This window comes from Enterobacter sp. HK-058-C-ECC (genome assembly GCF_047531125.1).
Lineage (GTDB): Bacteria > Pseudomonadota > Gammaproteobacteria > Enterobacterales > Enterobacteriaceae > Enterobacter > Enterobacter quasiroggenkampii.
Genome location: NZ_JBLKCH010000001.1, coordinates 395,852 through 444,874 on the forward strand (window position 1 = coordinate 395,852; position 49,023 = coordinate 444,874).

Here is a 49,023-nt window from a genome sequence, read left to right on the forward strand (position 1 = left end):
GGCAACGGCTATCTGCTCTCCAAATCGCGCTTTATGTTTATGGCCGCCTTCCGAGATCGCTTTAACGAAAAAGTGGTCGCGGAGATGCGCGGCGTGATCGACGACACCGGCTACTCACCGTTCTGGGAGAGCCTGGGCGAGCGCTTTTTCTCGATGGAGTTCAGCCGGGCAGACTATCTCTGCGGCACCGGCCAGAAAGCCTTTATTGCCGAACTGATGCCGAAGCATCCTATCTATACCCATTTCCTCAGCCCGGAAGCGCAGGCGGTGATCGGCGAAGTGCATCCGCAAACTGCACCCGCCCGCGCGGTGCTGGAGAAAGAAGGCTTCCGCTACCGCAACTATGTCGACATCTTTGACGGTGGGCCTACGCTTGAGTGCGATATCGACCGCGTGCGCGCGATCCGTAAGAGCCGGCTGGTTGAGGTCTCTGAAGGCCAGCCCGCGCCGGGCGACTGGCCGGCGTGCCTGGTGGCGAACGAAAATTATGCCAACTTCCGCGCCATGCTGGTGCGGACCAACCCGAAATGTGAACGTCTGGTGCTGACGGCTGCAGAACTGGATGCCCTGAAATGTAACGCCGGCGATAAGGTTCGCCTGGTGCGTCTCTGCCCTGAGGAGAAAACAGCATGACATTATGGATTAACGGTGACTGGGTCACGGGCGAAGGCGAACAGCGCGTAAAGACCAATCCGGTAGGAAAAGAGGCGCTCTGGAAGGGGAATGACGCCAGCGCTGCGCAGGTGGAACAAGCCTGCCATGCCGCCCGCCGCGCGTTTCCGGCGTGGGCAAAACAGCCTTTCGCCGTGCGCCAGGAAATTGTTGAAAAGTTTGCCGGGCTGCTGGAGGCAAATAAGGCCGAACTGACGCGCATCATCGCGTCTGAAACCAGTAAACCGCGCTGGGAAGCGGCAACCGAAGTGACAGCGATGATCAACAAAATCGCCATTTCGGTGAAGGCGTACCACACCCGCACCGGCGAACAGCACACCGAGATGCCGGACGGCGCGGCCACGCTGCGCCACCGTCCGCACGGCGTGCTGGCGGTGTTTGGCCCGTACAACTTCCCGGGGCATCTGCCGAATGGCCACATTGTGCCCGCGCTGCTGGCGGGCAATACCGTGATCTTTAAACCGAGCGAGCTCACCCCATTAACCGGCGAGGCGGTGGTTAAGCTGTGGGAACAGGCTGGCCTGCCGCCGGGCGTGCTGAATCTGGTGCAGGGCGGACGCGAAACCGGCCAGGCGCTGAGCGCGCTGGGCGATATCGACGGCCTGCTGTTTACCGGCAGCGCCGGGACGGGCTATCAGCTGCATCGCCAGCTGGCGGGGCAGCCGGAAAAAATCCTTGCTCTCGAGATGGGCGGCAACAACCCGCTGATTGTGGAAGACCCGGATGATATTGACGCCGCGGTGCACCTGACGATTCAGTCCGCCTTTATTACCGCCGGACAGCGCTGCACCTGCGCCCGCCGCCTGCTGGTGAAAAGAGGCGCGCAGGGTGATGCTTTCCTGAAGCGTCTGGTAGAGGTAAGCGCGCGCCTGGTGCCAGCCGCGTGGGATGCCGATCCGCAGCCGTTTATCGGCGGGCTGATTTCCGAACAGGCCGCGCTGAACGTGCTGAAGGCCTGGCAGGACCACGTCGCGCGCGGCGCGAAAACCCTGCTCGAACCGAAGCAGGTTCAGCCGGGTACCTCGCTGCTGACGCCGGGCATCGTTGAGATGAGCGGCGCGAGCAACGTGCCGGATGAAGAGGTCTTTGGCCCGCTGCTGTGCGTCTGGCGCTATGACGATTTCGATGCGGCCATTGCAATGGCCAATAACACCCGCTACGGCCTGTCGAGTGGGCTGATTTCGCCGCATCGCGAGAAGTTTGAACAACTGCTGCTGGAAGCGCGCGCCGGGATTGTGAACTGGAATAAACCGCTGACCGGGGCCGCAAGCACCGCGCCGTTTGGCGGCGTGGGCGCATCGGGCAACCATCGCGCCAGCGCGTGGTATGCCGCCGATTACTGTGCCTGGCCGATGGCGAGCCTGGAAACCCCGGCGCTGACGCTGCCGGAGACGCTTAATCCGGGGCTGGACTTTACCGGAGGGGATCGTCATGAAAGCGCGTGAAGTCAACTTTGACGGGCTGGTGGGGCTGACCCACCACTATGCCGGTCTCTCTTTTGGTAATGAAGCCTCCACGAAGCACCGTTTTCAGGTTTCCAACCCGAAGCTGGCGGCGAAGCAGGGGCTGCTGAAGATGAAAGCGCTGGCGGATGCCGGTTTCCCGCAGGCGGTGATCCCGCCACAGGAGCGTCCGAACGTGGCGGTGCTGCGTCAGCTCGGCTTTAGCGGCACCGATGAGCAGGTGGTCGAAAAAGCGGGTACGCAGACACCGCATCTGCTCTCGGCGGCAAGCTCGGCCTCTTCGATGTGGGTCGCCAACGCGGCAACCGTCGCGCCGTCCGCCGATACGCTGGATGGCAAAGTCCATCTGACGGTGGCTAACCTGAATAACAAGTTCCACCGCGCCACCGAAGCGGAAACCACCGAGCGCGTGCTGCGCGCCATTTTCAACCAGGACGCCCATTTCGAGGTGCATCAGGCCCTGCCGCAGGTGGCGATGTTTGGCGACGAAGGCGCGGCCAACCATAACCGCCTGGGGGGCGATTATGGCGAGCCGGGTCTGCAGCTGTTTATTTACGGGCGCGAAGAGGGGGGCCACGCCGCGCCAACCCGTTATCCTGCGCGTCAGACGCTGGCAGCCAGCCAGGCCGTTGCCCGTCTGAACCAGGTCAATCCTTCCCAGGTGATTTTCGCCCAGCAGAACCCGCATGTGATCGACCAGGGCGTGTTCCACAACGACGTGATTGCCGTTTCCAACCGCCAGGTGCTGTTCTGCCACGAGCAGGCGTTTGCCCATCAGGAAAAGCTGCTCGCCACGCTGCATGAGCGCGTACGCGGCTTTACGCCCATTCAGGTGCCAACAGAGGCGGTAAGCGTGCAGGACGCGGTCGAAACGTATCTGTTCAATAGCCAGCTGCTGAGCCGCGATGACGGCAGCATGATGCTGGTTCTGCCGCAGGAGTCCCGGGATCATCAGGGCGTGTGGCGCTATCTGACCGAACTGGTGAAGGCCGATAACCCGATTGACGAACTGCGCGTGTTTGACCTGCGTGAAAGCATGGCCAACGGCGGTGGTCCAGCCTGTTTACGTCTGCGCGTGGTCTTGACTCAGGACGAAATGCAGGCGGTTAATCCGGCGGTCATGATGAACGATACGCTCTTTACGCGCCTGAATGACTGGGTCGATCGCTACTATCGCGACCGGCTAACGCAGGCCGATCTGGTTGACCCGCAGCTTCTGCGTGAAGGACGCGAGGCGCTGGACGCGTTATCGACAATCCTGCAACTGGGATCGGTTTATCCGTTCCAGCGCTAAAGGAGTGGATATGGAAAATTTACTGGCGCTGACCCTGGCCGATGAAACGCCGGAACAGAAAGAAGGGGACGGTCCCTCATTTCGCTGGCGGTGGCTGGGGCGCGGGGTGCTTGAGCTGACGCCGACAGCAAAAAGCGATCTGTCGCTGCTGCTTTCAACGGGCATTCACGGGAATGAAACGGCACCCGTTGAGATTGTCGATCTGCTGCTGCGCGCGCTGTATCGCAATGAGATTGCCCTGACGTGCCGCGTGCTGGTGGTGCTCGGCAATCCGCCTGCGCTGGCGGAAAACAAACGGTATCTGGTGAGCGACATTAACCGCATGTTCGGCGGGCGCTGGTCGCAGTTTCCGCAGAGTGACGAAACGGCGCGGGCAGCGTGGCTGGAGAACGTCGTGACCGCGTTTTTTGCCGCTGCAGACCCCGTGCGCTGGCATCTGGATCTCCATACGGCCATCCGCGCGTCCTACCATGTCCGTTTCGGCGTGCTGCCGCAGCGCAGTCAGCCGTGGGAGGAGGATTTCCTGAGTTGGCTAGGAGACGCCGGGCTGGAGGCGCTGGTGTTTCACCAGTCGCCGGGCGGAACCTTTACGCACTTCACTTGTGAGCACTTTGGTGCGTTGTCCTGTACGCTGGAGCTGGGGAAAGCGCTGCCGTTTGGGCAAAACGATCTCTCTCGCTTTGCACCCACGCATCTCGCCCTGCGGGCGCTGCTGGGAGGAAAGGCTCCCGAGCCTACGCATCAGCCCGTCGAGCGGTACCGGGTCGTACAGCAGATCACGCGCCGCAGCGATGCCTTCCTGCTCCATATGGCCGCGCATACCCTGAACTTCACGCCGTTCCGCAAAGGGGCGCTGCTGGCCGAGGATGGCGAGGAGCGTTATGAGGTGCAGAAAACCACCGAGTATGTTTTATTCCCTAATCCCACCGTGGCGTTTGGCCTGCGTGCCGGACTGATGCTGGAAAAAATATCCTGAACCTTTCCCCTCTCTTCATCCGGGAGGGGAAGTAAAATACCCTTTCTTAGCAATTAAAGCGCCTGTACGTGTTTTGCAGAATATTCCTGGTGAATTGCTTTATTATTCACCTTCACTCCGTTATACTTTTACTAAATCGCTTTAAAATCATCGCATTGAATATTTTTTGTTGCAACTCTCCACGCTTTATCCTTATTTCCTCCACATTTGGTGAAAATTTGTTTTTTACACTTTCATTGTTTTACCGTTGCTCTGACTAATTGACGATAAACCCCGTAAAGTTAATCTCGTCAACACGGCATAGCGCCGAAGAATAACTGAAAGAAAGGAAATAAATTATGCGTAAGTTTACTGCACTGTTTGTTGCTTCTACCCTGGCTCTGGGCGCTACCAGCATGGCGTTCGCCACAGATACTGCGACCACAACCGCTGCCGCGCCTGCTGAAGGCAAAATGATGATGCATCATAAAGGCCCGGGTATGCACAACGAGATGATGATGTTTAAGGATCTCAACCTGACGGATGCGCAGAAACAGCAGATCCGCGATATCCGGAAAAGCGAACGCGACCAGATGAAACGTCCGCCGCTGGAAGAGCGTCGTGCTATGCATGACATCATCGCCAGCGACAGCTTCGACAAGGCAAAAGCCGAAGCGCAGATCGACAAAATGGCCGAGCAGCACAAAGCCCGCATGCTGGCTCACCTGGAAACCCAGAACAAGATCTACAACATTCTGACCCCGGAACAGAAAAAACAATTTAATGCGAATTTTGAGAAGCGTCTGACAGAACGTCCGGCGATGGAAGGTAAAATGCCAGCACCAACCGAATAATCGGTTCACTCTCTTAAGACCGCCGGGATCCTGTCCACAAAAGCGAAAACGCTGTGGACAGGACCGGCGGTTTTTCTTTCCTGCCCTCTTGTCTGCCGCCGCCAGCGCGGTATGCTCCTGTAGTCGCATCAGAGAATGTTTGTAGAGTCATGGCGTTAGCATTTTTATTAACGTTCCGCTAAGGCCTGCCCGCTCTGCTGCCGATACTGTGTCTGTGAATACCTAACGATAACAAACAAGACAGCAACGATAGCAATATCCTTGCCCTGGCACGGGTTGTGCCATTCAGGAGTGGTGATGGAGTTCTTTGATATCCGTAAAATGCCGGTCAGCCTGTGGCGCAATGGTGCGGGTGAAACGCGTGAAATTTGTTGTTTCCCTCCCGCGACGCGTGATTTTCACTGGCGTGCCAGTATCGCGACTATCGCCAGCAACGGCGAATTCTCCTCTTTCCCCGGCGTCGATCGGGTGATTACCTTGCTGGAAGGCGGGGAGGTGACGCTGGATGCCGGCCAGGCGTTCTTCCATACCCTGAAGCACCATCAGCCCTATAGCTTTGCCGGCGACCTGCCGGTGAAAGCGCTGCTGTCCGATGGGCGGATGGCGATGGACTTCAACATCATGACCCGTCGCGACTGCTGCCGGGCGAAGGTGCGCGTGGCTGACCGTACCTTTACCACCTTTGGCACACGCGGGGGCGTGGTGTTTGTGTTAAGCGGGGCGTGGCAGCTGGGTGATAAATTGCTGACGGCCGATCAGGGCGCCAGCTGGGAGGAGGGTACCCATACGCTGCGTCTGCTGGAGGCTCAGGGTACCTTATTGTTCAGCGAAATCACGTGGCTGCCAGGCCATTGAGTTCAATGATCTCAAACTTACCGGCCAGCACAGGTTTACAGAGAATTTTGTAGCCATCGTGGTCAAATCCGGCGGGCGTGCGCAGCAGGGTTGCCGCGTCGTTGATATCGTCGACAGCGCCCAGCCAGAGCCAGTTATTGACGATGTGATACTGGGTCATCGCGTCACCCACTTCTTTGAGCGCAACGGCGCTTTCCCAGGGCCAGCACTTCACGCTAATGGCCCCCAGACCGGAGAGGAGCCGGGCGTGGTGCGCCTCAACGCTCTCTTTCCCACAGCAGGCACCGGCACAGCGCTTCAGCGCGGATCGAAAACAGGCGCGTCCGCGCGTGGTCGCCTCAAGGCCTAAAAGGCTATAGCAAAGCTGGAGCTCGTCCGCCAGCGTCTGCAGCGCCTGAAGTGCGGCACGTTTATTGGCAAACAGTCCGTAGAGATTCGGGGCATGAGAAAAATCGACGTCGCGCGCGTAGACGACCTGTGGCTTGCCTTCGTTGATCTGCAGGGAGCAGAGCTGACGGTTGCGGCGCAGGCGCTTGTTGAACAGCGGCTGTTGTTCTTTTATCAACCGCGCCTCCAGCAACAGCGCGCCCATTTCTCCCGCCGTCTGGAACCAGGTAATGCGTCGCGACTGGCGCAGCATGGCGGCCTCGTCCGGCGTACGCAGATGGGATAATACCCGACTGCGAATGTTAACGCTCTTGCCGATGTAGAGCGGCAGGGTGTCGCTTTCGCCGTGAAAGATGTACACGCCCGGCTGTTTAGGCAATGCTTCAAGCCAGGGGCGAAGGTGCTCGGGATATTCGTAGATAGCCGCCGCTTCAAACTCAAGACGCGGGGCGGATTGACGCCTGCTCACATACTGCTCCATATACTGTTCAGGTATACAGTGTAGCAGGAGTGTGGTGGTTAAAAAAGAGCCGGGTGGCGGCGACGCCTTACCCGGCCAGGACGTGCGGCCTGATGCCCTCACCCCAACCCTCTCCCACGGGAGAGGGCGCAAACACAAAAAACGGTAACCTGGGTTACCGTTTTGCGTTTATTTCCAGAAGTCGTCAAACACCGTAATCGGTGGGCGACGCTTGTGCTCGGTTTTCAGATACCAGCCTTCGATGATCTTCGCGGTGCCTTCATCCAGCTTTTTGCCTTCCAGATAATCATCAATGTTGTCGTAGGTGACGCCAAGGGCCGCTTCATCCGGTAGGGAAGGGCGATCGTCTTCAAGGTCAGCTGTCGGCGCTTTCTTATACAGATGCTCAGGGCAGCCCAGCGCGGCAAGCAGCTGCTTGCCCTGACGCTTGTTCAGGCGGAAGATCGGGTTAATGTCGGTGCCGCCGTCGCCATATTTGGTGAAGAAGCCGGTGATCGCTTCGGCCGCATGGTCGGTGCCGACCACGACGCCTTTGGTCATCCCGGCGATGCTGTACTGCGCTTTCATGCGCTCGCGTGCCTTTTCATTGCCGCGAACGAAATCGCTCAGCTCAATGCCCGCTTCGCGTAACGCCTGCTCGCTTGCCAGCACCGAGCCTTTAATATTCACGGTCAGCACGCGGTCAGGCTGAATGAAGGCAATGGCATCCTGGCAATCCTGCTCGTCTGCCTGTACGCCGTAAGGAAGGCGAACAGCGATAAACTGCAGCGTCTCATCGCCCGTCTCTTCGCGAAGCTCTGAAATGGCCATCTGGCAGAGCTTGCCGGTCAGCGTTGAATCCTGGCCGCCGCTGATGCCCAGCACCAGAGATTTCAGGAAAGAGTTCTTCTTTAAATACGCTTTTAAAAAATCCACGCTGCGGCGGATCTCTTCATGTGCATCTACCGCAGGCTTAGCGCCCAGCGCCTGGATAATCTCTTGTTGCAGAGTCATCACGCTCTCCATAAACAGAATGTGTTAACTGTTAAAACTAACCCTTTGGGCGAGAAACGACAAGGATCACAGTTTCGAGTGCGCTATTTTGCGCCGATTTAGCAGCTTATCGTTGTTTTATTAGAATTTTCCGAAATTCGTCTGGCGTAACGCACAAAGTTGAACAATAGTACTTTTTATCCCATGCTTAGATAACACGCTGATAAACAAGAGGACGGAATATGAACAAGAACGTAGCAGGAATTCTTAGCGCAGCGGCGGTACTGACTATGCTGGCAGGGTGTACGGCTTACGATCGCACCAAGGATCAGTTTACCCAGCCCGTAGTAAAAGACGTTAAAAAGGGGATGACCCGTTCGCAGGTGGCTGCGATTGCCGGTAAACCTTCTTCTGAAGTCACCATGATTCATGCGAAAGGGACCTGCCAGACCTATATCCTGGGTCAACGTGATGGTAAGGCAGAAACCTACTTTGTCGCCCTGGATGATACCGGTCATGTGATCAACTCCGGCTATCAGACCTGTGCTGAATACGACACCGATCCGCAGGCACCTAAGGCGTAGTCACCCTGCTTGCCTGAGGATGTTAACAAACCGGCCCCGGGGCCGGTTTTTTTATGCATCAGAAAATCTTATTTCTTTTCGCGAATTATTTACCCGAAATGTGAGGGTAGTCAACAAGCCAGGTCAATGAGAGACAATTCTAGTCTATCCAGAATTATCCCCTGTCTGTACCATTGCGTATACTCACTCCAACGATAAACAACAGTACGCAAACTACCTGTCTGCCGGGACAGCGAGTCGAGTGATAGCGCGATGGCAGGTAGTCATACAAGAGGGAAATCACGATGGAAAAGAAACATATCTACCTGTTCTGCTCAGCGGGCATGTCAACTTCGCTTCTGGTCTCAAAGATGCGTGCGCAGGCTGAAAAGTATGAAGTCCCTGTGGTGATCGAAGCGTTCCCCGAGACGCTGGCGGGCGAAAAAGGTCAGACAGCCGATGTTGTTTTACTGGGACCGCAAATTGCTTATATGTTGCCCGAAATTCAACGACTGTTACCTAATAAACCGGTCGAAGTGATCGACTCGGGGTTGTACGGCAAGATTGATGGTTTAGGTGTTCTTAAAGCTGCTGTGGCAGCCATTAAAAAAGCTGCTAATTAATTTTTATTTTTCCCGTCAAAGAGTTATTTCACACACAATACGCCGTAACATGCGTTACGGCATTTAAGGGTATTTTCCTATGAGTAAAGTCATCGCTTCACTTGAAAAGGTACTCCTTCCTTTTGCTGTTAAAATAGGAAAGCAGCCTCACGTTAATGCCATCAAAAACGGCTTTATTAAATTAATGCCGTTGACGTTGGCCGGGGCCATGTTCGTTTTAATTAACAACGTTTTTCTGAGCTTTGGTGAAGGTTCCTTCTTTTATTCATTAGGAATTCGGTTAGACGCTTCCACTATTGAAACCCTTAATGGTTTTAAAGCCATCGGCGGCAACGTCTATAACGGTACGTTGGGAATTATGTCGCTGATGGCGCCTTTCTTTATTGGGATGGCGCTGGCAGAAGAGCGTAAGGTCGATCCGCTGGCCGCCGGGTTATTATCCGTCGCCGCCTTTATGACCGTCACGCCTTACAGCGTGGGTGAAGCCTATGCCGTTGGCGCCAACTGGCTGGGTGGGGCTAACATCATCTCCGGTATTGTTATCGGCCTGGTGGTGGCAGAGATGTTCACCTTTATCATCCGTCGAAACTGGGTGATTCGCCTGCCGGATAGCGTACCGGCTTCTGTATCCCGTTCATTTTCCGCGTTGATTCCAGGCTTCATTATTCTCTCCATCATGGGGATTATTGCCTGGGCGCTCTCTCACTGGGGCACAAACTTCCACCAGATCATCATGGACTCTATCTCTACGCCGCTGGCGTCGATGGGTGGCGTGGTCGGTTGGGCGTATGTGATTTTCACCTCTCTGCTGTGGTTCTTTGGCGTGCATGGTTCACTGGCACTGGCTGCGCTGGACAGCGGAATTATGACCCCATGGGCACTGGAAAACGTTGCACTTTATCAGCAGTACGGCTCCGTTGACGCGGCGCTGGCAGCGGGTAAAACTTTCCATGTGTGGGCGAAGCCGATGCTTGACTCCTATATCTTCCTGGGCGGTACCGGGGCGACCTTGGGTCTGATCATCGCGGTCTTTATTGTCTCTCGTCGTGCTGACTATCGTCAGGTGGCGAAGCTGGCGCTGCCATCAGGCATCTTCCAGATTAACGAACCGATCCTGTTCGGTCTGCCAATCATCATGAACCCGGTCATGTTCATTCCGTTCATCCTGATTCAGCCGCTGCTGGCCGCTATCACCCTGACGGCGTACTACATGGGCATCATTCCACCGGTTACCAACATTGCACCGTGGACCATGCCGGCGGGCCTGGGTGCCTTCTTCAACACCAACGGCAGCGTCGCGGCCTTCCTGCTGGCGATATTCAACCTCGGGATTGCCACCCTGCTGTACATGCCATTCGTGGCGATTGCGAACAAAGCCGCCACCATCATTGATGAAGAAGAGAGCGAAGAGGATATTGCCCTCTCACTGAAATTCTAAGATTGACGGCGCGGGGAAACCCGCGCCAGCCACAAGGAGCTTAAAGATGTTAGATTTGGATAGTATTGTCGCAGACGACGCCGCCGAGAACGATCTGGAAGAAGTGGTGATGGGGCTTATCATCAACTCCGGGCAGGCCCGCAGCCTGGCCTATGCCGCACTGAAGCAGGCCAAGCAGGGGGATTTCGCCGCGGCAAAAACCATGATGGAACAGTCACGCACGGCGCTGAACGAAGCGCATCTGGTGCAGACAAAGCTGATTGAAAGCGATCAGGGCGAAGGGAAGATGAAGGTCAGCCTGGTGCTGGTTCACGCGCAGGATCACCTGATGACCTCGATGCTGGCACGTGAGCTGGTGGCGGAGCTCATTGAGCTTCACGAGAAGATGCAGTAAGTCAGACTGAGTAGCAGGAGGTCAGCACGATGGAAATTAAAACCGCACTTGAACAGCAGCTGTTTAATGGCAAAAATTTTCACGTGGTTATCTACAACAAGACGGAGAGCGCCAGTGGTCTGCATCAGCATGACTACTACGAGTTCACGATTGTTCTGACCGGTCGCTACTATCAGGAAATCAACGGTAAGCGCGTCCTGCTTGAACGAGGGGATTTCGTCTTCCTGCCGATGGGGTCTTATCACCAGAGCTTTTACGAATTTGGTGCCACCCGCATTCTGAATGTGGGCGTCAGCAGACGTTTCTTCGAGAAGCACTATCTGCCGCTGGTGCCGTTCTGCTTTGTGGCCTCTCAGGTCTATCGGGTCAAAAACGAGTTCATGACCTGGATTGAAACGGTGATCGCCTCGCTTAACTTCCGCGACAATGAATTTGATGAGTTTATTGAAACGGTGACCTTCTATGTGATGAACCGGCTGCGTCATCATCGTGAAGAGCAGCAGGTGACGGATGATATTCCGCAATGGCTACGCAGCACCGTTGAGCTGATGCACGACAAAGGCCAGTTCAGCGAAAATGCGCTGGAAAATATGGTCTCCCTGTCGGGCAAATCCCAGGAATATCTGACCCGTGCGACGCAGCGTTATTATCGTAAAACGCCCGTGCAAATTATTAATGAAATCCGCATTAATTTTGCTAAAAAACAGCTGGAAATTACCAACTATTCTGTCACCGATATTGCTTACGAGTCAGGATACAGCAGTCCCAGCCTGTTTATTAAAACCTTTAAGAAATTGACGTCATTCACACCGAACAGTTACCGGAAAAATTTGACGGTAATTAATTAACTTTCGGCGGATTACCCGCCACGAATATTGCTTTAATGGCTTGCCCAAATAGCGGGAAGAGCACGCTATACCTTGCAGGCGATTAACCTGATACGCTAAGGGAGATATTATGCAGAAGAAATTAAAAGTCGTAACCATTGGTGGCGGCAGCAGCTATACCCCGGAATTACTTGAAGGTTTCCTGAAACGTTATCATGAATTACCGGTCAGCGAATTATGGCTGGTGGACGTTGAGGAAGGTCAGGAGAAGCTGAATATTATTTTCGATCTGTGCAAGCGCATGGTCGAAAAAGCGGGCGTGCCTCTGACCGTGCATAAAACCCTCGATCGTCGTCTGGCGCTGAAAGATGCGGATTTCGTCACCACCCAGCTGCGCGTCGGCCAGCTGAAGGCGCGTGAGCTGGACGAGCGTATTCCGCTGAGCCACGGGTATCTGGGGCAGGAGACTAACGGCGCGGGCGGCCTGTTTAAAGGCCTGCGTACTATCCCTGTCATTTTCGACATCGTCAAAGATGTGCAGGAGATCTGCCCGAACGCGTGGATCATTAACTTCACCAACCCGGCCGGCATGGTCACTGAAGCGGTCTATCGTCATACCGGCTTCAAACGTTTTATCGGCGTCTGCAACATTCCGATCGGCATGAAGATGTTTATCCGCGACGTGCTGGCGCTGACCGACAGCGACGATCTCTCCATCGATCTGTTCGGCCTGAACCACATGGTATTTATTAAAGATGTCATCGTGAACGGAAAATCGCGCTTTGCCGAGCTCCTCGACGGCGTCGCCTCCGGTCGTCTGACGGCGGCATCGGTGAAAAACATCTTTGACCTGCCGTTCAGCGAAGGGCTGATCCGCTCGCTGAATCTGCTGCCTTGCTCGTACCTGCTTTACTACTTCAAGCAGAAAGAGATGCTGGCCATCGAAATGGGCGAGTATTATAAGGGCGGCGCGCGTGCGCAGATCGTTCAGAAGGTTGAGAAGCAACTGTTCGATTTGTATAAAGACCCGAACCTGAACGTCAAACCGAAAGAGCTGGAGCAGCGCGGCGGGGCCTACTACTCCGATGCGGCGTGTGAAGTGATCAACGCCATCTACAACGACAAGCAGGCGGAGCACTATGTGAACGTGCCGCACCACGGCCATATCGACAATATTCCGGCTGACTGGGCCGTCGAAATGACCTGCATCCTGGGACGCGAGGGCGCTAAACCGCATCCACGCATCACCCACTTCGATGACAAGGTCATGGGCCTGATCCACACCATCAAAGGCTTTGAAGTTGCGGCAAGCAACGCGGCGCTGAGCGGTGAGCTCAATGACGTGCTGCTGGCCCTGAACCTCAGCCCGCTGGTGCATTCTGACCGCGACGCGGAGCAGCTGGCCAGCGAGATGATCCTGGCGCATGAAAAATGGTTGCCGAACTTTGCCGCCACGATCGAGAAGCTGAAGTTCAAACAGCAATAAGAGGACGCACAATGGAAAACCTGCTGATCGTTAATGCTGATGATTTTGGCCTCTCTAAAGGCCAGAACTACGGCATTATTGAAGCCTGTCGCCGGGGGGTTGTGACCTCTACAACGGCGCTGGTCAATGGTGAGGCGGTTGAACACGCGGCGCAGCTGAGCCGCGAAGTGCCGGAGCTGGGCGTCGGCATGCATTTTGTGCTGACGCTCGGGATGCCGCTTTCGCCAATGCCGGGCCTGACGCGCGATGGCCAGTTGGGTAAATGGATTTGGGAACTGGCGGAGCAGGGGGCTCTGCCGCTCGAAGAGATTGCCCGCGAGCTGGACTGTCAGTTCAACCGCTTCGTTGATGTGTTTGGTCAGACGCCGACGCATATCGACAGCCATCACCACGTGCATATGATCCCGGCGATTTTCCCGCTTGTCGCCGGGTTTGCACAGCGCAAAGGCGTGGCGATGCGCGTGGATCGCGAGGTGCACGGATTGCCGGACTGCACCGTTACATCCACTGAGGGGTTCAGCAGCGCGTTTTACGGCGACGAGATTGACGACGCGCTGTTCCTGAAGGTGCTGGATGATTCCGCCGCGCGGGGTGAACGGTCGCTGGAGGTCATGGCACATCCTGCCTTTGTCGATAACACCGTGCGTAAAAGCGCCTACTGCTGGCCGCGTCTGGCGGAGCTGGATGTGCTGACGTCGCCGTCGTTGAAATACGCCATTGCCGAGCGCGGGTATCGGTTGGGGACGTTTGGGGATCTTTGAGATAAAGCCCGGTGGCGGCTTCGCCTTACCGGGCCTACAAAAGCAATCGACATGTAAGCCGGGTAAGCGCAAGCGCCACCCGGCTTTTTTTACGCCGGAATCTGATCGATCTTGCTGCTTCGCGACCAGACACGGTGCGCGGCGAGCAAATCAAACAGCTTCGTCATAAAGGCATCGTCAACGTTATCTCCCTCGACAATCCCGTCCTCACCCTGATCGGCCACCTTCAGCTGCGCTTTGAACTGTCGCGCGTCGCCGGACAGCGCGATCGGCTTCAGGTGCTTATAGGCTTCCAGCAGATAATAGACGGCGTCGCCGTTGGTCAGCAGGCTGGCAATATCCCCGCACGGCACGATCACCGCATCGACGGTCAGTGATGGCGCACCGGCAAAGGTCGCCGCGACCGGCAGCACAGAACCATCGTCGGCCGTCACTTCACCCATGCGGGAATAGAGCAGTTTGGCATGTACGCCCTGGGTTTTCAGCGCCTGCATAATCCCCAGCACGTCGCTGGCGCGGGTTTTGTCGTTCAGCAGAATGGCGACCACGCGGCCTTTAATCGAGCCGCCCGGCACCGCATACAGGCTCAGCGACGGATCTTTCTTCACGCCGTTAACCTCTTTCGGCGGAGCAAGGTTACGCTGCTCGTCGGTCAGCGTAATGCCCAGGTTGTCCGCGACACTCTGGGCAAGCTGAACATCAATATGCGCCAGATGATCGACCACGCGCTCGCGGATGTAGGTGCGCACCACTTTACTCAGCTCGAAGCTGAAACCGCCGATGATGTGCTGTTGCTCGATCGGCGTCTGGCTGTTCCAGAACAGGCGAGGATGGGCGTAATACTCACCGAACGAGGGGCTGCGCTCGCGAATTTTATTGCCATCGATACGCTCCTGATACGATTCGAATCCACCGCGTTTCGGTCCGGGAGGCGTTTCACGCGGCCAGTTATCGTTGATGGAGTTCGGCTCATAGTTTGCCGGGTTGGTATCAATATCCTGACGGTGCATCCCGTCGCGCTGGAAGTTGTGATACGGGCAGGTTGGGCGGTTAATCGGAATTTCGTGGAAATTCGGCCCGCCGAGTCGGCTAATCTGCGTATCGGTATAGGAGAACAGGCGTCCCTGCAGGAGCGGATCGTTGGTGAAGTCCAGCCCCGGCACGATATGCCCCGGGTGGAACGCGGCCTGCTCGTTTTCGGCAAAGAAGTTATCCGGGTTACGGTTAAGCACCATTTTACCCACCAGCTGCACCGGCACCAGCTCTTCCGGGATCAGCTTCGTCGGGTCCAGAAGGTCGAAATCGAACTTAAATTCGTCCTCTTCCGGTATGAGCTGCAGGCCAAGTTCGTATTCCGGGAAGTCGCTCGCTTCAATGGATTCCCACAGCTCGCGGCGATGGAAGTCCGGATCGCGCCCGGTCAGCTTCTGCGCCTCGTCCCACACCAGCGAGGCTTTACCCGCGACAGGCTTCCAGTGGAAGCGGACAAACGTGGCTTTCCCCTCGGCATTGATCAGACGGAAGGTATGGATACCAAACCCCTCCATGGTGCGGTAGCTGCGCGGAATGCCGCGGTCAGACATCGCCCACATCACGTTGTGTAAGGTTTCAGGCTGCAGGGAAACATAGTCCCAGAAGGTGTCGTGCGCACTTTGTCCCTGCGGTATGGCCCAGTGGGGCTCCGGTTTTACCGCATGGACAAAGTCAGGAAATTTATGCGCGTCCTGAATGAAAAACACCGGCGTGTTATTGCCGACCAGATCGAAAATACCCTCTTCGGTATAAAACTTGGTGGCAAAGCCGCGGATATCCCGGACGGTATCTGCCGACCCCGCGCCGCCCTGCACGGTGGAGAAACGCACAAACACCGGGGTGATTTTATCCGGGTCGGAGAGGAAATCCGCTTTGGTGATCGCTTTCAGGCTCTTGTAGGGCTGAAAGTAGCCGTGCGCCGCGGAACCGCGCGCGTGGACGATGCGTTCCGGTATCCGCTCGTGGTCAAAATGGGTGATTTTTTCCCGCAGGATAAAGTCTTCCAGCAGGGTCGGCCCGCGCGTGCCTGCGCGAAGGGAGTTTTGATCGTCAGCAATGCGTACGCCCTGATTGGTCGTGAGCGCGAAACCTTCACCGCCTTTTCTGTGTGGTTCAAGAGATTTCAGCTTCTCGTTTCCCGTGTCCGGCGATTTCATGCTTCCCGGTGCGGTAGGCTGTTCGCCCGGTGCGGAGGGACCAGGGGAGGGGCGGTGAGAGCCGTCAGCAGGGGCGAGAGAGTCCATACCCGGTTGAGATTCTTCAGTGCCATGAATGGGTGATTGATGTGTTTTATCTTTGTTCGACATTGCACGCTTCTCCTTTATCCATTGCTAAAAACCCTATTAAGGATAGAACAATGTCGCGACATGGTTCGCGAACTAAGAGTTTTCATATGCCGTGATTAGCGAAAGGAGCCATCTCACCCACTCGGAGCGCGACGGAAGGCAGCAGGATCGGCTATCATAGAATTTTCCTGCTTCAAGAATTTGCTTTAGTGAATCCGTTGCTTATGAAACCTCTTCGTCAACAAAACCGCCAGGTTATTAGCTATGTGCCCCGCGTTGAGCCCGCGCCGCCAGACCATGCCCTGAAAGTGGAGGGCTTTCGCGATGTGTGGCAGTTACGGGGGAAATACGTGGCCTTTGTGCTGGTCGGCGAGCATTTCCGTCGCTCTCCCACCTTTACGGTGCCGGAGTCCGCACAGCGGTGGGCGATGCAGATCCGCCAGGATGAAGAGGTTGAAGAATAACAGCCATAAAAAAAACCGCCATCAGGCGGTTTTTTTATTTCTAACGTGTTTAGCGGTGCGCCAGCTCGGCGTCGTCTTCACTTTCCAGAATCGCTTTGTCGGTCTGCTTCAGCCACTGGCTGGTCAGCGTACCGGCGGTCATGGAGCCGCTCACGTTCAGCGCGGTACGACCCATGTCGATCAGCGGCTCAACGGAGATCAGCAGGGCGACCAGCGTCACGGGCAGACCCAGCGCAGGCAGCACAATCAGTGCGGCGAAGGTTGCGCCGCCACCAACACCCGCAACGCCTGCGGAGCTAACGGTGACAATCCCGACCAGCGTGGCGATCCAGACCGGATCCAGCGGGTTAATGCCGACTGTAGGAGCAACCATTACCGCCAGCATCGCCGGGTACAGACCCGCACAGCCGTTCTGACCAATGGTGGCACCAAAGGAGGCAGAGAAGCTGGCGATAGATTCAGGCACGCCCAGACGACGGGTTTGCGCTTCCACGTTCAGCGGAATAGATGCGGCGCTGGAACGGCTGGTGAAGGCAAAGGTCAGCACCGGCCAGACCTTACGGAAGTATTTCAGCGGGCTGACGCCGTTCACGCCCAGCAGGATACCGTGCACTACGAACATAATGCCCAGGCCGAGATAAGAGGCGACAACGAAGCTGCCCAGCTTAATGATGTCCTGCAGGTTAGAGCCGGCAACCACTTTGGTCATCAGCGCCAGCACGCCGTAAGGGGTGAGCTGCATGACCAGACGGACCAGCTTCATCACCCAGCTTTGCAGGGTGTCAATTGCGGTCAGCACGCGTTCGCCTTTTGGCGCATCGTCTTTCAGCAACTTCAGCGCCGCTACGCCCAGGAACGCGGCGAAAATAACCACGCTGATGATCGAGGTTGGGCTCGCACCGGTCAGGTCAGCAAACGGGTTCTTCGGAATGAAGGAGAGCACCATCTGCGGCACGGTCAGGTCAGCCACTTTCCCAACGTAGTTGGTCTGAATCGCGGTCAGACGCGCCGTTTCAGCGGTACCCTGAACCAGACCTTCTGCAGTCAGGCCAAACAGGTTAGTGACCAGCACACCCACCAGCGCGGCAATCAGCGTGGTGAACAGCAGCGTGCCGATGGTCAGGAAACTGATTTTTCCCAACTGGGTCGCGTTATGCAGGCGGGCAACGGCGCTCAGAATAGAGGCGAACACCAGTGGCATAACGATCATCTGCAGCAGCTGGACATAGCCGTTACCGACAATGTTGAACCACTGAATGGAATCTTTCAGAACTGGATTATCGGAGCCATAAATTGCCTGTAATGCCAGACCAAATACGACACCCATGGCCAGACCAACCAGCACCTTTTTCGCCAGGCTCCACTGTTTGTGGCGCGCCTGCGCGAGAAGCAATAGCAATACAGCGAACACAACGACGTTCGCGATGAGTGGAAAATTCATCCCCGTTCTCCTGATTTATTATCGGGTCGGTTTTTACCGATCCTGTTGGCGGAAGGTTAGCAGAAGTGTGATGTAGCGCTTATATCCAAATGGAATGGGTTATGACAAATGGGATAATTTTGTTGGTTTACTGTTCAATCTGGTGATGAATAAAGCGATTGAACTGAAATTGCAGCGAATTAATCATCTGGGAAGACCAGCGGACAGCACTGTTTTCGGGCAACGTTTGCGGCATCCAGACGGCGTAAGCAAACAGCGCCATGCACAAGACGCGCTCCAGCTGGTTCCCTTTCTGCGGTGCCAGGATGGGAAAACGAAAGCGCCAGCGGCAGGGCCATAGCAGCGGTACGCCCGCAGGCGTCAGCATATCGGCCAGAATATGGCTTAAATATCCCAGCACCATCCCCTGAATGGCATCACCGGGGACGATCCAGCTTTCGGGCACTTTTAAATAGAAAAGCGTCAGCAGGCCAAACACGGCCAGCAGGCTGTGCGTAAACCCCCGGTGGCCGAACGCGCGGGCGATGGGTTTCGATACCCACTTCAGGCGCTGTCCGAGGAACGACTTGGGGTGGTCGATGTCGGGCAGCAGACAGGTCAATACGGCGGAAGGGACGATATGCCACCAGTCCCCCTGTGCCAGCACGGGGGTGAGTTCAGCGTTTTTGGCAAATACTGCGCACGCGATAGAAAAAAGCAGGTGGCCTTCCGCCGTCATGATAAAACCCACAAAACTGTCAATTCATACAGTATAGGGTTTTTATACAGTAGGCGGAAGAGGTGACGGTGTAACTGTTTGTCACAAACCGGAGGAGGGCGTTAACCGCCCTGCAGATGGCGCGCCGTCAGTTCTGCCAGTGAATGTAGCTTCACATCGGCAAGCGCGAACCGGGGATCGTGGCGGCCTTCTTCCGCTGGTACCACAATGGAGCGCATCCGCGCGGCTTTAGAGGCCACCATGCCGTTAACGGAATCTTCCAGCGCAACGCAGTTGAGGGGATCCAGACCGAGCTTAGCGGCACAGTCCAGATAGACCTGCGGGTGCGGCTTGCTGTAAGGCAATTTCTCAGCGGAGGCAAGCGCGTCGAAACTGTCGCGCAGTTCAAACATGATGAGCACTTTTTCCAGCATATGCAGCGGTGACGCCGAGGCCAGGCCGACCTTCAGTCCCTGGGCTTTACACAGCGCGACCGCCTCACGTACGCCGGGCAGCAGCGGCTTGCTCTCTTCTACAAGCGAAATGGCGCGGCTGATAATGCGCGCGGTCACTTCATCACGACCTGGTCCAGCCCACGGCTGTTGGGCATACCACAGGTCAACCACCATATCGATGCGCAGGCCCAGCGTATCGGGAAGTTCATTACGGCGGCTGATATCCACGCCCAGGCTGGCCATGACGTCCAGTTCAGCGCGATCCCACAACGGTTCGGAATCGATCAGTAATCCATCCATGTCAAAAATTGCGGCAAGAATTTGGCGCGGTGTCGACATCACAACGTCTCCTTATCCAGGGTGTTCGACAGACGATAAGTGCTAAGCACACTCTGCAATTTAGCATATTGCTTTTAAAGAGCGGGCGAAATTGATGACCAGCAGGTAGACTTAGGCACAAATAACGCGTCTTTATGAAGAGGAACTGATGACGTATCAACAAGCTGGACGCATTGCGGTCTTAAAACGTATTGCTGGCTGGGTGATTTTTATTCCTGCCGTCATTTCTACGCTGATTTCTGTACTCAAATTTATGTACGATCACAGCGAAAAACAGCCGGGTATCAATGCGGTTATGCTTGATTTTGCGCATGTGATGATTGAGATGATGCGTTTTAATACGCCATTCTTGAATGTCTTCTGGTTTAACTCACCGACCCCGGATTTTCAGCATCAGCTGAATATCGGCTTTTGGGTGATATACGCCCTGATCTTTGTTGCGCTGGCGCTGCAGGCCTCTGGCGCACGAATGAGCCGTCAGACGCGCTTTTTACGCGAGGGCGTTGAGGACCAGCTCATTCTGGAGCAGGCCAAAGGCCCGGAAGGCATGAGCCGGGAGCAGATTGAATCCCGCATTGTTGTGCCGCGCCACACTATTTTCCTGCAAATCTTCCCGCTCTATATCCTTCCCGTGATTATCATTGTGGCAGGATACTTCTTCTTCTCACTGCTCGGTTTTCTGTAACCGATACGGGTGGCGGCAAGGCCACCCGTTCGCGTCTCAGGCGGCAAGCATGCGCTCCAGCGCCCGCTGTGCGTTAACCAGGTGTTCCCCACCAAAAAGTATGGCGCGGTTCATCAGCGTATAAAGCTGGTACACCGGTTGACGGTCGAGGAAGCCGGGCGGCAGGGGCGAAACCGACTGATACCCGTCGTATATCTGCGGCGGTTGTTCAGGGTGCAGCGGCAGCATGGCAAGGTCGCACTCTCGGTCACCCCAGTAGCAGGCCGGGTCGAAGATATAGGGGCCGTTGGGCCCCAGCGCGCAGTTATCGGACCACAAATCACCGTGGAGCAGAGACGCCTGAGGCTGGTGGGAGGCCAGACGCTGCTGCACGTGCTCGACGATGGCGTCTATATTGCCAAATTCCAGCCCTTTCTCGGCGGCAAGCTCGAGCTGCCAGCCAATACGCTGCTCGGCAAAAAAGGTCGACCAGCGACGCTGCCAGGCATTGGGCTGTGGCGTGGTGGAGAGATCATTGTCAAAATCGAGACCAAACTGCGGCTGGTCGCTCCACTGATGGAGGCGTGCTAGCTGCTGGCCAAGAATGAAAGCGTTATGGGCATCCAGCGGACGGGCGGGGAGATATTCCATGACCAGAAAACTGTAATCGCGGTCGCTACCGACGGCCAGCACCTGCGGGACCGTCACCGTTTTACTGCGCGACAACAGTTCAAGCTGATCGGCTTCGGCGGTAAATATCGGAAGCAGCTCACGTTCATCGCATTTTACGAAGAGATCGCGCCCTGCGTAGCGTAAATGCCACGCGGCGTGGATCTCTCCGCCTGGCAGTTCGTTACGCAGTTCAATTTCACCTTCACCCAGCTGCTCACTTAAAAGATGACTGATAGCCTGCCACATGTTGACTCTCCCATGTTGTCTGCCAGATCATAAAGTTAGCGCATTATTGCGGTAAAAAAATACGAACTAACGCACACCTGAGCGGTTTAATTTCATACAGGGCACTTATTGTTCTTTTTTCTGCCAGCTTTCCCAGGTGTCGACGTCAATTTCGGCTGGCTTGTCGGTCACACTTTCCACCAGACTGGCGGCCAGCGCATGAACCTCTTCTTTATTCAGGGCACCGATCAGACCAAATGCCAGGGTGCCTAAATCATGAATATTGCCCTCGTCATCCGTGAGCGTGAGGAGAAAATTAGCCCGGGTGAAGGCGTTGTTGAGCTCATTCAGCTCGGTCAGCGACGCTTCATGAAGGTTGACGGTTACGACGTAGCGGGTGATGTCACCACTGCTCATAATTCACCTCATTGTTATCATGGAAGTTTTCTTAGCATAGTCGATAGTTTGCGTTTGGCGACTCGGTGATGACATTCCCCTCCATAAGGATGAAGGGGAACAGGGGTTAATTTCGGGACAGGTAATCGACAATTTTTTGCGTATCGGCCAGCGAACAGAGACGCGTGCCCTGGTTGATGGTAGCGGCGCTACCCGCCGCCACGCCGTAGCGCGTCATCTCCAGCAGTGACGCGCCCTGCGCCAGCTTAAGCGTCATCGCGCCCACCATGCTGTCACCCGCGCCAACCGTGCTCTGGCTCTTCATTGGCGGTGGGACAACCTGAACGGACGACGTTTCATCGACGGCCAGTGCCCCCTGCGGACCAAGGGAAACCACCACGCGCCGCGCTTTGCCGCTGCGCACCAACTCCTGCGCGGCGGTGCGCACATCGTCAGGCTGCGTCAAGTCGCGGTTGACCAGCGCACTTAGCTCTTTCTGGTTGGGTTTGACCAGTTCAAGATTGCCCGGCACTAAGGCCGCCTGCAGGGCCTCGCCGCTGCTGTCAACGATGCAGCGGATACCGCGTTGCTGCGCCGCCTGAATAAGTGCGGTTAATTTTTCCGTGCTGACGCCGGGTGGCAGGCTGCCGCTTACCACCAGCAGCGCGCCGCTTTCAATGGTCAGTACTTTCTCTTCAAGCTGACGAAACTCGTCATCGGTGAGTTTCGCGCCCGGCATGACAAACCGGTACTGCTCGCCGCTGGATTCAACGTGGACATGCAGGTTTTGCCGCGTCCAGTCTTTCGCCTCGACGGTCTCTACGGCAACCTGTTCATCTGCCAGCAGAGAGACCAGGTGTTCGCCGGTGGCACCGCCTGCGGGAAAAATGGCCGTGGCCTTACCGCCGAGGTGAGTAATGGCGCGCGCCACGTTGATACCGCCACCGCCGGGCTCAAAGACCGGGGCGCTACAGCGCAATTTACCTTCCGGGTAAATCTGCGGCGTCAGGGTGGCGGAATCAAGGGAAGGGGAGAGCGTCAGGGTGTAGATAGAAACCATCATTACCTCCTTTTAGCATGGGTTCCTTTTAGTCTGGCACCATTTGTCAGGAAGGCAACGTAAATAACAGTATGATTTTAAATATGAATACTGAATAAAAGTAAGACCGGAGATATATAAAATAAAACGCTTTTTGGGATCGTTCTTATTCAAAAAATGAAATAAGAAAACATTGCTATGTTATTTGCGGCTTTTTATAATTTGTTACCTTTCTCTGGACGCCTTGTCATTGATCCTCAAGAAAGATTCCGGGACCGTGTGGTGTCGTTTTTTGTTGTACGGACGCCTTAATAAAATTAAGCGTTTAAAGACAGTTCCCGCTGCACTGATGCTGGCGGGTGGCGTGTTTGCGGCTATGAACGCGACCGCCGATGATTCCGTTTTTACTGTCATGGACGATCCCTCCACCGCGAAAAAACCGTTTGAAGGTAACCTGAACGCTGGGTACCTGGCACAATCCGGTAACACGAAAAGCTCTTCTCTGACGGCGGACAGTACGCTTACCTGGTACGGTAATACCACCGCCTGGTCTCTGTGGGGTAATGCCAGCAATACGTCCGCTAATGACGAACGTTCTTCCGAGAAATATGCGGTTGGCGGACGTAGCCGTTACAACATGACCGACTATGATTACCTGTTTGGTCAGGCAAGCTGGTTAACCGACCGTTACAATGGTTATCGCCAGCGTGACGTGTTCACCGCGGGTTATGGTCGTCAGTTCCTGAACGGTCCGGTACACAGCCTCCGTTTTGAATTCGGTCCGGGTGTGCGTTATGACGAGTACACCAATGGCGATACCAAAACCCAACCGCTCGGTTATGCTTCCGGCACCTATGCCTGGCAGATGACTGACAACACCAAATTTACCCAGGGTGTTTCTGTATTTGGTGCCAACGATACGACGCTGAACTCTGAGACGGCGCTGAACGTGGCCATTAACGAACACTTTGGTCTGAAAGTCGCCTACAACGTGACCTGGAACTCTTCACCACCCGAGTCTGCACCGGATCATACCGACCGCAGAACCACGGTTTCACTGGGTTATAGAATGTAATGAAGACGGGCCGATAATCATGTCGGCCCGTTTATTCTGTCTGGTCTTGTGACGTCCCTTCTGATGAGCTGTATTCGCCCCTAACCCCAAATCATTGCCGCCCAACGGAGTAACAGCATTGCGCCGCAGATGGCGATCAGCACCAGCACCATTTTCCAGTGTTTTACGGCAAATCGTTTTGTTGGCATAACCTAATCCTTGTTCGTTGATACCCACAGTCTACCAAACAGGGCCGAAATATGCCCCTACTCAGGAACGATTGGGTTATGCCAGCGCAGGGTTCGGCTCAGAACCAGTGGAATCGTTCGGCGAGAATCAACAATAAACCGGTGGCGGAAAGGATGTTTAAAATCACAACCGTTCTACTGGATACGTTCATAGTATGCACCTTTGGGTTTAAAGACCTGTTCAAGATTAGCCCAGCATCTTTGAAATGCGAGCACCGGGATTATGCGACCTGCAAATTCATGCGAAAGTGCCAGCACATCAATCTGCCAGCAGAGGGTGCAATCTCCCTTTTGTTAGTGTTAACATTGCAAGGCTTGCCGTATATCCGGCGTTGTCTGATTTTCCGGCAGGTGAATGATGACGAACCAATTTGACGATTGTTGGTCAGATGGTGTCGTAATCTATTGTCAAATCACGATTATTTTCTTTGTATATGCTCTTATGTGTGGGGCATCACTGCAAATAAGGATATAAAATGCCTGTAATTACTCTTCCTGATGGCAGCCAACGCCATTTCGACCGTGCTGTTAGCCCAATGGATGTTGCCCTGGACATCGGTCCTGGTCTCGCGAAAGCGACTATCGCCGGCCGCGTTAACGGTGAGCTGGTGGATGCCTCCGATCTGATCGAAAACGATGCGACGCTTGCGATCATTACCGCAAAAGATGAAGAAGGTCTGGAGATCATTCGTCACTCCTGCGCGCACCTGTTAGGCCATGCCATCAAACAGCTGTGGCCAAACACCAAAATGGCGATCGGTCCGGTTATCGATAATGGTTTCTACTACGACGTTGACCTTGACCACACCCTGACTCAGGAAGATATCGACGCGCTCGAAAAACGTATGCACGAGCTCGCCGAAACAAACTATGACGTCATCAAGAAGAAAGTCAGCTGGCACGAAGCGCGTGAAACCTTCGTGAAGCGTGGCGAGAGCTATAAGGTCTCGATTCTTGACGAAAACATTTCGCATGATGACAAGCCTGGCTTGTACCATCACGAAGAATACGTCGACATGTGCCGTGGACCGCACGTGCCGAACATGCGCTTCTGTCATCACTTTAAGCTGATGAAGATCGCTGGCGCCTACTGGCGTGGCGACAGCAACAACAAGATGTTGCAGCGTATCTATGGTACCGCGTGGGCCGATAAAAAAGCCCTGAACGCCTACCTGCTGCGCCTGGAAGAGGCGGCGAAGCGTGACCACCGTAAAATCGGTAAGCAGCTTGACCTGTACCACATGCAGGAAGAAGCGCCGGGTATGGTGTTCTGGCATAACGACGGCTGGACCATCTTCCGTGAACTGGAAACTTTCGTACGCTCCAAGCTGAAAGAGTACCAGTATCAGGAAGTGAAAGGCCCGTTCATGATGGACCGTGTGCTGTGGGAAAAAACCGGCCACTGGGACAACTACAAGGATGCGATGTTCACCACCTCGTCTGAGAACCGTGAATACTGCATCAAGCCAATGAACTGCCCGGGACACGTTCAGATCTTCAACCAGGGTCTGAAATCCTACCGCGACCTGCCGCTGCGTATGGCGGAGTTCGGTAGCTGCCACCGTAACGAGCCATCAGGTGCGCTGCACGGTCTGATGCGCGTGCGTGGCTTTACGCAGGATGATGCGCATATCTTCTGTACTGAAGATCAGGTCCGTGACGAAGTTAACGCCTGTATCCGTATGGTCTACGATATGTACAGCACCTTTGGCTTCGAGAAGATCGTGGTCAAACTCTCAACGCGTCCGGAAAAACGTATCGGTAGCGATGAGACCTGGGATCGCGCTGAAGCGGATCTCGCCGTGGCGCTGGAAGAGAACGGCATTCCGTTCGAATACCAGCTGGGCGAGGGCGCATTCTACGGTCCGAAAATTGAATTTACCCTGTATGACTGCCTCGATCGCGCATGGCAGTGCGGTACTGTACAGCTGGACTTCTCCCTGCCGCAGCGTTTAAGCGCCTCTTATGTTGGCGAAGACAACGAGCGTCAGGTGCCGGTAATGATTCACCGTGCCATTCTCGGTTCTCTGGAGCGCTTCATCGGCATCCTGACCGAAGAGTTCGCCGGCTTCTTCCCAACCTGGCTTGCGCCGGTGCAGGTGGTGGTGATGAACATTACCGATTCTCAGGCAGATTACGTTAAAGAATTGACGCAGAAACTACAAAATGCGGGCATTCGCGTAAAAGCAGACTTGAGAAATGAGAAGATTGGCTTTAAAATCCGCGAGCACACTTTACGTCGTGTCCCGTATATGTTGGTCTGTGGTGATAAAGAGGTGGAAGCAGGCAAAGTTGCCGTTCGCACCCGCCGTGGTAAAGACCTGGGCAGCCTGGACGTAAGTGAAGTGATTGAGAAGCTGCAACAAGAGATTCGCAGCCGCAGTCTTCAACAACTGGAGGAATAAGGTATTAAAGGCGGAAAACGAGTTCAAACGGCACGTCCGAATCGTATCAATGGCGAGATTCGCGCCCAGGAAGTTCGCTTAACAGGTCTGGAAGGCGAGCAGCTGGGGATTGTGAGTCTGAGAGAAGCAATCGAAAAGGCTGAAGAAGCTGGAGTAGATTTAGTTGAAATCAGCCCTAACGCCGAACCGCCAGTTTGTCGTATCATGGACTACGGCAAGTTCCTTTATGAAAAGAGTAAGTCTTCTAAGGAACAGAAGAAGAAGCAAAAAGTTATCCAGGTTAAGGAAATCAAATTCCGTCCTGGTACCGACGATGGCGATTATCAGGTAAAACTCCGCAGCCTGATTCGCTTTCTGGAAGATGGCGATAAGGCCAAGATCACACTGCGTTTCCGCGGTCGTGAGATGGCCCACCAACAGATTGGTATGGAAGTGCTTAACCGCGTCCGTGACGATCTGAGTGAACTGGCAGTAGTCGAATCCTTCCCTACGAAGATCGAAGGCCGCCAGATGATCATGGTGCTCGCTCCTAAGAAGAAACAGTAAGGCCTTCAAGCAGCAAAATCTGTGGAGCCTTCGGGTTTCATAGGTTTTGTTCGCCTATGTTTCGTTTATTTAACAATGCGAAGTGGAAGTTATTAAAATGCCAAAAATTAAGACCGTACGCGGTGCTGCTAAGCGCTTCAAAAAAACCGGTAAAGGTGGTTTTAAGCACAAGCACGCTAACCTGCGTCACATTCTGACTAAGAAAGCTACCAAGCGTAAACGTCACCTGCGTCCAAAAGCCATGGTTTCTAAAGGCGATCTGGGCCTGGTCATCGCGTGCCTGCCGTACGCATAAGTCGTTTCGTTTAACTTTTTTAACTTAGAATAGATACAGGAGAGCACACATGGCTCGCGTAAAACGTGGTGTAATTGCACGTGCACGTCACAAGAAAATTTTGAAACAAGCTAAAGGCTACTACGGTGCGCGTTCACGCGTATACCGCGTTGCCTTCCAGGCTGTTATCAAAGCAGGTCAGTACGCTTACCGTGACCGTCGTCAGCGTAAGCGTCAGTTCCGTCAACTGTGGATTGCGCGTATCAACGCAGCAGCACGTCAGAACGGTATTTCTTACAGCAAATTCATCAACGGCCTGAAAAAAGCCTCTGTTGAAATCGACCGTAAGATCCTGGCTGACATCGCAGTATTCGACAAAGTAGCGTTCACCGCTCTGGTCGAAAAAGCGAAAGCAGCACTGGCATAAGCCAGTTGAGAGAGGGGGCCTGGCTCCCTCTTTTCATATAACCCTGTAAGAAGATTGACATTTACCCGTGCAGGCTTTTCAATAAGGTCTCAACGGTTTTTACCCAACAAGGTAACGCAAGCATGAATGCTGCTATTTTCCGCTTCTTCTTTTACTTTAGCACCTGACTTCAGGAGGCTAGCGCGTGAAAGATGAAACGAAAAACAGCGCCAGATAAGCCTCCCGATGGAGGCTTTTTTTGTGCCTGAATTTGAGAGAATAACTCCACCAAATCGGTGTCTGCACCGACATAATGAGGAAAATCATGTCACATCTCGCAGAGCTGGTTGCCAGTGCAACAGCCGCCATTAATCAGGCCTCAGATGTTGCCGCGTTAGACAATGTCCGCGTCGAATATCTTGGGAAGAAAGGGCACTTGACCCTTCAAATGACAACCCTGCGTGAGCTGCCGCCAGAAGAGCGCCCGGCAGCAGGGGCGGTGATTAACGAAGCCAAAGAGCAGGTACAGCAGGCGCTGAACGCACGTAAAGCCGAGCTGGAAAGCGCGGTGCTGAATGCGCGTCTGGCCGCAGAGACGATCGACGTCTCTCTGCCGGGTCGCCGCATCGAGAACGGCGGTCTGCACCCGGTTACCCGCACCATCGATCGCATTGAAAGTTTCTTCGGTGAGCTCGGCTTTACCGTGGCGACTGGCCCGGAAATCGAAGATGATTACCACAACTTCGATGCTCTGAACATTCCTGGCCATCATCCGGCACGCGCTGACCACGACACTTTCTGGTTCGACGCGACGCGTCTGCTGCGTACTCAGACCTCCGGCGTTCAGATCCGTACCATGAAGGATCAGGCACCGCCAATCCGTATTATCGCGCCGGGCCGCGTCTATCGTAACGACTACGATCAGACCCACACCCCAATGTTCCACCAGATGGAAGGCCTGATTGTTGATAAAAACATCAGCTTCACCAACCTGAAGGGCACGCTGCACGATTTCCTGAACAACTTCTTTGAGGAAGATCTGCAGGTTCGTTTCCGTCCGTCCTACTTCCCGTTCACTGAACCGTCTGCGGAAGTTGACGTGATGGGCAAAAACGGCAAATGGCTGGAAGTGCTGGGCTGCGGCATGGTGCATCCAAACGTACTGCGTAACGTGGGTATCGATCCGGAAGTTTACTCCGGCTTTGCCTTCGGTATGGGTATGGAGCGTCTGACCATGCTGCGCTACGGCGTGACCGACTTACGTGCATTCTTCGAAAACGATCTGCGTTTCCTCAAACAGTTTAAATAAGGGCAGGACAGAACAATGAAATTCAGTGAACTGTGGTTACGCGAGTGGGTGAACACCACGCTGGACAGCGACGCGCTTTCTAACCAGATCACCATGGCAGGTCTGGAAGTGGACGGCGTTGAGCCGGTTTCCGGCGCATTCAACGGCGTGGTCGTCGGCGAAGTGGTAGAGTGCGGCCAGCATCCTAACGCGGACAAACTGCGCGTAACAAAAGTAAACGTAGGCGGTGACCGTCTGCTGGATATCGTCTGCGGTGCGCCAAACTGCCGTCAGGGGCTGAAAGTGGCCGTGGCGACCGTCGGTGCGGTACTGCCGGGCGATTTCAAAATCAAAGCGGCTAAGCTGCGCGGCGAGCCGTCTGAAGGCATGCTGTGTTCCTTCTCCGAGCTGGGTATTTCCGACGATCACAACGGCATCATTGAGCTGCCGCTGGATGCGCCAATCGGCACCGATATCCGTGAGTACCTGAAGCTTGATGACAACACCATCGAAATCAGCGTCACGCCAAACCGTGCCGACTGTTTAGGGATCATCGGCGTGGCGCGCGACGTTGCTGTGCTGAACCAGACCGAACTGAACGCGCCAGACATTGCGCCGGTTGAAGCGACCATCAGTGACGTGCTGCCTATTCAGGTTGACGCTGCGGATGCCTGCCCGCGCTACCTCGGTCGCGTGGTGAAAGGCATCAACGTTAAGGCGCCAACCCCGCTGTGGATGAAAGAGAAGCTGCGCCGCTGCGGTATCCGCTCTATCGACGCCGTGGTCGACGTGACCAACTACGTTCTGCTGGAGCTGGGCCAGCCAATGCATGCGTTCGATAAAGATCGTATCGAAGGCGGTATTGTGGTGCGCATGGCGAAAGAGGGTGAAACCCTGGTTCTGCTGGACGGCAGCGAAGCGAAACTGAACGCCGACACCCTGGTGATTGCTGACCACAGCAAAGCGCTGGCAATGGGCGGTATCTTCGGTGGCGAGCATTCGGGCGTCAACGACGAAACCCAAAACGTGCTGCTGGAGTGCGCGTTCTTCAGCCCGCTCTCTATCACCGGTCGCGCACGCCGTCACGGTCTGCACACCGATGCGTCTCATCGCTACGAGCGTGGCGTTGACCCGGCGCTGCAGTACAAAGCAATGGAGCGTGCCACCCGCCTGCTGATCGACATCTGCGGCGGCGAAGCGGGCCCGGTGATCGACGTCACCAACGAAGCCACGCTGCCGAAGCGTGCGACCATCACCCTGCGCCGCAGCAAGCTGGATCGTCTGATTGGGCACCATGTTGCCGATGCGCAGGTGACCGATATCCTGAAGCGTCTGGGCTGTGAAGTGACCGAAGGCCAGGACGAGTGGAAAGCCGTTGCGCCATCATGGCGTTTCGACATGGAAATTGAAGAAGATCTGGTGGAAGAAGTGGCCCGTGTTTATGGCTACAACAACATCCCTGACGAGCCTGTCCAGGCCGGTCTGGTGATGGGCACCCACCGTGAAGCCGACCTGTCCCTGAAGCGTGTGAAAACCATGCTGAACGACAAAGGCTACCAGGAAGTGATCACCTACAGCTTTGTTGATCCAAAACTGCAGCAGCTGATCCACCCGGGTCAGGAAGCGCTGATCCTGCCAAGCCCAATCTCCAGCGAAATGTCCGCGATGCGTCTGTCCCTGTGGACGGGCCTGCTGGGCACTATCGTTTATAACCAGAATCGCCAGCAAAACCGCGTGCGAATTTTCGAAAGCGGTTTGCGCTTTGTACCGGATAATCAGGCAAATTTAGGCATCCGTCAGGATCTCATGCTGGCTGGCGCCATCAGCGGTAACCGCTATGAAGAACACTGGGACCTGGCAAAAGGCACGGTTGATTTCTACGATATGAAGGGCGATCTGGAAGCGATTCTGGATCTGACCGGTAAATTATCTGAAATTGAATTCCGCGCAGAAGCCATCCCGGCCCTGCATCCAGGCCAGAGCGCTGCCCTCTATTTAGACGGCAAACGCATTGGTTTTATTGGGGTTGTTCACCCTGAGCTGGAGCGTAAACTGGACCTGAACGGCCGTACCATCGTGTTCGAGCTGGAATGGAACCTGGTGGCAGACCGCGTGATTCCTCAGGCTCAGGACGTCTCCCGCTTCCCGGCAAACCGCCGTGATATCGCGGTTGTGGTCGCGGAAAATGTGCCCGCAGCAGATATTTTGGCCGAATGTAAGAAAGTTGGCGTAAATCAGGTAGTTGGCGTAAACTTATTTGACGTGTACCGCGGCAAGGGCGTAGCAGAGGGCTTTAAGAGCCTGGCTATCAGCCTGATCCTTCAGGATACCAGCCGTACACTTGAAGAAGAGGAGATTGCCGCTACCGTCGCCAAATGTGTAGGGGCATTAAAAGAGCGATTCCAGGCATCATTGAGGGATTGAACCTATGGCGCTTACAAAAGCTGAAATGTCAGAATATCTGTTTGATAAGCTTGGGCTTAGCAAACGGGATGCCAAAGAGCTGGTAGAGCTGTTTTTCGAAGAGATCCGTCGTGCTCTGGAAAATGGTGAGCAGGTAAAACTCTCCGGTTTTGGCAATTTTGATTTGCGCGACAAAAACCAACGTCCGGGCCGCAACCCGAAGACGGGGGAAGATATTCCCATTACAGCCCGCCGCGTGGTGACCTTCAGACCCGGCCAGAAGTTAAAAAGCCGTGTCGAAAACGCAACGCCCAAAGCAGAGTAATATGAACTAACTAAAAAGGCCGCCCACGCGGCCTTTTTTCTTTGCGCTCTTTGGTAAACCCGCCGTAAAATCAATTACATCTCACGCTACTAAAACCGTACACATGCTTGATTATGCCCATCACCAGCACCGTTCCGATCGGCGTCGCCTGCTTTTGCTGGCGCTGCTGCTCATTATTGCCGCAGGCGTTAGCCTCTGCGCCGGTGACCGATGGATAGGGCCCGAAAGCTGGTGGGGACCTGACGGACAGCTCTTCGTCTGGCAAATTCGTCTGCCGCGTACCGTCGCGGTGATGCTGGTGGGCGCCGCGCTGGCGCTGTGCGGCACCATAATGCAGGCATTGTTTGAGAATCCCCTGGCGGAGCCCGGGCTGCTCGGCGTGTCCAACGGTGCGGGCGTGGGGCTGATTGCGGCGGTAATGCTGGGCGGAGGCGAACTCTCCGGATGGCGTATTAGCCTGAGCGCGATTCTCGGCGCATTACTGATAACGCTCATCCTGCTTCGTTTTGCCAGACGGCATTTATCGACCAGCCGTCTGCTGCTTGCCGGCGTGGCGCTGGGGATCATCTGTAGCGCGCTGATGACCTGGGCGGTCTACTTCTCGACCTCCTTTGACCTGCGGCAGCTCATGTACTGGATGATGGGCGGCTTTGGCGGTGTCGACTGGCAGCAGGGCTGGCTGATGGCACTGCTGGTGCCGGTCATCGTGTGGGCAGCCCTGCAGGCGCAGCCGCTGAATATGCTCGCGCTGGGTGAAACCTCAGCCCGCCAGCTGGGCATGCCGATTGCGTTCTGGCGTAATGCGCTGGTGATCGCCATTGGCTGGCTGGTCGGCGTCAGCGTGGCACTGGCGGGCGCGATTGGCTTTATTGGCCTGGTGATCCCGCACATGCTCCGTCTGTGTGGCCTCACGGACCATCGAACCTTGCTTCCGGCCTCGGCGGTTGCCGGGGCCGTCACGCTGCTGGTAGCTGACATCATCGCCCGGCTTGCCCTGACGGCTGCAGAGCTGCCCATCGGCGTGGTGACCGCCACGCTGGGCGCGCCGGTCTTTATCTGGCTACTATTAAAAGCTGGACGTTAAATCGACAACCTGAGGAAATGCTATGCAGTCAGATATCCTGAATACTGAAGTGACCACCATTGATGGCGATAAAACCACGCTGGAAGGCTACAAAGGCAACGTGTTGCTGATCGTCAACGTGGCATCCAAATGCGGCCTGACGCCGCAGTACGAGCAGCTGGAAAACATTCAGAAGGCCTGGGAAAAAGACGGTTTCACCGTGCTGGGCTTCCCCTGCAACCAGTTCCTGGGCCAGGAGCCGGGCAGCGAAGAGGAGATTAAAACCTTCTGCAGCACCACTTACGGCGTGACGTTCCCGCTGTTCAGCAAAATCGATGTCAACGGGGAAGGCCGCCATCCGCTGTATGCGAAGCTGATCGCTGCCGCACCGAAAGCCGTTGCGCCGGAGGGCAGCGGTTTTTATGAACGCATGGCCAGCAAAGGCCGCGCGCCGCTTTACCCGGACGATATACTCTGGAACTTCGAAAAATTCCTGATTGGTCGCGACGGCCAGGTCGTTCAGCGTTTTTCACCGGATATGACCCCTGAAGATCCGATCGTCATGGAATCTATCAAGCTGGCGCTGGCGAAATAATGTCACTGCTGATGCAGCTCACGGACGTTGCCGAGAAGGGACGTCTGGAGCCGATAACCGGCACCGTCAATGCGGGAGAAATCCTGCATCTTGTCGGGCCAAACGGCGCCGGAAAGAGCACGCTGCTGGCACGGATGGCGGGCATGACTGCCGGAGAAGGGCAGATAACGTTGCTGGAGCATACGCTGGCCGACTGGTCTCCGGTCTCACTGGCGCATCGGCGCAGCTATCTCGTGCAGCAGCAGGTGCCGCCTTTTGCGATGCCGGTCTGGCAGTATCTGATGCTGCATTTGCACGACAAACACCGTACGGCGCTGCTGGCGGACGTGGCCGCGGCGCTGGGGCTGGAAGATAAACTCTCCCGGCATGTCAGCCAGCTATCCGGCGGTGAATGGCAGCGGGTGCGTCTGGCGGCTGTCATCGTCCAGATCCACCCGGCCGGTAACCCGCATGGTCGGATGCTGCTTCTCGATGAACCGATGAGCGGTCTGGATGTGGCGCAGCAGGCGGCCCTGGATACGCTGCTAAGCGCGCTGAGCCGAAAAGGCATCGCCGTGGTGATGAGCAGTCATGACCTCAACCACACCTTGCGACATGCCCACCGGGTGTGGCTGCTGGCGAAGGGGAAGATGATCGCCAGCGGTACGCGGGATCAGGTTCTGACGCCGCCCAATCTTGCCCGCGCGTACAACATGTCGTTCCGCAGGCTGGATATCGAGGGCCATAAGATGCTGATTTCGACCGGGCAGGAGTAAGCGTTTCTTGCCTGTGAGTACAGTTGCACGCTAAATTACGAAAAGAACAAAAAAAGCAGAGGATTCGTCTGAAAATGCGATTCTGGTTTCTCCTGATGGCCGCACTTTTTCTTGCGGGATGCAGTAGCCATCGTGCACCGCCGCCTAACCCACGGCTTTCAGATTCGATCACCGTCATCGCCAGCCTCAACGATCAGCTGAGCAACTGGCGCGGCACGCCTTATCGCTACGGCGGTATGAGCCGTGGCGGTGTGGACTGCTCCGGCTTCGTTCTGATGACCTTCCGCGACAAGTTTGATTTACAGCTGCCGCGCGAAACGCGCAAACAGGCAGAAATCGGCACGGAAATTGATAAAGACGATCTTCTGCCCGGGGACCTGGTTTTCTTCAAAACCGGATCGGGGGAAAGCGGTCTTCATGTGGGCATTTATGACACTGACAACCAGTTCATTCACGCGTCAACCAGCCGCGGCGTGATGCGCTCTTCCCTGGATAATGTCTACTGGCGTAAAAATTTCTGGCAGGCACGACGTATATAGTCTTCGTCGTATACCTCTCTTATGACGGCATGGAGACGAATAAAACATGCCGTTTTTTCTCAAATAAGATGATTAAAGTTAAATTTATCTAAAATTAGCGAATCCCGCATGTGTCTGTTTTATCTAAAACTGGCTATTATTCTGCAACCAGGATAAGATTATTTTAGATTCAGGGATAAATCTGAAAATTAATACGGAACTAATGAAATTAATCTTATTAAAATCAAGACAGTGGAATTGTGTCGGCAATTGCTCCAGGATGTCCTCTCTCATCTTTAATGCGGGGCGAGTGCAATGATAATTACGCTAGATAATGCTTACCAGTCTGAACTGCTGCTTCTGCCTGCCCGTAATAGCGCAGGGGAGCTTAAAGGTTTAGAAATTCTGGTTAACTTTACTGGCGTCGGCAGCGATGTGCGGATCCCCACTGAGCTTGTTATCCCACGACTTTCAGCGGCTGAAGAGTTAACGCTGTTTAACGAAAAATTGCAATTGCTTGATACCTGTAAACTGTTTTTTATTCAGCATCAGTTAATTGCATGGATCAATATTACACCTGCAATAGTTGAATTTTTATTAAGTAATGGAAACGCTGTTTCAATTCTTGAGCGTTATCCGTTTCTTGAGTTTACTGTTAATGAGAATTATCCAGGTTTAAATAACGGAAAGGACGATCTTCAGCTGGCGAGAATGGCAATCCATTTTCCGTTGGTGCTGGCAAACTTTGGCGCAGGCGCGGCATCGCTCAAGGCGGTCTACGATGGATTATTTAAACGGGTCATTCTCGATAAAGGCTTCATTCAGCAGCGTGCGGCGGAACTCTCTTTTGAGCCCTTTATGCGCGCCATCCTCTGGCAAATCACGCCGCACTGCCAGTCTGTGATTGTCTCAGGCATTGATGACCACGGCCTCTTGCAGCGCGTGCTTTCCTTTAATTTTGGCGCCATGCAGGGAACACTCTGGCCTGCCGTCTCGGCGGAACACGTCACTACGCTGGTTCAGCAGCGATAACCCTTGCTTTCGCCCGTGTTTAAGTCCGGGTAAACCCTCTACACTAAAAGCAGGAGGACTTATGACCCTGTCTTTTACTGCTCGCTGGCATGACGAGTTGCCGGGATTTTATACCGCACTCAAACCCACACCTTTACAAAATTCACGTCTTATCTGGCATAACGATCGGCTGGCAGAAGAGTTGGCCATTCCGCCTGAGCTGTTTCAGCGTTCAGAGAGCGCTGGCATCTGGGGAGGCGAAACGCTTCTCGCCGGTATGCAACCCCTGGCTCAGGTCTATAGCGGACATCAGTTTGGCGTCTGGGCAGGACAGTTGGGCGACGGCAGGGGGATCCTGCTCGGTGAACAACAGCTTCCCAACGGGGAGACGGTTGACTGGCACCTGAAAGGCGCGGGCCTGACGCCGTATTCGCGGATGGGCGACGGGCGTGCGGTTCTGCGTTCAACGATTCGCGAGTGCCTGGGCTCCGAGGCGATGCATGCCCTGGGTATCCCCACCACCCGAGCGCTGTCGATCGTGACCAGCGACACGCCGGTTGTGCGCGAAACCGTGGAAAAGGGCGCTATGCTGATGCGTATCGCGCAAAGCCATCTGCGCTTCGGCCATTTTGAGCACTTTTACTATCGTCGCGAGCCGGAAAAGGTGCGCCAGCTGGCAGACTTTGCCATTCGTCACCACTGGGCGCACTGGCAGGACGAGGCGGATAAATACGTTCTCTGGTTCAGGGACGTGGTGGCTCGTACCGCCACCCTGATTGCCCGCTGGCAAACGGTAGGCTTTGCCCATGGTGTCATGAATACCGATAACATGTCGCTTCTCGGGTTGACCTTTGACTACGGCCCGTTTGGTTTCCTGGATGATTATCAGCCAGGCTATATCTGCAACCACTCCGATTATCAGGGGCGCTACAGTTTTGACAATCAGCCCGCGGTGGGCCTGTGGAACCTGCAGCGGCTTGCGCAAACCCTGTCGCCGTTTATCGACGTTGATGCCCTGAATGATGCCCTCGACAGCTATCAGGAGATCTTACTGCGAGAATATGGCACGCTGATGCGCAATAAGCTGGGGCTGGTGACGCAGGAGAAGGGCGATAACGACATCCTCAATGGCCTGTTTGCCCTGATGGCGCGCGAGGGCAGCGATTACACGCGCACCTTCCGGATGCTGGGGCAGACGGAGCAGTACAGCGCCGCCTCGCCGCTGCGCGATGAGTTTATTGACAGACAGGCGTTTGACGACTGGTTTGCATCCTACCGCGCGCGGCTGCAGCAGGAGCAGGTGGATGACGCGACCCGCCAGACGCAGATGAACGCCACGAACCCGGCGATGGTGTTGCGCAACTGGCTGGCGCAGCGGGCGATTGAGCAGGCAGAGCAGGGCGAGTACGACGAGTTACACCGTCTGCACGTGGCGTTGCGCACGCCGTTTGCCGACCGGGATGATGATTACGTCAGCCGCCCGCCTGACTGGGGCAAGCGGCTGGAGGTCAGCTGCTCCAGCTAGTCTTTTGGCCGGGGGGCGGATTCGCCTTACCCGGCCTGAACATCACTGCGCGACCCAGCCGCCGTCCATATTCCACGCGGCGCCGCGAACGTTAACGGCGCTGTCGCTGTACAAAAACAGCGCCAGTTCGCCCAGCTGCTCCGGAGTAACAAACTCGCCCGAAGGCTGTTTTTCCGCCAGAAGCTGTTCGCGAGCGTGCTCCGGCGGTACGCCGTCAGCGATACGTTTGTCAATTTGCTGCTGCACCAGCGGGGTCAGCACCCAGCCGGGACAGATCGTATTGGCGGTAATGCCGGTGCGCGCGGTTTCCAGCGCCAGCGATTTCGTAAAGCCCACCACGCCGTGCTTGGCTGCCACATAGGCCGACTTCTCTTTTGACGCGACCAGCCCGTGAACGGAGGCGATATTAATGATGCGCCCCCAGTTTTTCTCGCGCATGGCAGGGAGCGCCAGCCGGCTGGTGTGAAACACCGACGAGAGGTTAATGGCGATAATGTCGTTCCATTTCTCCACCGGAAACGCGTCAACCGGCGCCACGTGCTGTATGCCAGCGTTGTTGACGAGAATGTCCACGCCGCCAAACTGCGATTCGGCGTAGCGCATCAGGGCTTCAATTTGCAGCACGTCACGCAGGTCCGCATCGTGATAGCCCGGCTTTTTGCCCAGTTGCGCAATCTCAACAATTGCTGATTCGCTGTCGCCGAAACCGTTGAGGATCAGCTGCGCCCCGGCCTTCGCCAGCACGCGGGCGATCCCCAGGCCAATGCCGCTGGTCGAGCCGGTGACCAGGGCGGTTTTACCGTTCAGATTCATCTTTCTCTCCTTACACAATGCCGGTCAGATAGAACACGGCAATGACAAAAAGCACTGCCAGACTTTTAATAATCGTGATAGCAAAAATGCCGCCGTAGGCCTGGCGATGGCTCAGGCCAGTGATAGCCAGCAGGGTAATCACCGCCCCGTTATGGGGTAGGGTATCCATTCCCCCGCTCGCCATTGACGCCACGCGGTGCAGCACCTCAAGCGGGATATTGGCGGCGTGCGCGGCGGCGACAAACGTGTCGGACATGGCGGCGAGCGCAATACTCATCCCGCCGGACGCCGAGCCGGTGATCCCCGCGAGAACGGTCACGCTGATGGCTTCATTCAGCAGCGGATTCGGAATGGCCGCCAGCGCGTGGGATAACACCAGAAAACCGGGCAGGGCGGCGATAACCGCGCCGAAACCGTACTCCGAGGCGGTATTCATCGCCGCCAGAATGGCACCGCTCACCGCCGTCCGGCTGCCTTCTGCCAGGCGTCCCCGGATGTTGCGGAAGCCAAAAATCAGCACCAGCACGATACCGGCGATCAACGCCGCCTCCACGGCCCAGATGGCGGTGATCTTGCTCACCTCGGTCACGATCGGTTTCGCCAGACCGGGCAGGGTCAGCTCGTGGCTCGTGCCGTACCAGCCGGGGATCCAGCGGGTAAACAGCAGGTTCAGTATGCCCACCACCAGCAGCGGGGCGATGGCAATCAGCGGATGCGGAAGGTTAATGTTGTCCGGCGTCTCCGGTTCATTTTTCAGATCCGTGCCATAACCCTCGTTGTTGCTGAGCGCCTTACGCCGCTGGCGTTCCAGCCAGAGCAGGCCAAAGACGATAATGAACAGAGAGCCGATAAGCCCCAGCCATGGCGCGGCCCAGGCGTTGGTACCAAAGAAGCTGGTGGGAATGATGTTCTGGATCTGCGGCGTGCCGGGCAGGGCATCCATGGTAAACGAGAATGCCCCCAGCGCTACCGTGGCCGGGATCAGTCGTTTAGGAATGCCGCTCTGGCGGAACAGTTCCGCGGCGAACGGGTAAACCGCAAACGCCACCACGAATAGCGACACGCCGCCGTAGGTTAACAGCGCGCACACCAGGACAATCACCGGGATGGCGTGGCGACGGCCGAGGATCTGAATCGCGGCGGCGACGATGGAGCGCGAGAAGCCGGAAAGCTCAATCAGTTTGCCAAACACCGCCCCCAGCAGGAACACCGGGAAGTAGAGCTTGACGAAGCCCACCATTTTTTCCATGAACAGACCGGTAAACGTCGGGCCAACGGCGCCCGGATCGGTCAGCAGTACCGCACCGAGCGCCGCAATCGGCGCAAACAAAATCACGCTATATCCGCGATAGGCCGCCAGCATCAGCAGCGCCAGCGCCGCCAGGGCAATTAATACACTCATCACGACTCCTCACTGTCATTATTATTCGGGTACCAACGAGATGTTTAACGCTCGACGGTGAGGGCAATGCCTTGCCCGCCGCCTACGCACAGGGTGACGAGCCCCTTTTTGACGTCACGGCGCTGCATTTCGTAAAGCAGCGTCACGAGGATGCGGCAGCCGGAGGCGCCAATCGGATGACCGAGGGCGATCGCGCCGCCATTAACGTTCACCCTGCGTTCATCCCAGCCGAGCTGCTGGCCCACCGCCAGCGCCTAGGCGGCAAAGGCTTCATTGGCTTCAATGAGGTCCACGTCATCGAGCGTCCAGCCCGCCCGCGCAAGCGCCGTCTGACAGGCGCTGACCGGCCCGATGCCCATCACCGACGGGTCAACGCCCGTCACGGCATAGCTCACGATGCGCCCCAGAATCGGCAAACCGCTCTCCCGCGCCTTTTCGCCGCTCATCAGCAGCTCCGCCGCGGCGCCGTCGTTGAGCGTGGAGGCATTTCCCGCCGTGACCGTGCCTTCCTCCTGCAAAAAGGCGGGGCGCAACTGCGCAAGCTGCTCGGCGGTGGTGCCTGGCCGGGGCTGCTCGTCACGGCTGACAATAAGCGGCGGCTTTTTACCCTGCCTCACCGTCACCGGGGCTATCTCGGCATCAAACCGGCCCGCTTCGGCGGCCGAGGCCGCTTTTTGCTGCGACCGGGCAGCGAAGGCGTCCTGCTGCTCGCGGGAAATGCCGTACTGCCGGGCGACGTTTTCAGCGGTGATCCCCATGTGGTAATCGTTGAACGCGTCCCACAGACCGTCCGTGATCATGCTGTCCTGCAGGCCCGTATGGCCAAAACGCAGCCCTGAACGCGCGCCGTCCAGCAGATAGGGGGCGTTGCTCATGCTCTCTTGTCCGCCGGCAATCACTACCTCAGCGTCGCCGCAGCGGATCGCCTGCGCGGCGAGCTGCACTGCTTTTAATCCCGCGCCGCACACCAGGTTGACCGTTGTCGCTGGCGTGCTGACGGGTAACCCGGCGGCGATGGCCGTCTGACGCGCAGGGTTTTGTCCGCATCCCGCCGTCAGCACCTGGCCGAAAATCACCTCATCTATCGTCTCAGCAGGAAGACCGCTGTTTTCAAGCAGACGATGAACCGCGACGGCCCCCAGCTCAGCCGCAGAGAGGGGCGCGAGCGATCCGCGAAAACTGCCAATGGGGGTCCGCGTTGCCCCGACAATCATGACCTCTTTCATCCTGAGTCCTCAGCTAAAGCGCATCTCGCGAACGTCGTCCGCCACAATCATTTTTCCGGCCGTCTTGGCCGCTATTTCGTCGATACTGACGCCGGGGGCGTATTCCCGCAGGATGAACGCGCCGTCCGCGATCTCGAGCAGCGCGAGGTCGGTTAAGACCCGGCGGATGCAGCCCGCGCCCGTAAGCGGCAGCGTGCAGCGCGACAGCAGCTTTGACTCACCGCTTTTTGACGCGTGGGTCATCACCACGATAATGTTCTGCGCCCCGGCGACGAGATCCATCGCGCCGCCCATTCCCTTGACCATCTTTCCGGGGATCATCCACGAGGCGATATTGCCTTCGACGTCCACCTCAAACGCGCCCAGCACCGTCAGGTCAACATGGCCGCCGCGGATCATGGCAAACGACTGGGCTGAGTCGAAAATGGCCGCGCCCGTCCGTGCGGTCACGGTCTGTTTACCGGCGTTGATCATGTCGGCGTCGAGACTCTGCTCGTCAGGGAACGCGCCCATCCCCAGCAGCCCGTTTTCCGACTGAAGCATCACGTCCATTCCTTCCGGAATGTAGTTCGCCACCAGGGTAGGAATGCCGATCCCCAGGTTGACGTAATATCCGTCGCGCAGCTCGCGGGCGACGCGCATGGCCATCTGTTCACGGGTTAACATCGTCACACTCCTTCCGCGCGCAGCGTGCGCTGTTCAATGCGTTTTTCAAACTGGCCAACAATCAGCCTGTCGACGTAAATGCCCGGGGTATGAATGGCCGACAGGGGAAGCTCACCCGGCGCAACAATCTCCTCCACCTCGACGACCGTTATCCGGCCCGCCGTTGCCATCAGCGGATTAAAGTTTTGCGCGGTATGCCGGTAGACGACGTTGCCGTACCAGTCCGCTTTCCAGCCCTTGATCAGCGCGAAATCCCCCGTAATGGCCTCTTCGAGGATGTAATGCTTACCGGCAAACTGGCGCACGTCTTTGCCTGCAGCTACGGGCGTGCCGTAGCCGGTGGCCGTGTAAAATGCCGGAATACCCGCACCGCCCGCGCGCACCTTTTCCGCCAGCGTGCCCTGAGGCGTGAGTTCAATCTCCAGTTCACCGCTCAGTACCTGCTGCTCGAACAGCGCGTTTTCGCCGACGTAAGAAGCCACTACCTTACGAACCTGCCGCGTCTCAAGCAGGAGCCCGAGACCGAAGCCGTCCACGCCGCAGTTGTTTGATACCACCGTCAGATCTTTCACCTGACGGCGTCTGACCTCTGCAATCAGGTTCTCCGGAATACCGCACAGGCCGAAGCCGCCCGCCAGCAAAGTCATCCCGTCCGTCAGCCCATCCAGCGCCTGCGCATAGCTGTCGACGCGCTTATCCAGTCCCGCCATCGTCATTCCTCCTCTTAACCGTGGCGGTATCATTAGGGGCGGCAACTCATTTGTTAATTTTGAATTTGTGACCCACTCATTTGGTTTTTTTATTAATTTCCTGTTAACTAAATTTTTTCAATTAGTTAACAGGATGAAAAATGAGAATGAGTGTCAAACAGTTACGCGCGTTTTTAGCGGTAGCTCACACTCTGAATTTTGCCCACGCCAGCGAACGGCTGAATCTCTCCCAGCCAGCTCTGAGCCTGACGATTAAAGCCCTGGAGGATGCGCTCGGCGGACCGCTGCTGCAGCGGAGCACGCGCAAGGTCGCGCTGACGCAGGAGGGCGAGACATTTTTGCCGATGGCGCGGCAGCTGCTTGCCGACTGGGATAATGTCGAAGAGGCGATGCACCAGTGCTTTACCCTGCAGCGCGGTAAAATCTCGGTCGCGGCGATGCCGTCGTTTGCCGCGAATGTCCTGCCCGAGGTGCTGAAAGCGTTTCGCGATCGCCATGCCGGGATCAACGTCACCGTGCATGACGTGATTAACGAGCAGGTGATTGAGATGGTGCGGGAAGGGCGGGTCGAGATGGGCATCGCCTTTGAGCCCGCGCCCACGCATAACCTGCTGTTTACCCCGCTGGGTCTCGACCGCTTTGTTGCCATTGTGCCGAAAGATTCCCCGCTGGCGGGCAAAAAGCGCCTGACATGGGAAGCGCTGCTGACGCTGGATTTCATCACCCTGCAGCGCCCGTCGGCGGTGCGTCTGATGATGGAAGAGGAGCTGGCGCGAAGCGGCAGAAAGCTGGACGTCGCGCTTGAAAGTCATCAGCTGGTGACGGTCGGGCGGATGGTCGCAAGCGGGCTGGGCGGCAGCGCCGTACCGGCGCTCTGCAAGACGCAGATGGCGTCGCTGGGCGCGGTCTGTATTCCGCTGGACAGTCCGCCTATTGAAAAGTGTATCGGAGTGATCCATCCCGGGCACACGCAGCTTTCAAAAGCGGCGCATGCCCTGCTGGAAACGCTGAAGGTTTTTTACCAGCCCGATTAAGGGGCGAGAAACACCTGTGGCGCGGCGTGAGCCGGGTGCCTGCCGACATGAACCTGTGCGCCGTACCAGTGCGCCAGCGCATCGGCCTGCAAAACGGTTTCCGGCTCTCCCTGGGACACGATCCTGCCGCTGTGCAGGAGCAGGAGGCGATCCGCCCACAGCGCTGCCAGGTTGAGGTCGTGCAGCACCGCGCAAACGTGCAGATGTCCCCGGCTGGTCAGGGATTTCAACAGGCGCAGCAGATGCTGCTGGTGATAGAGATCGAGCGCAGAGGTGGGTTCATCAAGAAACAGCCAGCCGCGCGGCGCACCGTCGCACCAGAGCTGAGCCAGCGCGCGGGCGAGCTGAATGCGCTGCTGCTCGCCGCCGGAGAGCGCGGCAAACTGCCTGCCCGCCAGCGGTAAACAGCCGGTGATGGCCATGACCTCCTCGATCACCGCCGCTTCAGGCGTGCGGGTCCAGGGCGCTCGGCCCATACCGACGACCGCCTCAACCGGCCAGTCAAATCCGAGCTGCGTGTTCTGGCGCATCACCGCCCGGTAGCGGGAGAGCTTGTCCGGCTGCCAGGCCGCAAGCGGTGTGCCCGCCAGGCTGCACCGTCCGCCCGCAGGTTTAAGGTAGCCGGTAAGCAGCCGCAACAGCGTCGATTTCCCGGCGCCGTTGGGGCCAATCAGCGCCACCAGCTCGCCCTGAGATAAGGTCAGCGTCACGTCGTGAATCAGCGTGCGTTGCCCGGCGCGAAAAACAAGGTTTTCTGCACAATAGCGTTCAGCCATGCGCACCTCCGCGACGAAAGATAAGCCACAGGAACCACGGCGCGCCGAGAAGGCTGGTCAATAAGCCGACCGGCATTTCCGCCGGGGCGACCAGGCTACGCGCCAGCGTATCGGCCACCAGCAGGAGCAGCGCACCGGCCAGCACCGAGCCGGGGAGCGTGGCCCGGTGGTCGGCTCCCAGCCACATGCGCACCAGGTGCGGCACCACCAGGCCGACAAAACCGATCACGCCGCTGACCGCAACGGCGGCAGCCACCAGCAGGGCACTGCACAACAGCAGGATCCGCTGCACGGCGGCAACCTCCACGCCGAGATAGTGCGCCTCTTCATCGCCCAACTGCAGCAGGTTGAGGGGCCCTGCCAGACGCCAGATCGTCAGCAGGGTGGGGATCATCAGCGACGCGACGGCCAGCAGCGTCGACCACTGCGCCTGGCCGAGGCTGCCCATTCCCCAGAGGGAAAGCTGGCGAAGCTGGGCATCATTGCTGAGCCATGACAGCACGCCGACGGCGGCACCGCACAGGGCGTTGATGGCAATGCCCACCAGCAGCAGGCGCGACAGGGAAGCGTCACGCTGTCGGCTGAGCAGGAAAATCACGACGGTGGCGGCCAGCGCGCCGAGAAACGCCGCCAGCATCGGGGCATACAGCATCACCAGCGCTGGCAGCGAGAGCGGAAGCACTACCCACAGGGCGACGGCAAGCGCCGCGCCGCTGCTGATGCCGAGCAGGCCCGGATCCGCCAGCGGGTTGCGAAACAGTCCCTGCATCACGCAGCCCGCCAGCGCCAGCGAACCGCCGATCGCCAGCGCCAGCAGCACGCGAGGCAGGCGGATCGTCAGCCAGATTTGACGCAGGGCCTCGTCGGTGCCGTTCCACAGCAGGCTGACCGGCAGGCGCAGCGCGCCAATACCGCTGGCCGTCAGCGTCGTGACGACCAGCAGCGCGGCCAGCATCCATAATGACAGTGCGGCTCGCCGGGACATCAGGGCAGTTGCTCCGCTTTGGCACGCAGCTCCCGGATGGCTTCCGGCGTTCGCACGCTGAAGCCCAGCAGCGCCATGTCATCAATCGCCAGCACCTGCCTGTTCCGTCCTGCCGGGGTTTGCGCCAGGCCGGGCAGCGCCCACAGATTCGCTTCCCCACCCAGGGCGTTGATGCCGTCCTGCGAAATCACCACCAGATCGGGTCGGCTGGCAATCGTGCCTTCCTGAGACAGCGGCTGATAGCGGGTGAACCCCTGCATCGCGTTCTGCAGCCCCGCCGCACGAATGGCCGCGTCCGCGCCGGTCTGTTGTCCGGCAGCCATAGCGGTCATTCCGCCGTGGTTGAGAATAAACAGCACCCGCTTATTGAGCGGCGACGCGGGAAGCGTCGACAGCGCCTGACGCAGCGTCTTGCGCAAGGCTCGCCCCTCGGCCTCGCGGTGCGTCGCTTCAGCGACGATCCGTACCTTTTCGTCAATGACGCTCAGATCGTTACCGGCAGGAATTGCGATGACCCTGACGTGGCTTTGCTCAACCTGCTTGAGCGCCAGAGACGGCTGCGCCTGGGCGCTGGCCAGCACCAGCGTAGGGCGCATGGATAAGATCCCTTCCGCGTTGAGCTGGCGCAGATAGCCCACGTCCGGCAGCGCGGTTGCCGCCTGCGGCCACTGGCTGGTGCTGTCGCGGGCCACGAGGGAAGGGGCCGCGCCGAGGGCGTAGACAATCTCGGTGACGTCGCCGCCGAGCGTGATGATTTTCTCCTGCGGCGCAGCAAACGCCAGCAGGGGCAGGGCGCTGAACAGGGCAAGCCACCGTTTCATGCGGCCAGCCCTTTCGCCGTTAAGGCGTCAATCTGGCTGCGCCACTGGCTCTGCTCCGGCTCGCCTTCCGTACGCTGGCCGTACAGCTGGGCGATTTGCGTCCCGTCGGCGGCAAACAGCTCCAGGCTGGTGACATGCCCGTCCGCGGTCGGTTTGCGCGTGACCCACGTCTCCGCAATGGCGTCTTCAAGCAGGTGCAGGGTAAAGGTTGGGTTGAAGATGTTCAGCCAGCCTTTCATCGGCGCCAGCTTTTCCACCACGCCGGTGAAAATCTGCACGCATCCGCGGTTGCCGACGAAGACCATGATTTCATTGCCGTCCCGACGCGCCGTCTCCAGCAGTTGCGCCAGCGCGCTGTTCTCTACCCGACAGGCCAGATCGTCCCCCACCAGGCGAAACGCCTGCTGGCGGCTGAGGTTATGACGTTTGAGCAGGCTGAAGAACTGGTGCACGTCGGTCATGGCGCGCCACTCTTTGTCCACGAGGGCGGCTTGTGGACTTTCCGCGTGAGCAGGCGCGTCGGGCGCCTTCAACGCCAGCGGTGGATTATCGGCAAAGATAAAACGGGTCAGCACGTCGCCCCAGGCGGAAAGGTCGGTGTTGTCCGTGGCGTAGACCTTCAGCAGGGCATCGCCCTGATGGTCGAAGAACTGAATGCTCTGCCGCTCGCCGCGGGCGGTGGCTTCACTGATGTGAAACGCGCTTGCCCACTGGTTGAGGAACAGGCGCAGATCCAGCGCACGCGGGTTCAGCACCAGCCCGGCATGGCCGTTCAGGTGCTGGTTGGTGAAGTTCCCGACCTGCTCGTGAACGGCGTAGTCGTTGCGGCAGATACATTTAGTTTCGCCCACCGCCTCCAGCGCGCCCAGGATCTCGCGGACTTCACCGTACAGTCGCCAGGCGTCGTGGCCCACGCGGGCAAAGGTCAGCTCCGCTTCGCTGATGTTCATTAGCCCTGCAAGGTCGCGCGCGTACTTACCCGGATTTTCTTCTTTTAGCTCAAGCCAGCGTGTGTAGTGATTCATTGTCTCTTCCTTTCAAAGCAATGCCCCGGTCAGCCGGGGCGAAGGGATTACCATTGATAACTGACGAAAATCTTCCCGTTACGGCCGTCCTGCGGAATGCCCTGAGGTGACCAGTACGCTTTGTCGAAGGCGTTGCCGAGTACCAGTGTCGTGGTCACGCCTTTGAGCCGCTCCTGGCCCTTATAGCTGACATAGAAGTCATTGACCGCATAGCCCGGCTGCTCGCTGTAGCTGCTGCTGATATGCGTTGAGCGATCGACAAAGGTGCCAATCCAGCCGACGGAAAAACCGCTCTGTGCCACCGGAATGTCCAGCTTGCTGGTAACGGTATCCGGGTTGATGCTGGAAATGTACTCGCCCGTATCGGTATCTTTCCCGCGCGTGCGGTTGTAGGCCAGGTCGAGGTTGAAGAGGTCGGCAGAGTATTTTGCCATCATGTCCCAGCCCCAGATTTTGGCGTTCGGGACGTTATACGACATGGTGGTTGCCGCCGCGAAATTGACGGTGGTGGAGATGTAGTCTTTGGCTTTGGTATCGAAATAGCTGGCTTTAAACTCCAGTGCATCGTTGGCAAGCAGCAGATCGTCAAAGCGCAGACCGAAACCAAACTCCTGCGTTTCGTTGGTTTCCGGGCGCAGGTTCGGGTTCGGCACCCAGTAGTTGGTATAGAAGCGGCCAATAGAGAAGTGTTTGGCGTCGTTGTACATTTCGCCCATGGTAGGCGCGCGGAACGCCTGCGCATAAGAGCCAAACAGCATCAGCCAGTCGGTCGGGCTGACGGTCAACCCGGCTCGGGATGACCACTTATCGGCATCGACATCGTCGTAGCCATTGCTGCTGCCGCGGTAGTTGTCATACCGCGTGCCGCCCAGCAGGGTGACCGGCAGATCGCGCAGGGTAATTTCGTCCTGCAGCCAGCCGGAGCTGAAGTCGATTTTCGCCTCCGGGAAGCCGGTGGTTGCCCCGCCCGGATGTTGCTCCTGACGATAATATTCCCCGCCGTAGGTCATAAGGTGTGATGCGAAGGTGTCGCTGAACAGGCGGGTGCGGTTTTCCACCTTGCCGCCTTTGGTGGTCTGCTTGCGGAACTCACCGCTGTTGTCGATATTCTGGGCATTAATGCGCGCTTCGGACCAGTAGACCTTCGCGTCGGCGTTCAGCCAGTCGTTACCTTCCGGGGCGATGTGATAGCCCACCTGCGCGTCACGCTGAATGGTGGAGCGATCGGTCATCGGGTTGCTGCTGTCCGCCCCGGGGGTTTGCGGGTTTTTCGGTTCCTGAGCGTCATTATTGTAGTAGCGCAGGGAGCCGCTCAGGGTCTGGGCCGGGTCGATTTTCCAGCTGCCTTTCGCCAGCATGTTATTGATGGATTCGTCGTTAGGGGCGGTTGCTCCGTCGCTCTGGCGAATATCACCGCGATCCCGGCTGGACCAGGCCACCAGACCGTCCAGGGTGTCGGTGCGGCCGTAGGCGCTGGCCCCCATGCCGAGACTGTGATCGCCCGTCGCGCCCGTCCCAAACACGCGATAGCCGCTGTTCTTACCCGGCTCCAGCAGATCTTTCGCATCGGCGGTATCATAAGAAATCACGCCGCCCAGCGCGCCGCTGCCGTACAGCAGGGCCGACGGGCCGCGAACCACTTCGATACGTTTAATCAGCGCCGGATCGAGGAACGTGCTGTTCAGGTGACCGGTGTCGGTGCCCTGACGCACGCCGTCAACCAGCACCAGCACGCCGCGACGATCATAGCCGCGCAGGTTCACGTCCTGCCCGTTGGTGCGCCCGGTGCCGTCCAGCGTCAGTCCGGGGACGTTACGCAGCAGGTCGGCCGCCGAGCTGGCGGTTTGCTTCTCCGGCGCGCTGGCGTCGATCACGCTCACCATCATGGGGGCTTCAAAGGCGCTGCGGGCGTTGCCCGTGGCGGTGACGGTAATGTCATCTGTGGCAGCAAACGCCGCGGTCGGCAGGGCGCTGACAATCGCCAGCGTCAGAAGTGACGGGCGTAAAGACGCGGAAGGCAGGTGTGGCATAGCAACTCTCCATTAGAATTGAAAAGCGCTGGCTGCCTGGGGTTTACCTGGGTGGCTGGCGTAGTTTTTTGTGTTGTTTATTTTGTGAGGATCAGTTTTCCGGCATGGGTCTGGCGCAGCAGATAGCGCTGGCCGTCATGCTCGATAATGACCCGGCCCTCATCGCCGAGCAGGGTTTTGCTGTCAATCCGACGCTCGGTTGGGGCTGGTGCTGTGTCTGTTTTTGCTGGCGTTGCCGCGCTGTTATCCGTACGTGACATAATGTTTATAAATGACAATCAATGTAACAATGATAATCATTATCAATAAACTGCAAATTCACGGCAAGCGTTTTTGTGAAAAAAGGGTGAGAGGATCAAATTTGGGGGTGAGGTGCGGTCTGAT

General features: G+C 56.8%; 52 protein-coding genes, 1 pseudogene and 1 other annotated feature (1 of these 54 running past the window's edge). Of the genes and pseudogenes, 31 read left to right on the forward strand and 22 right to left on the reverse strand.

From position 1 onward, the window contains the following. The 6 genes from astA to ves form a co-directional block, all read left to right on the forward strand. A protein-coding gene (gene astA, locus ACMWJS_RS01935) for an arginine N-succinyltransferase (RefSeq protein ID WP_008500686.1) crosses the window boundary here: on the forward strand, nt 1–633 show its 3' portion. It extends 402 nt beyond the left edge of the window; the window shows 633 of its 1,035 coding nt (coding positions 403–1,035); the start codon falls outside the window, past its left edge; its stop codon occupies nt 631–633. After that, nucleotides 630–2,117: a succinylglutamate-semialdehyde dehydrogenase gene (astD, locus tag ACMWJS_RS01940; protein WP_414746512.1), complete on the forward strand. Its 1,488-nt coding sequence runs from the start codon at nt 630–632 to the stop codon at nt 2,115–2,117. Before astA ends, astD begins: the two co-directional genes overlap by 4 nt. Then, nucleotides 2,104–3,429, forward strand: a complete 1,326-nt coding sequence (astB, locus tag ACMWJS_RS01945) for an N-succinylarginine dihydrolase (protein WP_414746513.1) — start codon at nt 2,104–2,106, stop codon at nt 3,427–3,429. Before astD ends, astB begins: the two co-directional genes overlap by 14 nt. A 10-nt stretch (nt 3,430–3,439) precedes the next feature. Beyond that, nucleotides 3,440–4,405 carry a succinylglutamate desuccinylase gene (gene astE, locus ACMWJS_RS01950; RefSeq protein ID WP_414746514.1) on the forward strand — a complete coding sequence of 322 codons (966 nt, stop codon included), beginning with the start codon at nt 3,440–3,442 and terminating at the stop codon, nt 4,403–4,405. Nucleotides 4,406–4,743: 338 nt separating this feature from the next. Next, nucleotides 4,744–5,238: an ATP-independent periplasmic protein-refolding chaperone Spy gene (gene spy, locus ACMWJS_RS01955; RefSeq protein WP_414746515.1), complete on the forward strand. Its 495-nt coding sequence runs from the start codon at nt 4,744–4,746 to the stop codon at nt 5,236–5,238. A 297-nt stretch (nt 5,239–5,535) separates the two neighbouring features. Next, nucleotides 5,536–6,093, forward strand: coding sequence for an environmental stress-induced protein Ves (ves, locus tag ACMWJS_RS01960; protein WP_021241069.1), 558 nt, complete (start codon nt 5,536–5,538; stop codon nt 6,091–6,093). Here the strand turns inward: ves and cho are convergent. After that, nucleotides 6,071–6,949 carry an excinuclease Cho gene (cho, locus tag ACMWJS_RS01965; RefSeq protein ID WP_045910612.1) on the reverse strand — a complete coding sequence of 293 codons (879 nt, stop codon included), beginning with the start codon at nt 6,947–6,949 and terminating at the stop codon, nt 6,071–6,073. The two genes, ves and cho, sit on opposite strands and share 23 nt — an antisense overlap. A 180-nt stretch (nt 6,950–7,129) precedes the next feature. Continuing rightward, on the reverse strand, nt 7,130–7,954 hold the full coding sequence (gene nadE, locus ACMWJS_RS01970) for an ammonia-dependent NAD(+) synthetase (protein ID WP_032651538.1): 825 nt from the start codon (nt 7,952–7,954) through the stop codon (nt 7,130–7,132). 221 nt (nt 7,955–8,175) lie between these two features. Here nadE and osmE point away from each other — a divergent pair, with 221 nt between their 5' ends. From osmE to chbG, 7 genes are all read left to right on the forward strand, one after another. Beyond that, a complete protein-coding gene (gene osmE, locus ACMWJS_RS01975; protein WP_008500677.1) occupies nt 8,176–8,517 on the forward strand; it encodes an osmotically-inducible lipoprotein OsmE in 342 nt (113 codons plus the stop codon). Nucleotides 8,518–8,801: 284 nt separating this feature from the next. Beyond that, the gene (gene chbB / locus ACMWJS_RS01980; RefSeq protein ID WP_008500676.1) at nt 8,802–9,119 is read left to right on the forward strand and encodes a PTS N,N'-diacetylchitobiose transporter subunit IIB; all 318 of its coding nucleotides are present in this window, start codon (nt 8,802–8,804) and stop codon (nt 9,117–9,119) included. Between the two features lie 79 nt (nt 9,120–9,198). Then, nucleotides 9,199–10,557: a PTS N,N'-diacetylchitobiose transporter subunit IIC gene (chbC, locus tag ACMWJS_RS01985; RefSeq protein WP_023311283.1), complete on the forward strand. Its 1,359-nt coding sequence runs from the start codon at nt 9,199–9,201 to the stop codon at nt 10,555–10,557. Nucleotides 10,558–10,603: 46 nt separating this feature from the next. Next, nucleotides 10,604–10,951, forward strand: coding sequence for a PTS N,N'-diacetylchitobiose transporter subunit IIA (chbA, locus tag ACMWJS_RS01990; RefSeq protein ID WP_032639846.1), 348 nt, complete (start codon nt 10,604–10,606; stop codon nt 10,949–10,951). A gap of 29 nt (nt 10,952–10,980) precedes the next feature. Next, nucleotides 10,981–11,799 (forward strand): transcriptional regulator ChbR, encoded by an 819-nt coding sequence (chbR, locus tag ACMWJS_RS01995; protein ID WP_029740446.1) that lies wholly within the window; start codon nt 10,981–10,983, stop codon nt 11,797–11,799. Nucleotides 11,800–11,908: 109 nt separating this feature from the next. Then, on the forward strand, nt 11,909–13,264 hold the full coding sequence (locus tag ACMWJS_RS02000; protein WP_414746516.1) for a 6-phospho-beta-glucosidase: 1,356 nt from the start codon (nt 11,909–11,911) through the stop codon (nt 13,262–13,264). 11 nt (nt 13,265–13,275) lie between these two features. Continuing rightward, entirely contained in the window at nt 13,276–14,025 is a 750-nt protein-coding gene (chbG, locus tag ACMWJS_RS02005; protein WP_069719420.1) for a chitin disaccharide deacetylase, read from the forward strand. A gap of 89 nt (nt 14,026–14,114) precedes the next feature. On the opposite strand, the gene katE is transcribed toward chbG, so the two are convergent. Further along, nucleotides 14,115–16,364 (reverse strand): catalase HPII, encoded by a 2,250-nt coding sequence (gene katE, locus ACMWJS_RS02010; RefSeq protein WP_414746517.1) that lies wholly within the window; start codon nt 16,362–16,364, stop codon nt 14,115–14,117. Nucleotides 16,365–16,531: 167 nt separating this feature from the next. Here katE and cedA point away from each other — a divergent pair, with 167 nt between their 5' ends. Further along, nucleotides 16,532–16,807: a cell division activator CedA gene (gene cedA, locus ACMWJS_RS02015; RefSeq protein ID WP_258526576.1), complete on the forward strand. Its 276-nt coding sequence runs from the start codon at nt 16,532–16,534 to the stop codon at nt 16,805–16,807. A gap of 49 nt (nt 16,808–16,856) precedes the next feature. On the opposite strand, the gene ACMWJS_RS02020 is transcribed toward cedA, so the two are convergent. From ACMWJS_RS02020 to hxpB, 3 genes are all read right to left on the reverse strand, one after another. Continuing rightward, nucleotides 16,857–18,248 carry an L-cystine transporter gene (locus tag ACMWJS_RS02020; RefSeq protein WP_045336125.1) on the reverse strand — a complete coding sequence of 464 codons (1,392 nt, stop codon included), beginning with the start codon at nt 18,246–18,248 and terminating at the stop codon, nt 16,857–16,859. A 127-nt stretch (nt 18,249–18,375) separates the two neighbouring features. Beyond that, complete coding sequence (locus tag ACMWJS_RS02025; protein WP_032644865.1) at nt 18,376–18,966, reverse strand: metal-dependent hydrolase; 591 nt, start codon at nt 18,964–18,966, stop codon at nt 18,376–18,378. Between the two features lie 101 nt (nt 18,967–19,067). Next, nucleotides 19,068–19,739 (reverse strand): hexitol phosphatase HxpB, encoded by a 672-nt coding sequence (gene hxpB, locus ACMWJS_RS02030; protein WP_048027532.1) that lies wholly within the window; start codon nt 19,737–19,739, stop codon nt 19,068–19,070. Nucleotides 19,740–19,887: 148 nt separating this feature from the next. Here hxpB and ACMWJS_RS02035 point away from each other — a divergent pair, with 148 nt between their 5' ends. Then, entirely contained in the window at nt 19,888–20,424 is a 537-nt protein-coding gene (locus ACMWJS_RS02035) for a YniB family protein (RefSeq protein ID WP_008500663.1), read from the forward strand. A 36-nt stretch (nt 20,425–20,460) separates the two neighbouring features. Here ACMWJS_RS02035 and ACMWJS_RS02040 read toward each other — a convergent pair whose 3' ends face one another. From ACMWJS_RS02040 to pfkB, 3 genes are all read right to left on the reverse strand, one after another. After that, the gene (locus tag ACMWJS_RS02040) at nt 20,461–21,321 is read right to left on the reverse strand and encodes a fructosamine kinase family protein (RefSeq protein ID WP_008500662.1); all 861 of its coding nucleotides are present in this window, start codon (nt 21,319–21,321) and stop codon (nt 20,461–20,463) included. A 105-nt stretch (nt 21,322–21,426) separates the two neighbouring features. Next, nucleotides 21,427–21,717: a type V toxin-antitoxin system endoribonuclease antitoxin GhoS gene (gene ghoS, locus ACMWJS_RS02045; protein ID WP_008500661.1), complete on the reverse strand. Its 291-nt coding sequence runs from the start codon at nt 21,715–21,717 to the stop codon at nt 21,427–21,429. A 106-nt stretch (nt 21,718–21,823) separates the two neighbouring features. After that, nucleotides 21,824–22,756, reverse strand: a complete 933-nt coding sequence (pfkB, locus tag ACMWJS_RS02050) for a 6-phosphofructokinase II (RefSeq protein WP_045336121.1) — start codon at nt 22,754–22,756, stop codon at nt 21,824–21,826. Between the two features lie 295 nt (nt 22,757–23,051). Between pfkB and ACMWJS_RS02055 the strand changes: the two genes are divergently transcribed. After that, nucleotides 23,052–23,810 carry a YdiY family protein gene (locus tag ACMWJS_RS02055; protein WP_414746657.1) on the forward strand — a complete coding sequence of 253 codons (759 nt, stop codon included), beginning with the start codon at nt 23,052–23,054 and terminating at the stop codon, nt 23,808–23,810. 80 nt (nt 23,811–23,890) lie between these two features. On the opposite strand, the gene yniD is transcribed toward ACMWJS_RS02055, so the two are convergent. Beyond that, nucleotides 23,891–23,998, reverse strand: coding sequence for a small membrane protein YniD (gene yniD / locus ACMWJS_RS02060; protein WP_008500658.1), 108 nt, complete (start codon nt 23,996–23,998; stop codon nt 23,891–23,893). Between the two features lie 98 nt (nt 23,999–24,096). Next, complete coding sequence (gene yncL / locus ACMWJS_RS02065; protein ID WP_021241082.1) at nt 24,097–24,189, reverse strand: stress response membrane protein YncL; 93 nt, start codon at nt 24,187–24,189, stop codon at nt 24,097–24,099. Nucleotides 24,190–24,513: 324 nt separating this feature from the next. Here yncL and thrS point away from each other — a divergent pair, with 324 nt between their 5' ends. From thrS to selO, 14 genes are all read left to right on the forward strand, one after another. After that, nucleotides 24,514–26,442 (forward strand): threonine--tRNA ligase, encoded by a 1,929-nt coding sequence (gene thrS / locus ACMWJS_RS02070; protein ID WP_008500657.1) that lies wholly within the window; start codon nt 24,514–24,516, stop codon nt 26,440–26,442. 3 nt (nt 26,443–26,445) lie between these two features. Beyond that, complete coding sequence (gene infC / locus ACMWJS_RS02075) at nt 26,446–26,988, forward strand: translation initiation factor IF-3 (protein WP_023616141.1); 543 nt, start codon at nt 26,446–26,448, stop codon at nt 26,986–26,988. A gap of 97 nt (nt 26,989–27,085) precedes the next feature. Beyond that, the gene (gene rpmI, locus ACMWJS_RS02080; protein WP_001124225.1) at nt 27,086–27,283 is read left to right on the forward strand and encodes a 50S ribosomal protein L35; all 198 of its coding nucleotides are present in this window, start codon (nt 27,086–27,088) and stop codon (nt 27,281–27,283) included. A gap of 49 nt (nt 27,284–27,332) precedes the next feature. Beyond that, nucleotides 27,333–27,689, forward strand: coding sequence for a 50S ribosomal protein L20 (gene rplT, locus ACMWJS_RS02085; protein ID WP_000124850.1), 357 nt, complete (start codon nt 27,333–27,335; stop codon nt 27,687–27,689). Between the two features lie 117 nt (nt 27,690–27,806). Continuing rightward, nucleotides 27,807–27,931, forward strand: a sequence feature (Phe leader region). Continuing rightward, a complete protein-coding gene (gene pheM / locus ACMWJS_RS02090; RefSeq protein ID WP_001386830.1) occupies nt 27,812–27,856 on the forward strand; it encodes a pheST operon leader peptide PheM in 45 nt (14 codons plus the stop codon). Its footprint overlaps the feature before it by 45 nt. A 62-nt stretch (nt 27,932–27,993) precedes the next feature. Next, nucleotides 27,994–28,977, forward strand: coding sequence for a phenylalanine--tRNA ligase subunit alpha (gene pheS, locus ACMWJS_RS02095; RefSeq protein WP_021241084.1), 984 nt, complete (start codon nt 27,994–27,996; stop codon nt 28,975–28,977). A gap of 15 nt (nt 28,978–28,992) precedes the next feature. Beyond that, nucleotides 28,993–31,380, forward strand: coding sequence for a phenylalanine--tRNA ligase subunit beta (gene pheT, locus ACMWJS_RS02100; protein ID WP_414746518.1), 2,388 nt, complete (start codon nt 28,993–28,995; stop codon nt 31,378–31,380). A 4-nt stretch (nt 31,381–31,384) separates the two neighbouring features. After that, entirely contained in the window at nt 31,385–31,684 is a 300-nt protein-coding gene (ihfA, locus tag ACMWJS_RS02105) for an integration host factor subunit alpha (RefSeq protein ID WP_003857805.1), read from the forward strand. A gap of 103 nt (nt 31,685–31,787) precedes the next feature. Further along, nucleotides 31,788–32,768: a vitamin B12 ABC transporter permease BtuC gene (btuC, locus tag ACMWJS_RS02110; RefSeq protein WP_414746519.1), complete on the forward strand. Its 981-nt coding sequence runs from the start codon at nt 31,788–31,790 to the stop codon at nt 32,766–32,768. Nucleotides 32,769–32,790: 22 nt separating this feature from the next. After that, a complete protein-coding gene (locus ACMWJS_RS02115; RefSeq protein WP_048027541.1) occupies nt 32,791–33,342 on the forward strand; it encodes a glutathione peroxidase in 552 nt (183 codons plus the stop codon). Next, entirely contained in the window at nt 33,342–34,097 is a 756-nt protein-coding gene (gene btuD / locus ACMWJS_RS02120; protein ID WP_045910266.1) for a vitamin B12 ABC transporter ATP-binding protein BtuD, read from the forward strand. The genes ACMWJS_RS02115 and btuD overlap by 1 nt, the downstream gene beginning before the upstream one ends. Nucleotides 34,098–34,171: 74 nt before the next feature. After that, a complete protein-coding gene (locus tag ACMWJS_RS02125) occupies nt 34,172–34,636 on the forward strand; it encodes an NlpC/P60 family protein (protein ID WP_008500650.1) in 465 nt (154 codons plus the stop codon). Between the two features lie 294 nt (nt 34,637–34,930). Next, nucleotides 34,931–35,647 (forward strand): EAL domain-containing protein, encoded by a 717-nt coding sequence (locus tag ACMWJS_RS02130; RefSeq protein WP_048027544.1) that lies wholly within the window; start codon nt 34,931–34,933, stop codon nt 35,645–35,647. A gap of 61 nt (nt 35,648–35,708) precedes the next feature. Further along, the gene (gene selO / locus ACMWJS_RS02135; RefSeq protein ID WP_414746520.1) at nt 35,709–37,151 is read left to right on the forward strand and encodes a protein adenylyltransferase SelO; all 1,443 of its coding nucleotides are present in this window, start codon (nt 35,709–35,711) and stop codon (nt 37,149–37,151) included. A 42-nt stretch (nt 37,152–37,193) separates the two neighbouring features. Here the strand turns inward: selO and ACMWJS_RS02140 are convergent, their stop codons facing one another. The 5 genes and pseudogenes from ACMWJS_RS02140 to ACMWJS_RS02160 all read right to left on the reverse strand — a co-directional run bounded on the left by ACMWJS_RS02140 (nt 37,194) and on the right by ACMWJS_RS02160 (nt 41,968). After that, a complete protein-coding gene (locus ACMWJS_RS02140; RefSeq protein ID WP_414746521.1) occupies nt 37,194–37,964 on the reverse strand; it encodes a 3-hydroxybutyrate dehydrogenase in 771 nt (256 codons plus the stop codon). Between the two features lie 10 nt (nt 37,965–37,974). Next, nucleotides 37,975–39,369, reverse strand: a complete 1,395-nt coding sequence (locus ACMWJS_RS02145; RefSeq protein ID WP_176252831.1) for a GntP family permease — start codon at nt 39,367–39,369, stop codon at nt 37,975–37,977. 41 nt (nt 39,370–39,410) lie between these two features. Next, nucleotides 39,411–40,592, reverse strand: a pseudogene (locus ACMWJS_RS02150) (acetyl-CoA C-acetyltransferase). A 9-nt stretch (nt 40,593–40,601) separates the two neighbouring features. Then, on the reverse strand, nt 40,602–41,258 hold the full coding sequence (locus tag ACMWJS_RS02155; RefSeq protein ID WP_045910272.1) for a CoA transferase subunit B: 657 nt from the start codon (nt 41,256–41,258) through the stop codon (nt 40,602–40,604). Nucleotides 41,259–41,260: 2 nt separating this feature from the next. Continuing rightward, entirely contained in the window at nt 41,261–41,968 is a 708-nt protein-coding gene (locus ACMWJS_RS02160) for a CoA transferase subunit A (RefSeq protein ID WP_414746658.1), read from the reverse strand. A gap of 140 nt (nt 41,969–42,108) precedes the next feature. Here ACMWJS_RS02160 and ACMWJS_RS02165 point away from each other — a divergent pair, with 140 nt between their 5' ends. After that, nucleotides 42,109–43,002 carry a LysR family transcriptional regulator gene (locus ACMWJS_RS02165; RefSeq protein ID WP_406914887.1) on the forward strand — a complete coding sequence of 298 codons (894 nt, stop codon included), beginning with the start codon at nt 42,109–42,111 and terminating at the stop codon, nt 43,000–43,002. Here the strand turns inward: ACMWJS_RS02165 and ACMWJS_RS02170 are convergent. The 6 genes from ACMWJS_RS02170 to hemP form a co-directional block, all read right to left on the reverse strand. Continuing rightward, nucleotides 42,999–43,778, reverse strand: coding sequence for a heme ABC transporter ATP-binding protein (locus ACMWJS_RS02170; RefSeq protein ID WP_414746522.1), 780 nt, complete (start codon nt 43,776–43,778; stop codon nt 42,999–43,001). The genes ACMWJS_RS02165 and ACMWJS_RS02170 overlap by 4 nt on opposite strands. Then, on the reverse strand, nt 43,771–44,763 hold the full coding sequence (locus tag ACMWJS_RS02175) for a FecCD family ABC transporter permease (protein ID WP_262779475.1): 993 nt from the start codon (nt 44,761–44,763) through the stop codon (nt 43,771–43,773). The genes ACMWJS_RS02170 and ACMWJS_RS02175 overlap by 8 nt, the downstream gene beginning before the upstream one ends. Then, nucleotides 44,763–45,584 (reverse strand): heme/hemin ABC transporter substrate-binding protein, encoded by an 822-nt coding sequence (locus ACMWJS_RS02180; RefSeq protein ID WP_414746523.1) that lies wholly within the window; start codon nt 45,582–45,584, stop codon nt 44,763–44,765. Before ACMWJS_RS02180 ends, ACMWJS_RS02175 begins: the two co-directional genes overlap by 1 nt. Then, nucleotides 45,581–46,609 (reverse strand): hematinate-forming heme oxygenase ChuS, encoded by a 1,029-nt coding sequence (chuS, locus tag ACMWJS_RS02185; protein WP_414746524.1) that lies wholly within the window; start codon nt 46,607–46,609, stop codon nt 45,581–45,583. The genes ACMWJS_RS02180 and chuS overlap by 4 nt, the downstream gene beginning before the upstream one ends. Before the next feature lie 47 nt (nt 46,610–46,656). Next, nucleotides 46,657–48,639: a TonB-dependent hemoglobin/transferrin/lactoferrin family receptor gene (locus tag ACMWJS_RS02190; protein WP_414746525.1), complete on the reverse strand. Its 1,983-nt coding sequence runs from the start codon at nt 48,637–48,639 to the stop codon at nt 46,657–46,659. 77 nt (nt 48,640–48,716) lie between these two features. Beyond that, complete coding sequence (gene hemP, locus ACMWJS_RS02195; RefSeq protein WP_024909414.1) at nt 48,717–48,899, reverse strand: hemin uptake protein HemP; 183 nt, start codon at nt 48,897–48,899, stop codon at nt 48,717–48,719. Between the last annotated feature and the right edge of the window lie 124 nt (nt 48,900–49,023).

Bases quoted from the DNA above. Each gene is read 5' to 3' on its own strand.
- selO (WP_414746520.1), top strand. From the start codon at position 35,709: ATGACCCTGTCTTTTACTGCTCGCTGGCATGACGAGTTGCCGGGATTT.
- ACMWJS_RS02180 (WP_414746523.1), bottom strand. From the start codon at position 45,584: ATGAAACGGTGGCTTGCCCTGTTCAGCGCCCTGCCCCTGCTGGCGTTT.
- chbB (WP_008500676.1), top strand. From the start codon at position 8,802: ATGGAAAAGAAACATATCTACCTGTTCTGCTCAGCGGGCATGTCAACT.
- pheT (WP_414746518.1), top strand. From the start codon at position 28,993: ATGAAATTCAGTGAACTGTGGTTACGCGAGTGGGTGAACACCACGCTG.
- chuS (WP_414746524.1), bottom strand. From the start codon at position 46,609: ATGAATCACTACACACGCTGGCTTGAGCTAAAAGAAGAAAATCCGGGT.
- ACMWJS_RS02130 (WP_048027544.1), top strand. From the start codon at position 34,931: ATGATAATTACGCTAGATAATGCTTACCAGTCTGAACTGCTGCTTCTG.
- ACMWJS_RS02140 (WP_414746521.1), bottom strand. From the start codon at position 37,964: ATGAATCTGAACGGTAAAACCGCCCTGGTCACCGGCTCGACCAGCGGC.
- ACMWJS_RS02170 (WP_414746522.1), bottom strand. From the start codon at position 43,778: ATGGCTGAACGCTATTGTGCAGAAAACCTTGTTTTTCGCGCCGGGCAA.
- chbA (WP_032639846.1), top strand. From the start codon at position 10,604: ATGTTAGATTTGGATAGTATTGTCGCAGACGACGCCGCCGAGAACGAT.
- ACMWJS_RS02025 (WP_032644865.1), bottom strand. From the start codon at position 18,966: ATGACGGCGGAAGGCCACCTGCTTTTTTCTATCGCGTGCGCAGTATTT.
- hemP (WP_024909414.1), bottom strand. From the start codon at position 48,899: ATGTCACGTACGGATAACAGCGCGGCAACGCCAGCAAAAACAGACACA.
- ACMWJS_RS02165 (WP_406914887.1), top strand. From the start codon at position 42,109: ATGAGAATGAGTGTCAAACAGTTACGCGCGTTTTTAGCGGTAGCTCAC.
- thrS (WP_008500657.1), top strand. From the start codon at position 24,514: ATGCCTGTAATTACTCTTCCTGATGGCAGCCAACGCCATTTCGACCGT.
- yniD (WP_008500658.1), bottom strand. From the start codon at position 23,998: ATGCCAACAAAACGATTTGCCGTAAAACACTGGAAAATGGTGCTGGTG.
- hxpB (WP_048027532.1), bottom strand. From the start codon at position 19,739: ATGTCGACACCGCGCCAAATTCTTGCCGCAATTTTTGACATGGATGGA.
- nadE (WP_032651538.1), bottom strand. From the start codon at position 7,954: ATGACTCTGCAACAAGAGATTATCCAGGCGCTGGGCGCTAAGCCTGCG.
- ACMWJS_RS02040 (WP_008500662.1), bottom strand. From the start codon at position 21,321: ATGTGGCAGGCTATCAGTCATCTTTTAAGTGAGCAGCTGGGTGAAGGT.
- pfkB (WP_045336121.1), bottom strand. From the start codon at position 22,756: ATGGTTTCTATCTACACCCTGACGCTCTCCCCTTCCCTTGATTCCGCC.
- ACMWJS_RS02160 (WP_414746658.1), bottom strand. From the start codon at position 41,968: ATGGCGGGACTGGATAAGCGCGTCGACAGCTATGCGCAGGCGCTGGAT.
- ves (WP_021241069.1), top strand. From the start codon at position 5,536: ATGGAGTTCTTTGATATCCGTAAAATGCCGGTCAGCCTGTGGCGCAAT.
- chbC (WP_023311283.1), top strand. From the start codon at position 9,199: ATGAGTAAAGTCATCGCTTCACTTGAAAAGGTACTCCTTCCTTTTGCT.
- astE (WP_414746514.1), top strand. From the start codon at position 3,440: ATGGAAAATTTACTGGCGCTGACCCTGGCCGATGAAACGCCGGAACAG.
- astB (WP_414746513.1), top strand. From the start codon at position 2,104: ATGAAAGCGCGTGAAGTCAACTTTGACGGGCTGGTGGGGCTGACCCAC.
- osmE (WP_008500677.1), top strand. From the start codon at position 8,176: ATGAACAAGAACGTAGCAGGAATTCTTAGCGCAGCGGCGGTACTGACT.
- ACMWJS_RS02000 (WP_414746516.1), top strand. From the start codon at position 11,909: ATGCAGAAGAAATTAAAAGTCGTAACCATTGGTGGCGGCAGCAGCTAT.
- rpmI (WP_001124225.1), top strand. From the start codon at position 27,086: ATGCCAAAAATTAAGACCGTACGCGGTGCTGCTAAGCGCTTCAAAAAA.
- btuD (WP_045910266.1), top strand. From the start codon at position 33,342: ATGTCACTGCTGATGCAGCTCACGGACGTTGCCGAGAAGGGACGTCTG.
- btuC (WP_414746519.1), top strand. From the start codon at position 31,788: ATGCTTGATTATGCCCATCACCAGCACCGTTCCGATCGGCGTCGCCTG.
- ACMWJS_RS02155 (WP_045910272.1), bottom strand. From the start codon at position 41,258: ATGTTAACCCGTGAACAGATGGCCATGCGCGTCGCCCGCGAGCTGCGC.
- astD (WP_414746512.1), top strand. From the start codon at position 630: ATGACATTATGGATTAACGGTGACTGGGTCACGGGCGAAGGCGAACAG.
- pheS (WP_021241084.1), top strand. From the start codon at position 27,994: ATGTCACATCTCGCAGAGCTGGTTGCCAGTGCAACAGCCGCCATTAAT.
- spy (WP_414746515.1), top strand. From the start codon at position 4,744: ATGCGTAAGTTTACTGCACTGTTTGTTGCTTCTACCCTGGCTCTGGGC.
- ACMWJS_RS02020 (WP_045336125.1), bottom strand. From the start codon at position 18,248: ATGAATTTTCCACTCATCGCGAACGTCGTTGTGTTCGCTGTATTGCTA.
- ihfA (WP_003857805.1), top strand. From the start codon at position 31,385: ATGGCGCTTACAAAAGCTGAAATGTCAGAATATCTGTTTGATAAGCTT.
- ACMWJS_RS02175 (WP_262779475.1), bottom strand. From the start codon at position 44,763: ATGTCCCGGCGAGCCGCACTGTCATTATGGATGCTGGCCGCGCTGCTG.
- ACMWJS_RS02125 (WP_008500650.1), top strand. From the start codon at position 34,172: ATGCGATTCTGGTTTCTCCTGATGGCCGCACTTTTTCTTGCGGGATGC.
- rplT (WP_000124850.1), top strand. From the start codon at position 27,333: ATGGCTCGCGTAAAACGTGGTGTAATTGCACGTGCACGTCACAAGAAA.
- katE (WP_414746517.1), bottom strand. From the start codon at position 16,364: ATGTCGAACAAAGATAAAACACATCAATCACCCATTCATGGCACTGAA.
- yncL (WP_021241082.1), bottom strand. From the start codon at position 24,189: ATGAACGTATCCAGTAGAACGGTTGTGATTTTAAACATCCTTTCCGCC.
- ACMWJS_RS02190 (WP_414746525.1), bottom strand. From the start codon at position 48,639: ATGCCACACCTGCCTTCCGCGTCTTTACGCCCGTCACTTCTGACGCTG.
- chbG (WP_069719420.1), top strand. From the start codon at position 13,276: ATGGAAAACCTGCTGATCGTTAATGCTGATGATTTTGGCCTCTCTAAA.
- ACMWJS_RS02035 (WP_008500663.1), top strand. From the start codon at position 19,888: ATGACGTATCAACAAGCTGGACGCATTGCGGTCTTAAAACGTATTGCT.
- chbR (WP_029740446.1), top strand. From the start codon at position 10,981: ATGGAAATTAAAACCGCACTTGAACAGCAGCTGTTTAATGGCAAAAAT.
- ACMWJS_RS02115 (WP_048027541.1), top strand. From the start codon at position 32,791: ATGCAGTCAGATATCCTGAATACTGAAGTGACCACCATTGATGGCGAT.
- ghoS (WP_008500661.1), bottom strand. From the start codon at position 21,717: ATGAGCAGTGGTGACATCACCCGCTACGTCGTAACCGTCAACCTTCAT.